We start from the raw sequence: 56,305 nt of genomic DNA, 5'->3' as shown, positions 1-56,305 counted from the left end.
CCGGGCTCGCCGAGCGCGTGCTGTACTGGCGTGACGTGCTGCACGAGGGGCCGGTGCCCGCGGTGGGGGCCGAGGAGCTGCGCCGGATCCGAGCGGAGTACCTCGTTCAGGCGGACTGCGACGACCGGGCCGAGGCCGCCGACATGTTCGTCGAGCGGGACCGCGTCCTCGCGGCCAACCGCGACGGCGAATACGTGCTGTGGTTCGAGGCGGACCTGTACGACCAGCTCCAGATCATCCAGATCCTCGACCGCCTCGCCGGCCTCGCGGTGCCGGCGCAGCGCGTCACGCTGATCTGCATCGGCGAGCACGCGGGCATCGCCCGGTTCGGCGGTCTCGGCCAGCTGACGGCCGCGCAGCTGCGCGAACTGCCGGACACGAACGCGCGTACCCGGCTGACCCCGCCCGCGCTGGAGCTGGCCGCCCACGCCTGGGCCGCCTTCCGGGCGCCGTCGCCGGACGGCCTGCGCGCCGTCGCCGAGGCCCGCTCCGGCGAGCTGCGGTTTCTGGGCGAGGCGTTCGACCGCCTCAGCCGCGAGTACCCGGCCACCCGCGACGGGCTGTCGCTGACCGAGCGGCGGATCCTGGCCGCCGTCGCGGACGGCGCGCCCGACGCCGGAACGGCCTTCGTCCGCGCCGCGGCGCGGGAGACGCGTCCGTACCTCGGCGACGATTGGTCCTTCGCGATGATGGAACGCATGGCGCGCGCGCCCGTACCGCTGCTCGACGCCGCGCCGGCGGACCGTCCGGTCGACCGCGGCACCGCCCTGCGCCTGACCGACACCGGCGCGCGGGTGCTCGCCGGCGCGGCGGACCACGTCGTGCTCAACGGCGTCGACCGGTGGATCGGCGGGGTGCACTTGCGCGGGCGGCACGTGCCCTGGCGCTGGGACGACGGGACCGAAACCATCGTCCACGTGCACGGCTGACGGGTCACCGAGGGCGCAGGACGGCCCGCACCGGTTCCGCCGGACGCAGGGTGATCATCGGTGCGAGGCGGAGCCGTTGGTCGAGCGCTTCGACCCGGTAGCGGGCCAGCAGCGTACGCAGCAGGACGGTGGCCTCCAGCAGCGCGAAGTGCTCCCCGATGCAGCTGCGCGGTCCGCCGCCGAAGGGGAAGTACGCGTATCGGGGCCGGGTGTGCTGGCCGGTGAACCGGTCGGGGTCGAAGCGGTCCGGGTCGGGCCAGAAGTCCGGGTGCCGGTGGGTGACGAACGAGGAAAGCATTACCCGGGTCCCGGCCGGCACCTGGTAGCCGGCGATGGTGGTGTCGACGTCGGCGAGCCGCTCCGTGCTGTACGCCGGTGGGTACAGCCGCATGCCTTCCAGCAGGGCGGCCCGTACCAGGTCCGCGTCGCCCTTCGCGACGCGGTCCTGAATCTCCGGGTATCGGCCGAGCAGGTGCAGGGTGAAGGTCAGCGCGCCGGCGGTCGTCTCGTGCCCGGCGAGGAGGAAGACCAGCACCTGGTCACGTATCTCCTCAGTGGACAGTGGCTGTCCGGTCTCCGGATCGCGGGCGGTGTGCAGCCGGCTGAGCATGTCGTCGCGCTCCGCGCCCGGTTCACGATCGGCGTGCCGGGCGATGATGGCGTCCACGATCCCGTACTGCGCCGCGCGCTCGCGGGTGATCCGCCGTGTCCGTGGCGTCGGCCAGCGCAGCGGCGCCCGTACCACCTGGAGGGCCCGCGCCAGCGCGAGGTCGCTCAGGATAGGCATGAGCCGCTGCAGTTGGGGGATGGCCTCGTCGACGTCGTCGCCGAATAGCGCCCGCCCGACCACCCGCAGCGCGTAGCGCTGCATGAGATGATGCAGGTCCACAGTGGAGCCCGGCGCGACGGTGGGGTCGGCCGCCACGCGCTCGGCCTCCGCGGTCATCAGTTCGGTGTAGCCGGCCACCCGGCGCGGCGTGAACAGCGGTTGCAGGGTCCGTCGCTGCCGCAGCCACACTTCGCCGTCGCTGGTCAGCAGCCCGGCGCCGATGAACTCGGTGAGCACCTGGAACCCGGTCGTCCGGCGGCTGAACACCCGCGGCGTCGTGAACACCTCGTGGATGCCGTCGGGATGGTGTGCCATGACGACGTTCTGGCTCACCGCGCGCGGACCCCACCTCGGTCCAAAGTGGTACGTCACGACGTCGCCGTAGCGGTGGAACCCGTCCAGCAGCGTGCCCAGCATGTCGCGGCGGAACGCGGGCGCCATGCCCAGCACCGGATGCCCGGCCGGGCCTGGTGCGGCGGAACCTACCGTCGGATGAGTCGTCACACGATCACCACCGTCCCGGGGTCGGCGCTCCATCGACCAGCATGACACGACGCCGGGCGCCTCCGGGAGCCCCGCGCCGGGTCTTGCCGAGGCCGTCGAGGCCGCGTGACGATGGGCGGGTGGCGGTGGTGCCGGCGGCGACGGCGAGCCAGCGGTCGTGGCTCCGCCTGGGGTACGCCGTAGCCCTCCTCGCCGCCGTCAACGTCGTCAACAACCGGTTGACCGGCTCGTCCACGCCGCTGCGGGCGGTCGAGGTGCTCCTGCTGCTGGCGTTCGCCCGCGGGTGCGGCCTGTCCCCGGCCGAGCTCGGCCTGGCCCGGTCGAGCTGGACGCGCGGGCTGCGCTGGGCGGCCGTCGTGGCGGTGCTGGTCGCCGTCGCGTACGCCGTCGCCTTGGCCCTGCCGCCGACCCGGCCCGTGTTCCTCGACCGCCGGGCGGACTTCAGCGTCGGCGTCGCCGTGCTTCAGGCGGCCGGGCCGGTGCTGGTCGGCACGGTGCTGCTGGAGGAACTGGCGTTCCGCGGGCTGCTGTGGGGCATGCTGCGGCGGCTGCGCGGCGCCACCTTCGCCACGCTGGTGTCCTCGGCGCTCTTCGGGCTGTGGCACGTGCTGCCGGCGTGGAACCTCGTCGTGCACAACCGGGCCGCCGCCGACGTGCTCGGCACCGGCGTCCCGTCGAGGCTGGCCGCCGTGGCGCTCGGCGTCGCCTTCACTGCGGCGGCCGGCGTCGTGCTCTGCGAGTTGCGCCGGCGCAGCGGCAGCCTGCTCGCGCCGATCGGCCTGCACTGGGCCACCAACGGTATGGCGTACGTCCTGGCGGCCATCGCCTGGACCCTGTAGGTGGCGTCAGTCGACGTCCGCGTCGAGGTCGGTGGCGAGCACCGCGGGGGCGCGCATCCGCCAGGCGTCGATGATGAGCTCCTTGAGGCGGCCGGCGTCCACCCGCGCCAACCGCAGCATGACCAGGGGCAGGCCGTCGTAGCCGGGGTGGTGAAGAAGAGCTCGGGCTCGCCGAGCAGCAGCGCCTGCTTCTCGGCCTCGTCGCCGACGTACAGCACGGCGATGTCGGTCCGGATGACGCGCGGCCGGCCCGGCAGGCGCTCCGGGTAGGACCAGACGAACCCCTTGTCGCCGACGCGGAAGTCGAAGCCGTCGCTGTCGATCTCGACCACGTGGGGCAGGGCGAGCGCCAGGAGCCGGACGTCGTCCGCGTCAGCCATCGAGGTCGCTTTCCGGCACCGCCTTCGGCGTGGTCCGCGTTGCCCACCGTTCGCTGTCGTGGGGAAAAACCGCCGCGAACGTGGCGGACCGCCGCGGCTCGGCCATCATCGGCGCGACGGTGTCGCGCCACGTCGCGTAGTGCGCCGTCTGCTTGTGCGCGGCGGCGGCGTCCGCGTCCCGATAAACCTCCACGAGTACGACGTGCGCGACGTCGCCGTGCTCCTGGATGACGTCGAAGCGCAGCACACCGGGCTCGGTCAAGGACGCCGCGGCGTTCACCGTCGTGGCGGCCAGGAACTCCTCGACGGCCTCGGGGCGGACCCGTACATGGACGTGGACGACAAGCATCCCACCATCCTGCCGTACCCGGCTTAAAGGGGGCGAAGCGGTCGGCTATCCAGTCGGCGGTGTACGCGCCGACGTGCGGCAGGTGGTCCAGGCCCACGTGCTCGGTCGCGCCCTCCTCGGGCGTGAAGATCCGCAGGTCGCGCCGGCTGCTGTTGACGGCCTGCTCGTACGAGCGGTGCGCGTACGCCACCGGGATCTGCCGGTCGTTCTGCCCGTGGGTGATCAGGAACGGACACGTGATCTTCTCGACCACGCCGTCCAGGGTGATCCGCTCGGCGTTGCGGACGAAGGTCGCCACGTCCGGCTCGCCCCACACCCACAGCACGTGCTCCCAGTAGTGCGGGACGGGGTTCTCGCCCTCGCGTTCCAGCCGGCGGCGCTGCACCTCGCCCCAGTTGTGGTTGGCGCCCCAGGCCACGACGAGGCTCAGCCGCTTCTCGAACGCGGCCGCGCGCGGGGCGTAGTAGCCGCCCAGCGACCAGCCGACCAGGCCGATCCGGGCGGGATCGACATCGGACCGGGCCTCCAGATAGTCGACGCAGGCGGCGGCCCACTGCTCGGTCTCCACCCGGGCGGTCAGCCCGCGCAGGCGCAGCGCCTCGCCGCTGCCCGGACAGTCGACCATGAGCGTGGAGATGCCGCGCGCGGCCAGCTCGTGGCACCAGCCCGAGGTGTACATGTGCTCCTTGGTGCTGTCCAACCCGTTCCACATGATCATGCAGGGCGCGTGCGGACTGGCTGACGTGAAGTACGCCGGTAGCGCCGAGCCCTCGAACGGCACCTCCACCCGGGTCGTACGCGGGTCGGACAGCTCGAAGGAGCGCAGCATCAGGTCCAGGCAGTGCCGGTAGATGTCGGCCCGGCCCGGGGCGGAGGCGCTCTGCATCCGCTCCGCCTGGCAGATGTACGCCGCCGCACGCAGGTACTTCTGCCCGGCGGTGCGCCGATGGCCGGCGGCCTCCTCGGCCCGCGCCTGCGCCTCCAGTTGGTCGGCGATGCGCTGCCACGCCCGCATGAAGTCCGCGGTCCCGGCGTCGCCGCGCGCGGCCGCGTCCCGGATCGGCCGGCAGGCGCGGTCCACCTCGTCGATGGTGCCGCCGCTGTTCAGCGTCGCGACGACGCCGAGGTTCCAGATGTAGTTGCCGGGAAAGTACTCGAACATGCCAAGCCCCTAACCAGATGTCGCGTCGGCGATGCGCTTGTGGGAGACGTGCGCGGTCAGGCCGCCGTCCACCACCAACTCGGCGCCGTTGACGTAGGCGGACTCGTCCGAGACGAGGTACACCAGCAGGGGAGCGATGTCGGCGGTGGTGCCGATGCGCCCGAGCGGGATCTCCGCCAGCGCGGCCGCCGCGAACGCCGGCGACGCGTTCGCCATCATCGGCGTCTCGATCAGCCCCGGCATGACCGCGTTGACCCGGATGCCGCGCCCGCCGAGCTCCAGCGACGCGGTCCGGGTCAGGCCGCGCAAGGCCCACTTGCTGGCCGTGTACGCCGCCGCGGCGTGCCCGGACATGGCGGCGACCGAGCAGACGTTGACGATGCTGGACCCGGGACCCATCAGCGGGACGAGCGCCTGGATGCCCAGCATCGGCCCGGTCACGTTGATGTCGAAGGTGCGCTGCCAGACGTCGAGGCTGACGTGCGGCAGCCGTTCCCGGGCCGCCACGCCGGCGTTGTTGACCAGTGCGTCGACCCGGCCGTACCGCTCCCGCACGGTCTGCGCCAGGGCGGCCCACTCGGTAGGGGACCGCACGTCGAGGTGGAGCACGCCCTCCCCGTCGAGCACGTCGGTGGCGACGACCGTCGCGCCTTCGCGCGTGAGGGCTTCCACCTCGGCGGCGCCCTGCCCGCGCGCCGCCCCGGTGAGCACGACGACCTTGCAGGATACGCGCCCCATGTCAGACCGGCGGCGCGACGAATGCGCCGCGGTCCACGTCGTTGAAGCTCTCCTTGGCGATCAGCTCGCTCATCGGGTCGGCGGTGCCCCACTGGTCCTGCGTCATGGGGTCGTCCACGTCGTACACGTGCGGGTGCCAGACGTCGTGGTCGAGCCGTTCCAATTCGGTGGTGTACTCCATGGTGTTGCCGCTGGGGTCGAGGAAGTACGAGAAGGTGTTGTTGCCGGCCAGGTGCCGGCCCGGTCCCCAGATCTTCTTGATGCCGGCGCGCATGACCCGGCCGGTGCCGCGCATGTACTCATCCAGCCCGCGCATCTCGAACGAGACGTGGTGCACCGAGGCGTGCGGCCCGGCGGCGATGGCGAGGCTGTGGTGCCAGTCGTTGCAGCGCAGGAAGTACATGAGGTCGCCCATGTGGCTCTGCCACAGCGTGTCGCTGTGCCGGAAGCCGAGGTGCGTCTCGTAGAAGGCCCGGGTGCGGGCGATGTCGGTGGAGTTGAGGACCACATGGGACAGTCGCACCGGTACCGCCTCGCCCTCCGCGACCCTTCGGTGCGCGCGCACCTCGACGTCCGCGCTGACCTCCACGGTGCGCCCGTCGACGTCGAAGAAGCGGAAGCCGTAGCCGCCGCCGGCGGTCTGCAGCGGGCCGGGTTCGGCCACCAGGCGTACGTCCGCCGTGGCGAGGCGGGCGGCGAGCGCGTCGACGGCCGCGGGATCCGCCGCCCCGAACGCGATGAGGTCGAGCCGCTTCTCGTCCGCCTGCCGGAGCCGGATCACGTACCGCTCGGGGGAGCCCTCGGCGGCCAGATAGGACAGTCCACTGTCGACACCGGTCTCGGACAGGCCCCAGGTTTCGGTGTAGAAGCGCCGTTGGGTGGCGAAGTCGGGCACGGCCAGGTCGACGTGCCGCAGGTGGGTGATGGTCATCAGGAAACCCTTCCGGTGCCTCAGCCGAGGACTGAGGCGCCACCGTCGATGACGATGTTGCTGCCGCTGATCCAGGACGACTCGTCCGAGGCGAGGAAGATCGCGGCATGGACCACGTCCTCGGCCCGGCCGTGCCGGCCCAGCGGGATGCGGTCGAGGACCAGGCGGCGCAGCCGCTCGGGCGGGTCCGCCAGCAGCGGCGCCGTGTTCGGGGTCTCGGTCAGGCCGGGGCTGATGGCGTTCGCCCGGATGCCGTACGGGCCGCCCTCCACGACGAGCTGGAGGGTGAGGGCCAGGACGCCGCCCTTCGCCGCGCTGTGCGCGTTCTGCGCCATGAACTCGACGCCGCGCAGCGCCGCGATCGACCCGACGTTGATGATCGAGCCGCCGCCGTGCCGTTTCAGGTGCGGCCACGCGGCCCGCACCGTGTAGTACACGAGGCTCAGCTCGTTGCGCATCGTGAAGTCCCAGTCCTCGACGCCGAGCTCGTCGAGCGCCCCGAACCGCTGGGTCGACGCGTTGTTGTAGAGCACGTCGATCCCGCCGTACACCTCGACCGCCGCGTCCACCCAGGACCGGGCCTGCTCCGGGTCGCCCAGGTCGACGCCGCCCATCGCGGTGATCTGCCCGCCCTCGGCCCGCACCGTGGCCTCGGTCCGCGCCGCGGCGCCCGCGTCGATGTCGCAGCCCACCACGCGCGCCCCGGCCGCCGCGAACATGCTCGCCGCCATGGCGCCCATCCCGCCGCCCACGCCCGTGATCAGCGCAATCTTCCCGCCAGCGGTGTTTGGAAGGGCACCTTGCTATGCAAAAAGCGATAAGAAGGTGCCCTTCCTTGCATGCGGTCCAGGAGCTCGATGAGGTTGGCCTCGGGGTCGGATACGTAGGACATGCGGACGCCGGGCTCCGGCGACGGCCGCGGCGACATCCGCTCCGCGGCGCCGGCGGCCAGCAGGCGGGCATGCCAGGCATCCACATCGGGTACGTCGAAAGCGACGTGCCCGTATCCGCGGGTGAGCGCGGCGTCGGCAGGGTCGGCGGGACGCATGCCGGCCGTGTTGCCCGCGCGGCACAGCAGTTCCAGCCGGAAGCCGGCCGGGCTCCGCAGCAGCACGCCGCGGAGGTCGACGTCGTCGAGGGCGAACTCGAACTCCACGGTCAGGTCGAGCGCGGCGGCGTACCAGGTGGTCATCGCCGGCAGGTCGCCGACGTTGAGTCCAATGTGGTCGAGCCTCATGCGACCACGACCGTGCGGACGTTGGTGAACTCGCGGACCCCCTCGGCGGACAGCTCCCGGCCGTACCCGCTGCGCCCGATGCCGCCGAACGGCAGCCGTGGGTCGGAGGCGACCGCGGCGTTGACGAACAGCGCCCCGGAGCGGATGGCGCGGCCGACCGCCAGGGCCCGTTCGGCCGTGCCCCAGACGGCCGCGCCCAGGCCGTACTCGGTGTCGTTGGCCAGCGCGACGCAGTGCTCGTCGTCGCGGGCCCGGACCACGGCGGCGACCGGACCGAAGGTCTCCTCCGCGAACGCGGCCATGCCCGGGGTGACCCGGTCCAGCACGGTCGGCTCGTAGAAGCACCCGGCGCCCGGCACCGGCTGCCCACCGGCGACCAGCACCGCACCCCGCGCCACCGAGGCCGTCACCTGCCGGTGCAGCGCGTCCCGCAGGTCCGCGCGGGCCAGCGGCCCGATCTGGGTACGCGGGAGGGCCGGGTCGCCGACCGCGAGGCCCGCGACCCGCGCGGCCAGCAGGTCGACGAAGTCGTCGGCGACGCGCTCGTCGACGATGAACCGCTTGGCCGCCACGCAGCTCTGCCCGCCGTTGCCGAAGCGCGAGCGGACCGCGGCGTCCGCGGCGGCGGGCAGGTCGGCGTCGGCGAGCACCACGAAGGGATCGGAGCCGCCCAGTTCCAGGACGGTCTTCTTCAGGGCCGCTCCGGCGGCGGTGGCGACGGCGATCCCGGCGCGTTCGCTGCCGGTCAGGGTGACGGCGGCGACGCGCGGGTCGGCGATCACCCGGGGACCAGCGCGCCGACGTCCTCGTCGGCGATGAGCAAGGCGCTGAGCAGGTTCTCGTCGCCGAACAGCTCCTCGATCGCGAGCGCGCACCCGGTGACGTTCGGCGCGTGCTTGAGCACCGCCGCGTTGCCGGCCGCCAGCGCCGCCGCCGCGAAGCGGACGACCTGCCAGAACGGGAAGTTCCACGGCATGACGGCGAGCACCACGCCCAGCGGCTCGTACGAGACCCAGGAGCGCTGTGGCGGGGTCGGCACCGGCCGGTCGGCGAGCCAGGACGGCGCCCGGTCGGCCACCACCGCGCAGTTCCAGGCGCACTTGTCGATCTCGGCGAGCGCCTCGGTCAGCGGCTTGCCCATCTCCTCGGTGACGAGGGCGGCGTACTCGGCTCGGCGCCGGGTCAGCGCGTCGCCGATCGCGCGCAGCCGCTGGCCGCGTTCGGCCACCGCGGTTCGGGCCCAGGCGGTGCCGGCCGCCTGGGCCCGGGACAGCCGGGCGTCGAGCTGCGCCCAGTCGTGCGCGGGGTAGTCGCGCAGCGGCTTGCCGGTGGCCGGATTGGCCGTACCGATGGTCGCCATCTACACCTCCTGCGGCAGCCGGCGGCGCGCCACCGGGATCGGCGGGGCCACCTCGGTGCCGGCGACGACCTGGTTGCGGATCACGCCGAGCCCTTCGATGGCCATCTCCACCACGTCGCCGACCCGCAGCGGCGGCGGGTACAGGGCACCGGTCCGGCCCCAGGTCTCCACCAGCGCGCCGGTCCCGCAGGTGCCCGAGGCCAGCACCTCGCCGGCCTTGACCCACGAGCCGCGCGAGGCGTACGAGACCATCTCCTCGAACGACCAGCTCATCGAGCCGGACCGGTCGGCGCCGACCTGCTCGCCGTTCACGCTGACCGTCATCGCCAGGTCGAGCAGGCCGTCGCCGTCGCGGTACCGCGAAAGCTCGTCCGGGGTGACCACCCACGGCCCGATGGTCGTGGCGAAGTCCTTGCCCTTGCTCGGGCCGAGGCCGAGCTTCATCTCCCGGCCCTGGACGTCCCGGGCGGACCAGTCGTTCATCACGAAGTACCCGCCGATCGCCGCCGCGGCCCGCTCCGGCGTGGCGTTGCGGACGTCCGCGCAGATCACCGCGGCCAGTTCCAGCTCGAAGTCGAGCCGCTCGGTGTCCGGCGGCATCGCGACGTCGTCGTACGGGCCGTGCACCGCGTGCGGGGCCATGAACAGGAACGACGGCGCCGCGTACCACTCGGGCGGGACGGTGGCCGCGCCCTGGATGGCCATGCTGGCGCCCGCGACGTGGGCCTCGAAGGTGAGGAAGTCGCGCATCGCCACCGGGTACACCGGCGGCAGCAGCACGACCTCGGCCAGCGGATGCCCGTCGCCGGCGGCCGCGGCGTCGGCGGCCGCGTCGCGTACGTCCGGGTCGGCGGCCAGCAGCCCCACCATGTCCGTCCCGCGCGGGAACGGGTGCACCCGGGAGTCGGCGCCGACGCCGATCACCAGGCCGACCCGGCGCGCCCCCACCGCGTCGCCGACCGCCCGGAAGGCAGCCAACCGCATGGTCAGCCGATCGTCTCGTAGAACGCGCGCTCGCGCTTGTCCAGCACCGGAATGGCCTGGCCGTGCCCGTACTCGGCGAAGTGGTCGGACGCGCCGTGCGCGGCGTAGGCGGCCTCGTCGTCGTAGATCTCGAACAGGTGGAACACGAGCGGGTTCGCGGCGTCGCGGTACGCCTGGTAAAGCTGGTTGCCCGGTTCGGCCCGGGACGGCGGCGTCAGCTTTTCGATGGCGTCCAGGACGACGTCCTCCTTGCCGGGTTGCGCCGTCCAGGTCGCGGCCACCACGTAGCCCATCGCACACTCCTTCGTCGGTTGGTCCCGACGTTAGGTGGGCCCGCGGTGCCGGGGAACCAACGGAAAACCCATGCCAGCCATTCGATCTCGCTGGTTTCGCCGATGTCACGGCCCGATTACGTTCCCCCCATCTGAAGGAGGGACGACTATGGCGGACGTGCTGGTCGTGGGCGGCGGCATCACCGGGTCGACGCTCGCGCTCGCCCTGGCCCGGCGCGGCGTGCGGGTCGTCCTCGTCGAGCAGCGCACCGAGTGGACCGGCATCGGGCATGGGATCACCATCCAGGGGAACGCGCTGCGGGCGTTCCGCGAGGTCGGCGTCCTCGACGAGCTGCTCGCCCGGGGTGTGCCGTTCGACCGGCTGCGGCTGCGGAACGCCGCCGACGGCGCGCTCATCGCCGACCTGACCACGCCGCGCACCGGCGGCCCCGACCTGCCGGCCACGCTGGGGGCGCTGCGCTCCGACCTCGCCGGGATTCTGGCCCGGGCGGTCCGCGCCGCCGGCGTCGACGTCCGGCTGGGCACCACGGTCACCGCGATCGACGACGACGGCGCCGGCGTCACCGCTACGCTCGCCGACGGTACGACCGAGCGGGTCGACCTGCTGGTCGGCGCCGACGGCATCCGCTCGCAGGTACGCCAGATGCTCGGCATCACCACCGTCCCCCGGCCGGTCGGGATGGGGATCTGGCGCGTCGTGGCGCCCCGGCCGCCGGAGATGGACTGCGCCGAGGTGTACTACAACGGCCCGAAGTTCAAGGCCGGCTACAGCCCCATCTCAGCCGACCACTGCTACGCGTACCTGCTGGAGGAGAACCTCGATCCGGCCTTCATCGGCGAGCACCCGCACGGCAAGGTGCTCAAGGAGCGTGCCGAGGGGTACGGCGGCACGTGGGGCCGCATCCGGGCCGGGCTCGCCGACGACGCCGTCGTCAACTACCAGTGGATCGAGTCGATCCTGGTGCCGGAGCCGTGGTACCGGGGCCGCTGCGTCGTCGTCGGCGACGCCGTCCACGCGTGCCCGCCGCTGCTCGCCCAGGGCGCCGCGATGTGCGCCGAGGACGCCGTGGTCCTCGCCGAGCTGCTCACCTCGGGCGCCGGCGTCGACGCCGTGCTGCCCGCGTTCATGGCCCGGCGGTACCCGCGGGTCAAGCTGGTCCTTTCCAGCAGCCTCCGCCTGGCGGAGTGGGAGATCCATCCGGGTACGCCGGGCGCGGACCCGGCCGGGATCATGACCCGGACGCTGTCCGCGCTGCAGGCCGCGGCCTGAGGAGGATTGGTTGTTCGACGGGACGCTGATCCTGCGCGGCGAGCCGGGCTTCGAGGCGGCTCGCACCGCGCGCGTGTTCAACCGCGCGCTGCCGGACCGGCAGCCGGCCGGGGTGCTCCAGGTGGCCACCGAGGAGGACGTCGTACGCGGCGTCCGGCTGGCCCGGGAGCGGGGCTGGCGGGTCGCCGTCCGCTCCGGCGGGCACAGCTGGCCCCAGTGGTCGGTACGCGCGGACGCCCTGGTGCTTGACCTGGCCGGGCTGCGCGAGCTGTCGTACGCCGCGGCGACCGGCATCGCGGTGGCCTCGCCCGCGATCCAGGGCGGGCTGGAGCTGGATCCGTTCCTGGAAAAGCACGGCCGCTTCTTCGGCGGTGGCCACTGCCCGACCGTCGGCCTCGGCGGCTTCCTGCTGCAGGGCGGCCAGGGCTGGAACGCCCGCGGCTGGGGCTGGGCGGCGGAGTCCGTGGCGGCGGTCGACGTGGTGACCGCCGGCGGCGAGCTGGTCCGCGCCGACGCCACCACCAACACCGACCTCTACTGGGCCGCCCGCGGCGCGGGACCCGGCTTCTGCGGTGTGGTGACCCGGTTCCACCTGCGCACCCGGCCGCGCTTCCGGCACCTGGCGCAGACCGTGCAGGCGTACCGGATGGCGGACTTCGACGAGGTGATGACCTGGCTGCACGGGATGCACGGCACGGTCGCGGACAGCGTGGAGATCGTCGCCGTCGCCAAGACCGAGCCGGACCTGTCGCCCGAGCCGGTGCTGCTGGTGACCGCGGTGGCGCTGGTCGACAGCGCCGAGGAGGCCCAGGCCGCGCTCGCCCCGTTCCGCGGCTGCCCGGCGCTCGGCCGCGCCCTGATGGTCCTGGACGCGCAGCCGAGCAGCCTGGCCGAGCAGCGCGAACGCCAGCTGCGGGACAACCCCGAGGGGCACCGCTGGGTGGTCGACAACGCCTGGCTCACCGGCCCGCCCGCGCAGGTGGTGCCGGCGATCCGCGCCGCGTTCACCCGGCTGCCGAGCGCCAAGGCGTTCACCATCTGGTTCAGCATGGCGCCGCTGCGGACGCTGCCGGACATGGCCCTGTCGTTGCAGTCGGAGATCTACCTGGCCAGCTACGTCCCGTCGGTCGAGCCCGAGGACGACGGGCCCAACCGGGCCTGGCTGGCAGGCGCGATGGCCGACCTCGAACCGGTCACGCTCGGCCAGTACCTCGGCGACGGCGACCTGGCCCGGCGGCAGGTCCGCTTCCTGTCCGACGAGGCGTGGGACCGGCTGCGCGAGATCCGGGCGGTACGCGACCCGGACGGCCTGTTCGCCGGCTACCTGGCCGGGCCGGAGGGCGCCCGCAACGCCAACCACTGGGCCTGACTACACCTTCCGCAACAGCTGCCCCACCTCGTCGAAGCGCTGGAGCAGCCAGCGGTGCGCGGCGTCCGCCAGCCGGGTGCTGGCGAACCAGTACCCCTCGATGAGCTCGACCTCGCCGAACGGCGGCTCGACCAGCGCCAGCGGCCCGTGCGGCGCGGCGTGGACGCGGGCCAGCCGCTCCGGCACCACGGCCACCATGTCGGTGCCCTCGATCACGAACGGCAGCGGCAGCCAGCCGGCCACCTGCACCTCGATCCGCCGTTCGATGCGCTGCTCGTCGAAGGCGCGGTCGACCGGGGTCAGGTTGCCCCGGCCGAAGGTGGCGACGGCGTGCGGCAGGGCGGCCAGGTCCGCCACCGTCAGCGCGCCGCCGGCCAGCCGGGGGTTGCCCGGGTCGACCAGGCACACGAACCGGTCCTGCCACAGCAGCCGCGACTGGCCCGGGAAGCCGTACCCGAGCGGCCCGATCAGGATGTCGTAGTCCACCAGGACCCGCTCGGACGTGCGTACGTCCGGGCCGAGGTGGTCGACCTGCAGCCGGATGTGCGGCGCCAGCTCGCGGATCCGGGCGAGCAGCGGGTCGTGGACGACGGCGATCGCGTAGTCGCTCATGGTGAAGCGGAACAGCCGTTCGGAGGTGCCCGGGTCGAAGTCCTCGTCGATGTGCAGGGCGGCGTTGATGAGGCGGACCGCCTCCTGGACCTCGGGGAGCAGCTCGGCGCCGAGCGGGGTCAGCTCGTAGTCGCGCCCGCGCCGGGTGAGCAGCTCGTCGTCGAACCGGCGGCGCAGCTTGGCCAGCGCCACGCTCATCGCCGGCTGGCCCATCTTCAGCCGCCGGCCGGCCCGGGTGACGTTGCTCTCCTCCAGCAGCGCCTTCAGACACGTCAGCAGGTTGAGGTCCATACCGCCGAGCGCCATGAGCTCATCTCTACCATGTGAACATCACTGTCCGTACGGTCGACGCGAACCTGCTGATCGCGCTGCACGCCCTGCTGGAGGAGCGGAACCTCACCCACGCGGGGGCCCGGCTGCACATGAGCCAGCCGGCGATGAGCGGCGCCCTGACCCGACTGCGGGCCCACTTCGACGACCCCCTGCTGGTACGCAGCGGCCGCGACTTCCAACTCACCGAGCTGGCCGAGCGGCTGCGGCCGGTGGTCGCCGAGGCCGTCCAGTCGGCGCAGGCGCTGCTCGGCGAGGCGCGCGCCTTCGAGCCGGACAAGGCCACCCGGTGCTTCACCGTGAGCCTCTCCGAGTACGCCATGACCGTGCTGGCCCGGCCGCTGATCCGGGCCCTGCAGGAGCAGGCGCCCGGCTGCTCCGTCTCGTTCGACACGTTGCCGGCCGCGCGGGCGGACTTCGAGAGCTACCTGACCCGGCGCGACCTGGTCATCGGGCCGCTCGGCTTCGACTTCCCCGGCGACCGCCAGCCGATCTTCACCGACGAGCTGGTGTGCCTGGTCGCCCGGGACCACCCCCGGCTGGTCGACGGCGCGCTCACCCTGGACGACCTGCGGGAGATGCCGCACGCGGTGGCGGAGTTCGCCGCGGCGGGGCCGGTCAAGCGCCCCCTGGAGGTGCTCGCCGAGCGGTACGGCCTGGCCGAGCGGACCGTCCAGGTGACGGTGACGAGCCTGCTCACCCTGCCGTACGCCATCACCGGTACCGAACTGTGCGCCTTCGTCCCGTACCGGCTGGCCCGCCGGTGCATGGACATCCTGGACCTGGCGGTGGCCCAGACGCCGGTGCCGGCGGTGCAGATCACCGAGGCGGCGCACTGGCACCCGCGGCGCGTCGACGACCCCGCCGGCCGCTGGCTCCGCGCCCTGCTCCACTCGGTTGCCGTCGGCTTAGAGGACGCCGGCTAGCCAGCTCGGCCGCGGTGGCGGCCCAGGTAGGTGGACAGGCCGACCGCCGCCAGCAGCGCGGCGCCGTTGAAGACCGGGCTGACCCACGCCTGGGCGCCGGCCAGGGTCAGCCCGCTGACCGCCACCGAGACGAACAGCACCCCGATCAGCGTCCCGATCACGTTGAAGAAGCCCGGGCGGACGGCGGTCGCGCCGAGGAACGCCGCCGCCAGGGCCGGGAAGAGCAGGCTGGTGCCGCTGTCCGCGGTCGCGCTGCCGGTGCGGGCCAGTTGCAGGATGCCGACCACGGCGGCGATCGTCCCGGCCAGCACGAAGGAGACCGTGACGTACCGGTCGGAGCGGATGCCGACCAGCGTCGCCGCGCGCGGGTTGGCGCCGATCGCGTACAGCGAACGGCCGTACGGGGTCTGCGCCAGCAGGTACCACAGCAGCGCGGCGACCAGCAGCACCACGTACACCACCCGCGGGATGCCGAACAGGGTGGCCGAGCCGAACCGCACCAGCCCGGGGGAGATGCCGGCGAGGATGGTCTGGCCGCCGGTGTACCACTGGATGATCCCGCCGAGCAGGGTGGCGGCGGCGAGCGTGGTGACGAACGAGCTGAGCCGGTAGCGGGTCACCAGGACGCCGTTCACCAGCCCGATGACGGCGCCGAGCAGCACGCACAGCACGCAGGCCAGGGCGAGCGGTACGCCGTGGCGGGACATCAGCCCGGCGCACAGCACGGTCGCGGTGGCCGCGTTGGCGCCGAGCGAGAAGTCGAAGTAGCCGCTGACCAGCGGGATGATCGCGGCCAGCGCCAGCAGCGCCACCGTGGCCTGGTTGCCCAGCAGCACCGACAGGTTCGGCATCGACAGGAACACGTCGCGGCTGCTGGGCAGCACCGCGAAGAACGCGCCCAGGACGACCAGCAGCGCCAGCAGCGCGTAGCTCTCGGCCAGGGCCCGCGGGTTGAGCCGGCTTTGCGTCATGACGGGACTCCTGTCGACAGGACCGAGGACTGGGTGGCGGCGGTCAGGTGCTCCGGGGTGAGCCGCTCCCCGCGCAGTTCGGCGGCGATCCGCCCGCCGGCCAGCACCACGACCCGGTCGCAGAGCGTGCTCAGCTCCAGGAAGTCGGACGAGGCGACGACCACCCCGCACCCGGTGGACACCGACCGGCGGATCGTGCGGTAGATGTCGGCGCGGGACATGATGTCGACGCCCTGGGTCGGCTCGTCCAGCAACAGCAGGCGGGGCTCGCGGCGCAGCCACCGGGCGAGGATCGCCTTCTGCTGGTTGCCGCCGGACAGCGCGGAGAAGGCGCTCTCCACCGATCCGGCCTTGACCCGGTGCCGGCGTACCAGGGCCTCGGCGCTGTCCCGCTCGTCGGCGGTGGCCATGCCGCGCGGCCGCCAGAACATGCGCAGCACCGACGCGGACAGGTTCTCCCGGACGGTCAGCTCGGCGAACGACGACTCCGCGACCCGGTCCTCAGCCACGTACGCCACGCCCTGCGCCATCCGGGCCCGGACGTCCTCGGTGCCGCGCTGGCGCCGGCCGTCGATCCAGATGTCGCCGGCGCGCGGCGGGTGCAGCCCGAAGACCGTACGCAGCAGCGACGACCGCCCGCTGCCGACCAGGCCGGTGACGCCGACGATCTCGCCGGGCGCCACGGTGAGCGACACGCCCCGCAGCGGGCCGGCCGCCAGGTCGGTGACCCGCAGCGCGGCGGCGCCGTCGTGCTGCGCCGCGCAGACCTGCGGGTCCGGCGCCGTGGCAGCGATCTCCTGGCCGGTCATCAGGGCGATCAGCCGCTGCTCGGTCGGCTCGGCCGCCACCAGGGTGGCCACCGTGCGCCCATCGCGGAACACGGTGAAGTCGTGGGCGGTGGCGAGCACCTCCGGCATGCGGTGGCTGACCAGCAGGATGGTCTGGCCTAGCTCGGCCCGGCGCCGGATCGCCGCCAGGAGCAGTTCCGACTCGTGCGCCGGGAGCGTCGCGGTCGGCTCGTCGAGCACCAGGACGGCGCTCTCGGATTCCTGGTCCTGCAGGGCGCGCGCGATCGCGACCATGGTGCGCTGGGCCGGACGCAGGCCGCCCACCGGCGTACCCGGGGTGGCGGCGATCTCGAAGCGGTCGAGCAGCGCGGCCACCCGGCGGTCGAGCTGCCGCCAGCGCACCGACCCCAGCCTGGTCGTCGGGTAGCCGCCGTCCAGGGCGAAGTTCTCCGCGATCGACAGCGAGTCGAACAGGCCGAGATCCTGGTGTACGAAGCGGAGCCCCGCGTGCCGGGCGGCCGCGGCGGACCAGCCGTCCGCGGCCCATTCGGCGGTACCGACGTGGATGGTGCCCGCGTCCGCCGGGTAGACCCCGGCCAGGATCTTGATCGCGGTGGACTTGCCCGACCCGTTGCCGCCCAGCAGGGCGTGCACGGTGCCGCCGCGCAGGGCGAGCTCGGCACCGTCCAACGCCCTGGTGGGACCGAAGGACTTCGACAGCCCGGTCAGCCGGACCAGCACGTCCCCGGACATCTCAGCCGAGTCCCCAGAGCTTGCGGTACGCCGCCTTGAAGTCGACACCGCCCTCGTAGTCCCCGGATGCCGGCAGGTTGTGGTCCTTGTCGACCATCTGGAAACCGTCGCCCTGCACCTGCGGCGTCTCGCCGTTCAGCACCCGGATCGCGGTGTCCACCGAGCCGTAGGCGCCCCACGCCGACGCGTACCCGAGGGCGCCGAACGCGAAGCCGGCGGTGCGGATCAGGTCCATTGTGGAGGCGTCGCCGAACCCGCTGGAGACCGACAGTTGGGTGGCCCGCCCGGAGGACTGGATGGACTGCGACAGCCCCGCCTGCATCCAGCCGCCGACCGGGATCGAGATGGCGTTGACCGCGGTGTTCTGCAGCAGCGCGGTGGAGAACTTCTGGGCCATGGCGTTGCCGGCCATGTCGTTGTTGGAGATCTCCAGGGTGGTCGCGATCGAGCAGCCGGAGCAGGTCGCCAACTCCTCCTTGAAGCCCTCGGTGATCCACGGGCCCCACAGCGGGTCGGTGAAGGTCAGCAGGAGCACCTTGGCGCTGCCGCCGGTGCGGCCGATCAGCCACTGCGCCTGCAACTTGCCGTTGAGCTTCCAGTAGTCCTTGATCGAGACCTTGTCCAGTTGCAGCCGTTCGCTGGCCATCAGCTTCTGGCCGCCGGCGGCGTCGCAGTCGGCGCCCCCGCCGCCGATGATCTTCGAGCCGGCGGCGACCGCCTCCTGCATCGGCGCCTGCACCGACACGCAGTCGATCCCGACCGGGATGATGATGTCGGCCTTGGCGCTGGCGGCTTGGCGGATGCAGTTGCCCCACCCGCCGGGGTTGAGCTGGCCGTCGCACATCTTGCTCTCCCAACCGAGCGCCTTCGCGGCCTCCTGCACCGCCGCGACCGGGGTGGCGCAGGACGGCACCTGCTGCCCGCAGGACACCACCCACAGGTTGACGCCGGACTTGGGCTTCGTGGCGACCGTCGGGGGCGTGCCGGTGACTCCCTGGTACGCGGCGGTCAGCGCCGCCGCGGCCGCGGAGTTCGTCGAGCCGCTGGCCGTACCCTCCGTCGAGGAGTCCGCGGACGAGCAGCCCGCCAGCAGGGCCGTGCTCACCGCAACAAGCGCGCCGAGCGCGCGCAATCTCATGTGTCGGTTCATGGATCACTCCAGGGGGAGGTCACGTCAGCCCGCTCGGGCTGGGCCCCCGGTGGGGTGCTGCGAGTGAAACAGCCCTCACTTGTGTTACGGAATTCTTTCCTCGACATGACAGTGATCCGCCCTAGCTATGGTTCCCTCCCTTGACCTAGCCTCCTAGGACGCCCCAGCGCGTGTGTCCCGCGCCACCGCGCCGCCCCCTCTCCTCGCCGCCCCTCTTGTCGCCGCCCCTCTTCTCGTCGATCAAGGGCGAACGGCCGTGCTTTGATCTCCGATCCACGACCCTTTGCCCTTGATCGACGCGGAATCCCTTGATCGATCCCCCTCGAATAGATCATCTAGAGTCGCGGGGCACCCTCACACGGAAAGAGCCTCATGCGACGCACCCTTGCCCTCACCCTGGCCTGCCTCGTCTTCGCCGCCTCCTGCTCCGACCCGGCGCGGAGCCCGGCCGCGGACCCCACCACACCGGCGCCCGCCGCCCCCGCGACGACCGCGGGCGAGCCGCTCGACGGCACCGAGATGGACCTTGAGGGCGTGTTCACCCCGGCGGTGGCCTGCGAGACGGCCGACCTGATGTACCGGAACCTCGACGAGCTGTCGCAGGAGCACATCCGGGCCGGCGTCGCGGCCGAGCGCAGCGGCGACAAGGCCGGCGTCGCCCAGGCGCTCGCGGCGCTGGAACCGCTCCTCACCAGCACCTCGGCGACCTTCGCGGACACCGCCGGCAAGGTCGCCGACCCCGTCTTGAAGGACGCGCTCACCAGCCTCTCCGCGTCGGCGGCGAAGGCGGCGACGTTCACCACGTTCGCGGAGTTCAACACCCTGGCGGCGTTGACCGCGCCGGCGGAGGTCACCCTGAAGCGGGAGTGCCCGAAAGCCGGGTACGTGCTGAAGAACATCCAGTAGGGGCACCATGACCATCTCGCGCGGCTGGGCCGCCTTCCTGACCGGCGTCGGCGTGTGGACCTGGGTCATCTGGCCACGGTTCGCCCTGGCCATCTGGAAGGACGGCCGCTCCTGGTCCACCGGCCGGGTCGGCGACGGCACCCCGACCAGCTTCCTGTGGGTACACGCGCTGCTGATCGGCGCGTCACTGGCCATCGGCACCGCCGTCGGCGTCCTCGGCATCCGCGCCTGGCGCGCCGCCCGCCGCAAGCCCAGCTAGCGGCGCGCCGACGGCCGAGCTCGGCGTCGATCAAGGGATTCCGCGTCGATCAAGGGCAAACGGTCGTGGATCGGAGATCAAAGCACAGCCGTATGCCCTTGATCGACGCGGAGAGGCGGGCGGCGCGGGTGGCGTGGCGCGGGCGGCGCGGGCGGGCGGCGCGCGCGGGCGGCGCGGGGGCGGGGAGAGGCGGGCGCCCGGCGCGGGGTGTTCAAGGTTGTCCAACCTTGTCCGGGGGTGGGGGCGTGGGCGGGGGAGGGCGGGCATCATTCCGGGAACGCGGGGGCGGATCCGGGAGGGTGGATGGTGAGACGGATGCTCGCGGCGGCCTGCCTGCTCGCGCTTGTGGGCGCGCTGGCCGCGTGTGGCGAGGAGGAGAAGCAGTCCATCGGCTGGCCGTGCAACCTGCTCACCGAGGACGAGGTGGAGGAGGCGTTCGGCGTGCCGGTGGTGGAGGAATCGGGGGTCACCGGGACCGACCTGACCACCTGCCGGTGGAAAGGTACCGGGCAGACCGACGATGCGGTGGTGGAGCTGCGCACCGCGCGGACCCTGGACCTGGTCGCGGACTACGGCTCGCTGGACACGCGGGACGAGCCCTGGGTGCGCGACACGCTCGCGTTCGACGGGAACCCGGGCACCGGGGAGGGCAAGACGCTGGTGTTCGCGGACAAGGGCCGCAGCCTGGGCATCCAATGCCGGCACGTGGCCGACGGCGGCCGCTGGGCGGCGGAGACCTGCGCCGATCTCGCCGAGCGGGCGCTGGGCCGGGTCGCGGACGACGACCTCGACCCGGCCGGCAAGGTGGCCGCGCAGGACGTCTGCGACCTGCTCACCGAGGAGGAGGTCCGGGACCTCACGGGGGTGCGGACCGCGGTGAACGAGGGTGTCGAGGAGGACACGCCGCTCGGGGAGCGCGGATTCGAGAGCTTCGAGTGCCGGTGGGTGGAGTCCGGTGCCCCCGCGGACGACCTGAACCGCGGCCTGGTGACCGTCTGGGTGCAGTTGCGCCTCGCCGACCAGTGCGACGAACCGGTCGGCGGCACCGGGATGTTCGACAAGGGCGCAGAGTCGTACCAGGTCATTACCGACACCCAGGCGCGGGTCGGTGCGGCCAAGGGCGAGTACTGCCTGCACGTTCAGGCGGACAAGACCGCCATCTGGCGGTTCGGCGGCGACCTGACCGAGGACGAGGCCAGCAAGCTGCTCGACAGTGCGGCGGAGCGTCTCGACGCGGCGTGAGGTGTTCGACCCTTCCCGGGACTTGCTTTGATGAGAGGCGGGTTCCGGGAAGGAGCAATGTGGACGATGTACCGGCGGTCGCGGCGGCGGCGCGTACCGTGGCGGAGCTGGCGGCGGTGCTGCGCGGCCTGCGGCAGCGGCAGGCCCGGGTGGCGGGCGCGCACCGGGTCAGCTACCGGGCGCTGGCCAAGCAGGCGGGCTGGTCGCACGGCATCGTCGGTGGGTACCTGTCGGGCACCAGCCTGGCCCCCGCGGACCGGTTCGACGTGCTGATCCGGCTGCTCGGCGCGACCCCGGCCGAGCAGCGGGCGCTCGCGACCGCGCGGGACCAGGTCGAAGAGCGTCGGCGGGGCGCTGTGCCGCCGGCGGTTCCGGCCCATCGGGTACGCCCGGCGCCGCGGCACCTGCCCGGGGATGTCGCCGGGTTCACCGGCCGGCATCGGGAGCTGGCCGAGCTGGACGCGCTCGCCGCCACCCCGCCCGAGCGGCGCACCGCCGTGGTCATCTCGTCGGTGTCCGGCACCGCCGGGGTCGGCAAGCCGAACCCGGAAAACTAACCCACAAAATCCTGCCCGGATCGAACCGCTTTGATCCGATAGGCGGCCCCGGTCAACCCGCTCCGTGGGGACCGACACCGACGTCCCCCGGTCCGTTCGCGCGTTTCCAGCGTACGGCACCAGAGTTGATCGACACCCGCGCATTGGCGACCGACCGGCCGCGCCGTGACCCAACCGGCGCGATCCCGAGCGGGTCCGCGCGCACTCACACCGGCGCGCGGCCCCGGCCGTGCGCAGGTCCCCGTAACCCCTGACCTTCCTGGCCCGCCGAGCGGGCCGGGTCGATGGCGCGTGCCTCGCGGGGCCAAGCCTCCCGATGGCCAACCGGCGCCCGGCGCCCCGGTGGGCGCCCCCCGAACCCTTGCCAGCAAAGGACTTCACGCCATGACAGGCACCCACGAACACACCAACCCTCAACTACAACCGACCCCAACCGGTCGCGCCGACCGGCACCCGCCGTGGTGCGACCGGTCCCGGTGCACCGCCGATCCGGCCCGCGAAGCAAACGGCTACCGGCCCGATCTCGGGGGCGAGCACCGGTCCGCCCCGGTCCCGCTGAACCTGGCCACAGGCCAGTGGCTGCCCGTCCGGGATGGGACCGCATGGCTGACCGAGGCGTGCGCCCCGTGGCCGGGTGAGCCCTACCTGCGGGTGCAGGTGGGCGACATGCACCTGTCCATGCCCGCCGACAACGCCCGGCGGGTGCTGGATGCCCTCTCGACGCTGCTCGCGTCGGCCACTACCGCCTCGGAGGTGACCCCATGACCAAGTCTCGGACCGACAAGACCCTGTTGATCCTCACCGCGTTGTTCGTCGGCGGGCTCGCCATCGTCGCGGGCGCGATCAGCTTCTCGCACATGCGCGAGCTCGCCCTCCATCATGATCAGCTTGGCTGGAAGTCGTTGGCGTTCCCGATCAGTGTGGACGGGCTCGAAATCGTCGCGAGCCTCTACTTGGTGGCGCAGCGTCGCGCTGGGCGCCCCACCGGCCCGATTCCGTGGGTCGCGCTCGTTGTCGGCACCGCCGCGAGCCTCGCCGCGAACGTTGCGGTCGGCGGCGCGGACCCGATCGGCAAGGCGCTCGCCGGGTGGCCGGCGGTCTCCATGCTGGTGTCGATCAAGCTCCTGTTCGCCATGATCGACCACGCGAGAGTTGATCAGCGGACGACCGTCCGGGACGATCAGCGGACGTCCGCACCCGTCCCGGACGTCCCCGGGACCGTCCGCCAGACGGGACGGGACGAGCCCGCACGGTCCGGGACCGTCCCCGCCGGGCGGACGAACACCCCCGCGCCGTCCGCGACCGGCCCGGCCAATCGGCCCGCCGCGCCCATTACGGGCAGCAACAGCGGCGTGATCCAGCCCGCCCCCGGCGGCGCCGGTGACCCGGGCCGCCGGGCAACGCCGGTGGACGTCCGCACCGTGGCCAACATGATCCCGGCGGCGCGGGCGGCCCGCGAGACCCTCGCCGCCAAGGGCCGGTCACTGTCGCGGGATAACCTCGCCAACACGATGCGCGAGGACGGGCACGGCGTGTCCAACGAACGTGCTTCGCTGTTGTTGAAGATCCTCAAGGCGGAGCGAGACGTGACGGCGATCGTCGCGACGCCCGGCCGCGACGAGGTGGGGCTGCTGCCGGACATGGCGGCATGAAACGGGGCTAGGAGGAGGCGGACGCATCCGACGCCGAGGGCGCTGCTTCCGCGCCTTACCCCATTTGGCCCACCGAGCTGGGGGCCGGCAGCGCCGCCGGTAGGCTTCGCATGTGACGAGCGAGGACATCACCGAGCCCACGCAGTGGCGTATCCACGAAGAGCGGGTGGTGGACGACACGCGCCGCGCTCGCCTCAGCATCGCGCACGTCGAGTTGCCGGATGGTGTGACGTTCGAGCAGTACGTGCTACGCGTCCCGCGAGCGGCAATGGCGGTTGTGCTCGACGATTCAGACCGGGTCCTGATGATGTGGCGGCACCGCTTCGTCATCGATCGGTGGGTGTGGGAACTGCCCGGCGGATATGTGGACGAGACCGAGGACGCGGCCGTTACCGCAGCGCGCGAGGTCGAGGAGGAGACGGGTTGGCGGCCGACGAAGCTGGAACCGCTGATCGCGTTTCAACCGATGGTCGGCACTGCCGACGCGGAGAACTTGTTGTTCATCGGCTACGGGGCCGAGTACACCGGTACACCGGCAGACATCAACGAAGCCCAACGCGTAGAGTGGATCAGCCTGGACACGGTCCATGATCGGATCAGGCGCGGAGAGATCGTGGGCGCGGCGTCGGTAATTGGCCTACTGGCCGCGCTCGCACAACGTTCGGCGGCCGGTTCGCCTGGTGTTCACCATTGAGCAATGACGATCTTGGCGCGGTCCTCGAATTCCTTTACCCGTCGGTTGGTGCGCCACGGGCGGAGTTCTTGGCGTAGTCCGTCGATGTAGGTGATGGCGCGGGCCGATGAAACCTCGCCTGTCAGGTCTAGCGCCTCGTGCCCAACCGCGCACGCCTGGTCGATGTCCTCCTTGAGGACGTGGGCACCCGCGAGGAGTACTTGGTTGAACAGCTTGCCCCGAACGAAGCCAGGGCTCATGTCCAGCGATCTTCGGGCGAATCGCTCTGCTTGTGACTGCTTGCCCAACGCGCGGAAGCAGTGCCCGGAAATCGCGGCAAGGTATGCCTCATCGAGGTAGCTGATCCAGTGTGGACCCTCGGTGCGATCAGCCTTGCCAAGGAAGGTTTCGGCTTCCGTGATCGCGTCGGTGCACTCCTTTTCCTTGTGGAGCAGGGCGTAGGCGTGCGCTTTCATTGCGGACGCTTCGGCGACCAGAGCGGGCACGCGGGCGCGGATGGCGGTCCGGTGGGCGGCATGGGCGAGTTCAACTGCGGGCTGGGGTTGTCCGAGGAAGATCGCTTGGTGGCTCATACCGGCAAGAATCTCCGCACCAAGTGCACGGTCATGCGCGCCCATGGCCAGGCGCAGCGCCTGGATGAAGTATCGCTGCCCGAGCGAGTGATCTAGGCAGTCGTACGCAAGCCAGCCGGCCAACTGGGTGAGTTCGGCCACGGAGCTGAGGAAACCTCGTCCTAGCGCCTCGGGCGTGCTGCCACGAAGGACGGGGGCCACCTCGGCGTCTAGGTACTGCACAACGGCTGACCTGATTTGACCCGCTCCGTAGAGGTTGTCTAGGCGACGGAACGTCTTCGTCATCTCGCGGACCGTCTGTGTAGTCGGCGGCTCGCTCGCGGAGGCGGCAACTGCGTTCTGCTCGTTGAACAGGTCGAGCCAGCGCTGAACCGGGACTGCGAATGCGGTTGAGACGTAGGCGGCGTTACGCAGGAACTGGCGCCGTCCAGCGTCGCGCCGCCACAGGGTGGTCAAGGTTTCTATGCCCTCCATCCAGTCCATCGAGAACTCCAGCCCGGGTTCGTCGTCGCTCGCCTGCGGCCCTGCCGTCTGGCTTCGGGCTGCGATCGCGATGAGCTGGCCACCAGCCCCAAGGCAACGGTCACATGCCGCGATGACCTCAGGCAACGGCGGCTTGCGACCGGTTTCGATCTCGCAGATGTAGGCGTAGCTGTAGCTGGTGAGCGTGCCGAGTTTTCGCAGCGAGTAGCCACGAGCCCTCCGCCATCGTCGGAGCGCCTGTCCGACAGTTTCGCCGCTCACCCATGATCCTTCGCAACAATGCCGGTCGCTGGCTAACAAGTCGCTAACGCCCGACTACTTCAAAGTCACCCGACGTGCCCGCAACGTTACATCCATGCTGCTGACGACACTCGCGCTGAACGCCGACCCGGCGGGCCGCGCTGCCATCGTCATTGCTGCGGTACGACGCACGCTCGATCGTGCACACGTGGACGGGGCGGACGCAAGCTCGACGCACGACGGAGGTACAGGTTCCCTGGGCTGGCACGGGCGGTCATTGCTGATCAGGGCGTGGCCGTCCGTCGCCCGATCGAGTGTGGATCTTCTTTCCGTTGTCCGGGCTGCGCCCGGCATGGCCACCGGCTCCGCGAAGGCGCGGCTAGCAGGGGTCCGCGCATCGCTGCGGAGTGCGCGTACCGCTCGCCTTTCCTGTGCCCGCCGGGCCGACCACCTACCAGAACGGACGATTATCTTGGCCTACACGGGACCGAACCCTTTGGTGCGGAACGCCCGGCTGGCCCGGCCTGGCCCGGCGGGGTCGGGTCGGCCGATGTCGCGGCAGGAGCTGGCGGAGGCGGTCAACGCCCACATTTACGCGACGACCGGGCGCAGGGTCGCGCTCGATGGCAGCTACATAGGCAAGCTCGAACGTGGGCTGATGCGGTGGCCGTACGAGCATTACCGGGCGGGACTGCGCGCCGTTCTGGGCGTGGAACGGGACGCTGATCTGGGGCTCTACATCTCTCGTAAAGACATGGACGATTCGCCGTGGGTGCCGGAGGTGCCGGCGCAGACCGCGGGCGCTGCCCTCGCCGAGACCGACGCGTCCACGCTTCCGCAGGTGCCGGCCGCGTCGGTGGTGCAGGTGAAGGTGAGTGCGGGTGCGGCGGTCACGGTGGTGGTCGCGGGGCCGGTGCGGGTGTTGATCGACTCCTCCGGCACCGACCCGGCCACCCTGGTCCCGGCTGTGGTCGAGGTGCCGGTAGTGCACGGCGGGGCGCGTGTGTATTCGCTGGCTGAGCGACGGGCGCGGTAGCCGTGGCGGCAGGGACGAAGACCAGCCTGCCGGGCACGGTGGAGGCTGCGGCGGTGCCGGTCGTGGCGGCGTGGACCGGGCGGGAGGTGGCCTCGCTGCGGTTGGCGTACCGGATGAGCAAACGGGAGTTCGCCGAACGGTTGGGGATGACCCACCGCGTCGTGGCCCTCTGGGAGAACCAGGAACGGCCGATCAGCCCAGTGGGACAGCAAGCCCTGGACACGATGCTGGACCGCGCCGACCGACAGACCGTGGCCCGGTTCCTGCTGGCGACCGGCCAAGCCGGCTGCCCGTGCCGCATCGGGCACCACCGCCTCCCCGGCGAGCACACATAGAGGACCACGGGCAGACGAGCACGGGGCAGACGAAGCAGATCGGCAACGTTCGGAGGAGGGATGAATGACAACCACAACGATCTATGCCGGCGAGGTCGAGCAACTGGCTATCGCCCAGCAGGTGCTGGACGAGCACGTGACGTCCAGTGCGACCGGGCGGTGCCTCAAGTGCGGGGCGCTCGGACCGTGCTACCGGAGGGAGACGGCCACCGTTGTCTTCTCCCGCTTCCTGCGGCTACCTAGTCGGATACCGGGCCTGACCAAACCGGAACTGGTCGGCGCACGCCGGGTCAACGTCTGCGCTCCGCTCGATGGATCGCCCCAATGACGCGTAAGCGGCCCCTGGCAAAGGGGCGGCAGGAGATGAGTCGTGTCGTGGCGGCGCCCGGTCCGGAGGCAGTTGTTCTGCCGTACGGATTTACCCTCGCGGGACTTGACCAGGTCGCCGGGATGTCGGCGCGGGGTTCGCTACGCAGGTCTCCTCCACATGCGGAGAAGGTCGACCTGGCCCGGTTCGCCATCCTGGAACACCTTTACCAGTGTCGGCAACACGTCGATACCGGCGAGGTGTTTCATTCGTGCAACCTGGTACGGGTCGGTCAGCAGGCGATAGACGAGCATGTCCAGCAGCAAGACATGCTCTACCGCACCGCCGTTGACGATGACGTGTGTGCCTCGCCGGAGGAGCCGGTGGTGGAAGCGTTGGCGTTCCGGCAGATCTGGTCTCTGCTCGATGTAGCCCATCAGCAGGCGCTGCTGGCGTTAGCCCAGCACCAGGACTACGAGATCGCTGCGGAAACGAGCGGGGTCGCCTACCACTTGATGGTCATGCAGGTCTACGAAGCACGGCGCACGTTCCTGGCGCATTGGCACGACACCATCCGCTCGCCTTCCACACCAGGCAGCAGGCAAGGCGGGGCGATGGGAGCCTACGGCAGCAACTGCCACCGCGCGGGAACGGCCAGCAGAAGGGTTCGCGCACCGCTGCGGAGTGCGCGGACTTGGCGCGCCTTGCCCGCTCCCGCGTCCCGGCCAGGCGGCGACGTGCAGCCGATCGTTTGTCCCGGCCAACACACAGAGGACGGGCAGGCATAGTGGTCAACCTGTTGGAACCCGACGACCTGCTACGGCCCGTGCCCACGCTCGGGAGAAAACGCGGAGGGGTTGGTATGGGCGACGTGCATGATCCGCTTTCCGTTCCGGCGTCGTTCTGGACCCGTGCCGATGTGGCTGGAGCGTTGAGTTCACGCGACGTGGGCGCCCTGTTCACGCTCCTGCGCCGGTATGTCGGCGCCAGTCAACACCGGATCGGTGTTGCGGTCGATATCGAGCAAGGCACGGTCAGCAAGATAGTCAAGGGAAAACGGTCGGTTGTCGCTATCGATGTACTCGAACGGATCGCGAACGGGTTGGGGATGCCCGACACGGCTCGCTGCATGCTCGGGCTTGCGCCGACCGGGCTGGCGCTGCCGGGCACCGGGGCCGATTCTCGCGATGGTGACCAGGACGATCGATCCGGTAGCCGCGACCGTCCCGCCAGGCATGTGAAGGCGGCCAACCATCGACTTGATCGGCTGATCCACGAGGCGGGAATGTCGCGCGCAGCCTTGGCCAGATACGTCAATGAGCTTGGTGTGCCTGCGGGACTTGACCTCAGCTACGACTACACCAGCGTCTACCGGTGGATCAACAAGGGCGAGCGACCGCGTAACCCTACCCCGCGACTCATCGCCAGCATCCTGATGCAGAGGCTGCGCCGGCCGATCAGTGTTGCGGACATCGGAATGGGCGATGTCGAAGACGCGGCCTCATCCGAACCTGTCTGCGTTGCCAGCGTTCCGCCGGTGTGGGTCAGCGTCAGCGCGGGCGGAGCGATCGAGGTGGTGTGCCCCGACGACGCGGCGGGGCCGGTTGCCATCGTCGCCCGAGGTATCCGGGTGCTCATCGACACCTCCGGCATGGACCCCGCCCCGGTCACACCGGCCGTGGTCGATGAGCCGTCGCTGCCTGGCGGCGCGCGGGTGTACTCGCTGGCCGAGCGAAGGGCGCGTTAGTCATGGCGGCTACGGGCGCAGCTAGCGCCGATCCGGGGCTGGAAGGGTGCGGGTGCGGGTTGACGGTCGTCCGGTGGAGCGGACGGGAGACCAGGGCGCTACGTGAGGCGTTGCGCATGAGCATTCGTGCGTTCGCCGAGCACCTCGGGGTGAGCGCCGCGACCGTTTCCGGCTGGGAGCACCCGAGCGCGCCTGCCCCGCCGAGGCTGTCCACGCAGGAACTGTTGGATCAAGCGCTCAAGCTGGCTGGTGCCGACGCTCGTACCCGGTTCGGGTTGATTTTGGCCGGCGTCGTGCACGGCCCGGTCCGGCGCGGTGACCGGCGAAGAGGGCGACGTGGTGGATGAGTCAGTCGTCATCCCGTTGCGCAGAACGGAACGGGCGTCCGCCGCGTCCTGAACTACGCAGAACAGCCTTGGCCGATTGGGGAAGGGGGCCGCAATGCGAACGCCGATCCCGAGCCTGCGCGGCACTCCAACCCATGAACTGGCCGTGGTCCTGTACCAACATCACCACGCGGACGCGGCAGGCATATGCGCGCGGTGCGGTCTGCCCGCGCCGTGCTCGGTGCGGGCGCACGCGGCGTCCGTCATCGCGGTAGCCGGCGAAGACCCCCGCTGGTATGACGGCCGGCACTCAACGGGCGCCCAACCGGTTAGGGCGCAGCAACCGCAACCCCGGCAACGTCCTACGGAGCCGGATCGGACGTTGCCGGAGCACACCGGCTATCCCGCCGGTGGACGCGTTACGCCGCCCAACTCCGCGGGCTGGTACTACGAGCGGGACAGCCAATGACGCATCACGGCTTTGGCAGGCGACGGGAGGAGTAGGGCACCTATGGAACTCGCGGCGGCACGATCTGCGACTGGCCGTCTGTCCGATGTAGATTCGGGCGGGCGAGGGCTGTTCGTTGCGGTTGAAGGGCCAACCGGTGTAGGCAAGACGACACTGGTGAATCGGCTGTCGCAGCCGATGGACGCAAAGCCATTTCTCGACCGGTTCGAGGCGAACCCCTTCCTGGAACGGCTGTACGCGGCCCGCACGCCACAAGAGGCGGATGCGTTCGGACTGCTAGCCGAGCTGACGTTCGTGGCGTTGCGAGTGGTTCAGCTTCGGGAGATCCATACGCAGCTCGCTGCCGGCGCCCACGTTCTCGCCGACTGGGCAATGGTCAAGCACGCCGCATTCGCAGCCGCCACGCTCGATCCAGCCGACCGGGATCGCGTAGCGCGGACCTGCGCCCTTTGGGCGAGCGACGTTCCCTCCCCGGACTTGGTGATCCATCTGCGTGCCGACCCGGCGACCTTGCTGTCCCGGGTGGCTGGCCGGGGACGCGAGATGGAACGAGGGCTTACCGAGGCGTACTTCTCGACGCTGTCGGCGGCATTCGATTCGGTGTTGCCTGCCTGGGGCGCGCCGGTCCTGACCGTCGACGCGGCGAGCCTCGATGTGTTCAACGAAAGCGCGGTAGCGCGACTGGCAGATCAGGTTTTCCAACTGTTGGACGGGAGAGGAGATCGGCTGTGGTCAGCACTGAACCCGTGACTCAGGCACGGTCCGTGGACTTCGGCGCCGGGTGCCGGCGGCTGTTGTTCACCGAACCGGGCCGGGTGGAGGTCATCGAGGAAAGGTTGCCTGGACTCGGTCCAGGCGAGGTCTACGCACGCACGGTGCTGTCCGGGGTCAGTCACGGCACCGAGATGGCATGGTTGCGTGGCGAGGCGGCGGCGCTGCACCGCACTTGGGATGCAGAGCGGCGTGTGTACCTGGACGGTGCGGGTCGGGACTTCCCGGTCGCGCCGGGCTACGAGACGGTCGCCGCCGTGGCCGAGATCGGGTCGGAGGTCACCGATGTCCGCGTCGGGGACCTGGTGTATCTGGACCGACCGCACGCGGACGGGCACATCGTTGCCAGCGGCACTGCCCGTGCTGGGCTGGTGCCGCCGGACGTGGCGGCTGAGCGGGCCGTGTTCTGGCCGCTGGCCCGGGTGGCGCTCGGCGGTGTGCATGACGCGGCGATCCAGGTCGGTGAGACGGTTGTCGTGACTGGCCTTGGCACGGTGGGTTTGCTGGTCGCGCAACTCGCGCGCCGCGCGGGAGCGACCAAGGTCATCGGAGTTGACCGGCATCCGTTGCGGTTGGAGGCTGGCGCCTCATTGGGCGCGCATGTGGTAGACGCGGCAACAAGTGACGTCGCGGCCGAGGTACGGCGTATCACCGGACCCGCTGGTGCCGATGCGGCGATAGAGGCGTCCGGCTCCTACCGCGGGCTGCACGAGGCGATCCGCTCGTGCGCTGTCGGCGGGCGTGTCGCAACGGTTGCTTCGTACCACGGTGACCAACCCGGGCTCCGGCTGGGAGAGGAGTACCACCGCAACCGGATCACGCTGATCTCCTCGATGACCGTTAACGGATGCGTGCACCGTCAGTATCCGCTGTGGACCCTGGACCGTCTCAACCGGACCGCTCGCGACATGGTGTCCTCCGGGGCGCTGTGCGTGGACGGCCTGATCACACACCGGGTGCCGTTCAGATCAGCGGTCGACGCATATGCGTTGATCCTCGACACCCCCAGGACACGATCAAGGTGGTGCTGACCTATGACGACTGACCTGCGCTTCCGTGCGATCTTCGATGCTGCTCACCCGGTCAACGACCGGTACGCCCCTGCCGAGTCCGGTGAACTGGCCTCCATCGCCGAGGTGCTACGCGGGGGTGTCCTGTCCGGCGGCGCACCGGAGGTCGAAGCCTATGAGGAGGCACTTCGCGAGTTCTTCGGCGTCGGCTACGCGGTGGCGGTCAACTCGGGTAGCTCGGCGTTGCACGCCGCGTTGGTGGCGCTCGGGGTGGCTCCCGGCACGGAGGTCATCGTGCCGGCCGTGGCGCCCATACCCACCGCGATGCCGATCCTGACCTGCGGGGCCACCCCGGTGATCGTGGACGTGCTGCCCGGATCGCTGGCCTTCAACCCGGACGACGTACGCCGGGCGCTCACCCCGCGCACCAAGGCGGCGATCACGGTTCCGCTGTGGGGCTACCCGACAGAGGGCACCGACGCGCAAGACGTGCTCGCCGACGCTGGAGTGCCGTGGATCGAGGACGCGGCCCAGGCACACGGCACCCGCACAGGCGGCAGGTACGCGGGCACCCTCGGCACGATCGGGTGTTTCTCCACCCATGACCGCAAGCTGTTGTCGACCGGTGAAGGCGGGTTCGTGCTCACCGACCGGGCCGACCTGTACGAACGCATCGAGCACTACACCCGGCTCGGGCACCTACGCGGCAAGACCCACGGCGTGAACTACAAACTCGCCGGTCCCCTCGCCGCGATCGGACTACACCGTCTCGCCCGCCTACCCGACCAACTCGCGACCCGACGCGCCAACGCCCACCGCATCCTGGACCGGCTGCCCGAACGGGGCCGACTCGCCGAACTGGCCTACGGCAACGGGGACGAGCCGAACTACTACAACCTCGTCTTGACCATCGACGGACTCGGCGCGTCGATCGCTTGCCGGTTCGCTGACGCTGGCCTTCCGCCGGACTCGATCCGCTACCGCTACCGGGCGCTCTACCAGCAACCTTTGTTCGCGCCGTACGCCCGGCCGTGTCCCAACGCCGAACACCTCGCCACGGCCACGATTCAACTCCCGGTTCACCCGGGACTGAGCCAGCCGGCACTAGAGTGGATCGCCGGGCGCGTCGCCACCATAGCCCAACGTGAAAGCGAGTCACAGTGACCGAGATCCGGCACTTCACGGCCTCCGCCGTCGTCTTCGACGAGACCGATCGAGTGCTCCTGGTCCACCACAACAAGATCGGCTTGTGGTTGTACCCCGGCGGGCACATCGACCCGAACGAGGACCCCGCGCAGGCGACCATCCGGGAGGTACGCGAGGAAGCCGGCATCGACGTGGAGATCATCGCGGAGGAGCGGTTTCGACACCCGGCGGTCGGGACCGTTCCGACACCTTTCACGATCATCACCATGCCCGTGACCGACCGCAAGATCGGCGCACACCACCACATCGACATGGTGTACGTATGCCGCGCGCTGTCGAACGAGGTCACCCACCAACCCGAGGAGGTCGGCGGCTACAGGTGGGTCGCCGTCGCTGAGGTCGCCACGCTCGCCACACCCCCGGACCTGCCCTCGCTCATCGCCGAGGCGCACAAGTTCCTGCGCACACATACCTGACGGGCAAGTCCTTCAATCCATAACCGTGCCCACCCGCTCCCGTTGCCGGGCGGGTGGGCCGTCTCCGCATGCCGTGCACGGCGCCTTGGACGGAGTTACGTGGGCTGGTCACCCACGGTAGGGCTCGCGTTGCTCGCCCGCGCGGATCGCCACGCAGTTGCCCGCTTCTGGCTGGTGACCAGCCAGAGCATCTGTACATGCGGCATCGGTGAAGCCGTCCGGCGCGTCAGCGGGCGGGGCGGTGGAGAGCTTCAAGCGGGTGCGCAGCGGCGCAACTGAGCGGGTTGAATGCACGGGCGGACGCGAAGTGGCGGCTATGGAAGGGTTCTGGATCTGGCTACTTGCACACCCCCGGTGCGACGGTCCCGGCCGCGCGCTTGACGGGTTGAGCCCTAGCCGGGCCGGTACGTAGTCAGCGAGTGTCACCCCGTTATGGGTGACTGTGGGCAGGCGACAGCCGGTACACGCCGGCCGGAATCTCTCCGATCCGAGATCATCACTAACCAGTATCTTCCGGTATCAAAGGGCTGTGGATACGCGAACGCGTGGTTCTCGACTTGTTCGTCATCTGAGGATGACTTGATGTTGGCTTGACCCTGGTCCGTGATCTTGTCTCACTGGAGTGGACATCCCCGTGTGGCTGGTCGTCATCCGTGGGGGTTCGTGCCGGAGCGGTGCTTAACTGCGCGAGCTAGGTTCACGGGCCTGAGGATCTCAACGGCCGGTTGGCATCGGGCGGCTCCGGTGATTGGGCGTGACCCCCAATTAGGTACCCACACCGGTGAGTTGAGCCCCGGTGTCCGGCACCCGGCGGATGGCTGGCACCACGGTGCGTCGCGTCCTGCTGTGAACGCGACGTCTTCTGTGGCTGCCCGCTGTCCCCGTGTTGTGTCGGCACCCTTGCTCCTCGCGGCCATATGACCGTACCCGCTCCGCGTACGCGCTCTCGCGTCTCGCGGCGATGGGCGCTGGATCCATGCTGGCCGCTGCTGCCGTCCGGTGCGCCGTGGCCGGCTCGTTGGTTGACAACTCCACAGTGGATCAAAGGTCACAGCGTTTGCAGGCACGCGCAAGATCCCGCCCGGCCGGGCGTAACCCGGCACGGTGCCTGCTGCCCACCGCCGGCGAGGGCTGCGCGGCGGCGGGCAGGGCGGGAATCGCTGACGCCCGAGACCCTGGTGCGGCACGGGGTCTCGGGCGCGGCCCCGTGGTTTGTTCCACCCCGTTCAAGGAGTCCCGGATGTTGGTCGACCAGATCCGGTCCGCGTCGTCGCGGGCTGTTACCCAACTGGCGCCAGATGTTGGCGCTGACAGATTCCGGCTTGATGTCGGTGCGGGCCTCCGCGTGGGGGTCCGTGCTGGTGTCCGCCTTCAGTCGGACCCCCAAACCGACCCCCTGTCACGTCTAACAGCGCAGGTCAACGCCTATGACAGCAGGTGTGGCTGTGCTGCGACAGACCCTGTCTGGGGTCTCCCCGTGGGGTAAACAACCGTATAGATGGAGTTGCCTATGGCTGTAGAGCCGTTCATGCGGGTCCAGTCCCGCCTCACCGACCGTGACCACATCCTGCTCGGCTGGCTTGCCGACCATGGTGTGCTCACCTCGTTCCAGATCGCCCACGCCCTCTACCCGTCGTTGGACTTCGCTCAACGCCGCCTACGCAAGCTGTGCGACACGGGCCTGATCTCCCGGTTCCGGCCGTTCCGGGCCGACGGCGGCACCTACCCGTACCACTACGTCCTGGATCAGCTCGGTGTGGAGATCGTCGCCTCGCACCGCGGTGACGAGCTGCCCCGCAAGGACCAAGCCAAGAAGCGGCGCTGGCACCTGACCACGAGGGCTAACCTGCCGCACCTGTTGGGCACCAACCAGTTCTTCATCGACCTGGCCGGCTACGCCCGCACCCACCCCGAAGCCGCGCTGGTGAGGTGGTGGCCGGCGGCCCGCTGCCAACAACCGGGCGCCTTCGCCGAGAAGAACGACGACATCCAGATCAAGGTGTACAAGCCGCGGATCCGCCCGGACGGACACGGCATCTGGATCGAGAACAACGCCGTGGTGCCGTTCTTCGCCGAGTACGACACCGGCAGCGAGGACCTCGACCGCCTGCTCGTCAAGATCGCCGGCTACGAAGACCTCGCCCGGGTCACCGGCCAGCGTTGGCCAGTGCTGTTCTCGCTCCATTCACCCGTCCGCGAACGGCACCTGCACCAGCGCCTAGCCGAGTACGAGTGGCCGGTACCGGTGGCCACCGCCGCCCGCGAGGGCGCCACCCACACCGGCCTCAGCCTGGCCGAGGCGGTGTGGTGGCTGCACCGCCACGACGGCGGCCTGCTGCGGCTGGCCGACCTCGCCGCCGTCGTCACGGGCGCTCTGCCCAAGCTGCCCTGAGCGGCCCGGCGCTGGCGCCCGGCCGGCGGGGGTAACGGGCTGTCGGGGCGCGTGTCGCGGCGGGACGCCCCTTCCGCACCGGAAGGTGGAACTGGCCGGGTAGGCGCGTAGCGGCCCGCACAGCCTGACACACGCAGCGCGCTTCGACCGGTCACCCCAGGGGCGGGCTCCGGTCGGGCCAACCCGTTGGCCTTGTTGGGTTTCTCGTTGGCATGGTTGGGTCCGACCAGCCCAACCAGCCCTTGCCGGTGGCCGGCGCGTCAGGTACTGCCCGCGTCCGACGCCCAGGGCAGTTGAGGCCGCCCAGCGGGAGACCGGACGCCCGGCGGTCGGCAGCCACCCATCCTTGAATCTGTCGCACCGTCGTCGGCGACCCGCGTGTCAGGTCGTGTGAGTCCCTGACAGATCCGAATACCTTGCCGCGCCAGGCGGATCGGAGCTACCATCCGTCGCGCAATCGGGCGCCGATGGGACCGTCCCTTATGGACTGTGGTGGCGGTGATCGGCTTGGAGGGTTCTCCCGGCGGTTCCTTCGGCGCTTCCCTCGTGCGGGATCCTCCACCAGAACCGCCGAGGCGCTCGCTGACCAACACCCAGGCCAGCCGCGTGCCCGGCCTCCGGTCGTAGGCCGGACTGGTATGGAGTACCACACGCAAAGCGTGATGGCCCAGCCATCAATTGCACGTGGCGGTCGCGGTGTTGCGTCGGACCCGCACCTCCGCAAGTGGTTTGCCTGGCAGCGCGGGCAGCGGTGTATGCTTTGGGACTTCTTGGTTAGGCTCGACCAGAACGACGATGATCCTGTACTCCACTTCAGGCGTACCCAGAACGACTCCACGGAGGCGCCATATGCCGCCGTCGAAGATCTCGGCTGTGCCGTTGTTGTAGTAATCCGCGTCGGTTCGTGCGGTCCGCTGGTCGATGATCAGAAGGCGCTGGCCAGGGGACGCTCCCTCGCCTTCGACATCCTCACAACCTGTGAGAACAGCATCCGGCTTCGGCCACGTTATAGCAATGGTGGAGGTTGTCGACGGGGTGGGCGACCCGTGTCCGCTGGGCGAGTTCGTAGAACCGGCGGACGGGCTCCTGCTGGACGGAGGACCGTCGGCAGAGTGTGGAAATAGCCAGGCCAACAACGTAACAACTGCGGCGAAGACTCCCGCAGCTCCGACGGCGACGCGAAACCACCGCGGCTCGCCCCATCGCCTCGACTGCGGAGGCCGGCCTTTGCGATGTGACGCTGCCGGTGTCCGACCGTAGAAGTGGTAATGGTTGCTTTGGACGTTGCCTGAGCCAACCTGCATGCCTTGGGCGTGTCGGGCATTGACGTCCGCGCTGGCCGTCGCCGCATCGCCCGCCGGGTCCTGACCGCTGTCGCCGCCCGTCGGATCAGGAGAAGGTGTTGTGCTGCGTGTTGTGGTCACCGATCTGCACACCCCTTGCATCACGCGCATCGACATGGAACTCGCTGGACGCCGCGCCAAGGGATTCAGCCAGCGCCAGCACTTCACGGGCCGCTGCCAGCACCTCGGCATCAGAGTCCGCGAGCACTGCGGCCAAGTCCTGCCCGAGTTGAACTCGCCAGACCCCCGGGTCCGACGACTGCTCCGCCTCCAGGACCTGAACCGCCTCAGTACGCCCGCCGAGCCGACGCAGCAACCGGTCTCGTAATCCGGCGTACGCGTCGCGGACGGCTACCGTGGTCAGCTCAGATGCGCCAGACGCCAACGCAGCCAGAATCAACTCCAGCCCGGTCAAACCGCATCGCACCTCGTCTCTTCACCATTCGCCGAATGTCGACGATCATCGAGTTTTCGTGTTCTCTGTTGGCACCCGAGGATCTGATCCTGACCGCGATATGGCATCGCCAGCGACATCTGCTGTCTGCGCGATGTCAAGGTCAGTTAGCCGAGGCCAAAGCGAGCAACCGGCCATCACTTCTCGCACAATGAACGCAAATTGGGATCGCATTAACGGGATCCGTGCAATGCGTAGTCCGTCGATGACACCTCGCGACTGCCACGCTCGGGCGCACACTCCTCGCTGGTCAGGGGTGGATCTGGCAAAGAAACCTAGCGCCACCCCGGCGAAATTGCTATTGGATCTTTCCGTCGCCGCTGGAATTGTTTGTATGCCGAGGGAAACATCCGCCATGTGGCGGACGTTTATCAACGTCGGGTGTCATCCATACGACAGCCCATCAGGTCATGGGTGTCCGACAATCGACCGGGCAACCGCTGGCGTCGAACACCATTGCGCGAGCCGACAACCCGAGTAGCCAAATCCTCACAGTCCGCGTACCCGTCGTGCGACGGCATTGCGTCGACGCCCTGCGTACGGTGTGCCCATCCTGTACCCCTGCCAGTCGACTGCCCTCCCCGAGCCGTCACGGTCACCGGTGTCGGCTGCACCGGTCCGCCGAGCGAGGGTCTGTCGCTGTCGTGGGGGTCCCGGCAGCATCGACCTGACAGAACCCAACCGAGTGTCCGTTGTGGACGAACACGGCCGTGTTCGTCTCGGACCCTCGTTCGGAGGGTTACCCGGAGGCTCCCCCGTGCGGGAAACGCCGAGTGAACCTCCACCCGCAGGCCACCCAACAGCCCTGCTCAGCCCGGCTGACCGGCCGATCCGGGACAGGGGGGACTGATCCTATGGGACCAACACCATCGGCGGCACAGCCGCGTATCTGGGCGCTCACCCGCCCCCCGGGGCGGCATCGACGTGGCCAGCGAGCTACGCCGGCTCATGCCCCGGGACCGGTGGCTCCTGGAGTTGCTGCACGAGCGACAGGTGTTCACTACCGAACAGGTCGCAGCCCTCGGCTTCGACCACGTCCGCACCGCGACCCCCAGGTCTTCGGCGCGAACGTCGTGCAGCAAGCCACCCCGCTGGGTCGGTTCGGCGCTAGTCGAGCCCGTCGACGAGTCGTTTGAAACGGTCATCCACGTCGGCTTGGTCCGTCGCAAGGATCAACGCGATGGCGTCTGCGATCAGCACGCACAGCCGGCACCCCGGCTCGACGCAACCGGCGTGTTCTTCTGACATCGTGATCATCAGCGCGTGCGAGGACCCAGCGACATAGCCCATCTGCAAGAACGGCGGTTGGGCGGAGATCCGGTCGACCACCTCGCGTACCGGGTCCTCACCCACGCCGTACTGCTTCGCCAGCTGACCGGCCCGCCGTTGCAAATGGGCACGGACTTCCATCCACTGGCGCGGATCGGCGTCGTCGTCGCGCTCGCTGCTCATGGTCGCTCCTCGCCTGCGTGGGGCCAACGTGGACTAGTCGCGTCGCTGCGGCGCACCGGCCCCTCGGCCCACCGTGTGCGCCTATCTGACCATGTACCGGACCTGCGCAGGGGCGCCGGGCGCACCCTCATGGCGGCGCCCGACGCCTGCGGGGCGGGGTTCACCGGTGCCGGCCGCGCCGGTCCGTCGAGCGCAGGTCCGGCACGATCGGCGGGGCAGCATGACCCGCCGTACCCCGTCCCGGTGTCCCGGCGGGCGGCCGGTAGTCCCGAAGCTGCCCGGCCGCGCTCCGGGCGGCCCGCGCCTGATACAGACGGTCCCGCGCCTGGCGTAGGTCGGCCTGCGCCTCGCGTAGATCGGCCAAGGTCTCCGCGAACGCGGCGAGCGTGTACATCAGGTGCAGGGCATCCGTGATGTCCTGGTCCCGGGACAGCGTGCCCCAGACGGCGATCAGCCGGGCCATCGCCCGCAGATGTCCCGCCTGCCAGACCCGGCGGGCCGGAACCCGGCCGCGCAGGTCGTGGGCGGCCAGGTCGAACCAGCCGGCCGCGTCCGTCAACGGCCCGCCCGTGCGGCCTTCCCAGGCCCACGCGGTCGCGGTCAGCAGGTCGGCGGCGGCGTAGGCGATCGCGGCGGCGACCCCGGGACTCGGCGCGGCCCGCATCGCGGCGGCGGCCTCCTCGACCGTCTCGGCGGCGTGGCGGGACAGCTGCGGCGGGATCATCCCGGTGCCGGCGAGCCGGGACGCGGTCGACCCGCCCGGGTGGGCGGGTGTCCCGGTCCACCGGGACCGCAGTTGCGGCAACGTCAAGTCCGCCGCGAGGCGGCCCCCGCCGTACCACACGGTGGCACCAGCGGCGGTGGTGTGCCCGTCCAGGCCGACCGCGTACCCGGTCACCTGCCCGGGATCGCGGGTGCTATGCCGGAGCCTGACCAGCACGCCCGCGTGAGCGAGGCGGGCGAAGAAGTCCCGCTCGTCGGTGGCGATCGCGGCCACCTCACGTACCTGGCGGCGCAGCACCTCACGCGGCGCCACCGTCCGCCCGGAGCGGCTGCCGGACCGGGCGTTGCTAGCCCTCGCCTCGCTGTTGTTGGCGCCCAGGCGGGCGGCCTTGTTCAGCTCGGCCGGGCTCGGCCACCGACGCGACCCGGCACCTGCGGGCGCTACCCGGTAAAGGCCGTAGCGTTCCTCCAAGTCCCGGCAGGCGGCCTGGGCCTTGCGCTTGTCCTGCCACGGCCACACGGTGCGCCGGTCCTGGCGTACCAGGGTTGCCACGAGGTGGATGTGGTCGTCGTTGTGGCGTACCGCCAGCCATCGCACCGCGTCCGGGTCGCCGTGCGGGGCGAGCCCGACGGAGGCCATCACCTCGCCGCCGATGTGCGCCCACTGCGCGTCCGTCAGGACGCGGTCGGTGGGGTGGTTGCGGATCGAGCAGTGCCACACCGCCTTGCGCGGCGGGTTACGCCCGGCGCGGACCGGCTGCTCCAACAGTTCCGTCAAGGCGCGGACGTCGTGCCACCCGCCCGCCTGGGCTGGGGGTTGCAGCCCGGTGAGCGGGCCGGCGCCGTCCCACGCGGCCACCACCCGTGGGCGGACGTGCTCCTCCCGCTTGCCAACACCGAAGAGGTAGCGGAGAAGTCCGCCTACGTTGGTGCCGCGTGGATGTACGGCGGGGATCACGCCAACCGGTCGTGGATGTGCGAGGCGAGCGCGTCCACCTTCTGCACGGCCGTCGTCACCCGGTCGACCGCGTGCTCAAGCCACACCGGCGCCTCGCCGGTCGAGTTGAGCCGCGCAACGGCCTGGTTGAGGTTGGTGCCGGTGCGGTTGACCGCGGTCCGGGCGGCGAACAGCTCCCGCTGCATCTCCGCCAACTCCTCCACACCCACGCCCGCCGCGTCGCCGGACATGCGGGGCTGGCCGGGCTGCCGGCGCGCGACGGCGAGCGCCGCGAGGGCGCAGAAGCCGGTCAACGTCAACCCGGACGTCTCGGCGGCGGACCGGATCGCGGCCAGCTCCTCCTCGGTGAACCGTGGAGTGAGCCGATGATCCCGGGCGGTCTGGACACGCGACCGGTACCGGCGCGCGGACGGGACAGGGTTCGGCGTGCTCGGGGTGCTTGACGTGTCTGCCATGCCCCGAACGGTGAACGGCACCCGTTGACGGCATGGTTACCGTAACGCTTCCGCGCACCGTTGCCACCGCTGTGACCGCGCCCGGTCACCGCTGTTCGTGTGCCGAAGGCCACCAGCTTGCTCACGGTTGATCATGGAACGCGTAGGCGCTACGGGTTGGCGGGCCTTGTTGGCCGCGTGCAGGGTGAGCAACAAACGCGCCAGGAGCCGGTAGGCGTTACACGCGGGCTGCTACGGGTTGTGCCGTGGTCGCTCAAGGGTGGGGTTCACGCCAGCGGCGGTCGGGGCTGGCGCCGGTACACGCTCGCCGGAGTGCGCGCGTTCGGCGGTCGAGTGCCGGCGGGAAGCCGCAGGCCGGGGACCGGCACGGTGGCCACGCCCACCGGCCGTGCCGGGAGCCGACCGCAGTAGTCGTACGTGGGGCAGTCCATCCACGGCCACCGCTCGTCCATCGTCTACCACCTCCGATGCTTCAAGGCGTGTGCCGGCACGGCTGGTCACCGGTTCGATCATCCGGCGCGTCTTTGGTCGGGCGGTGCGGCGCCTGTCCGCAAGGCGCGCTGCCCATGACCGACGCTGTCGACGCACGTATCCTCGCTGCTGCCAACCGTGATCGGAAGCATCACGGGTGTCCGGAATTCGTCTGCGGCGCGGCCGTCGGGTGGATGCCGCGCGCACCGGCGGCCGGAAACGACGCAACGGGACCGGGGCTTCCGCTTCCTGGTTCCGCTTCCTTCCGCCCCGGCACAGCCGGGTGGAAGCGGAAGCAACCGGAGGCGGAAGCGCTACGGCGGGCGTGGTAGCGGGGTGGTGACGCAGCCTGGTAGCGCCTGGACCAGGTGCCGTACCACGGGGGCGTTGCCTCTAGCGCTCCCGGATGCCGTAGCGCCCGTGACCTGCGGCGCATACACCTCCGCTAACCCCGTAGCGGTCGCTTGACCGCTCCTCAGCTCCGGCACATGGCGGGACGCTTGCGCGTTCCGGACGGGCTGGTCACTCGTCAGTGTCAAACCCGCTCCGGCATCGGCCCGCCGAGCTCGTGAGCGTCGGCCGGCGCGGTGACCGATGACGCGCTCAACCCCGCTCACACGGTTGAGCGCCTGACGCTCACCACGCTGCGGGGCGCTCACCGCGCACAGCGCACCGGCCCGGCCGTTCACGGTGAACCCTTGCTTCCGCTTCCTGGTTCCGTTTCCGCTCGCACGCGGGGAGCGGGAAGCGTCACGGCGGGGCCGTGGCAGCGGCTGGTAGCGCCTGGCAACGGCGGGCCGGAGCCGTTACCACGGTGGCGCTACCCCTAGCCCTGCCGATAACCCCGTAGCGCCGGTGACCTGCGGCGCTAACCAGTCCGTCAACCAGTCCGCTAACCCGTAGCGGTCGCTGGACCGCTTCCGGCTCCGAGCCCGTTCCGGCCGCTTGCGCGGTCCGGACGGGCCGGCATCAGCGTGCCAACCGTTTCGGCCCCTACGTTCCGGCCCCTGCCGGCTGGTGCCGCTACCGGTCGGCGCATCCGTTACCGGCACCCGCCGGTAACTGCGGCAGTAACGCTGCCGTCAACCCTCACTCGCAAGTGTGAAGCCCAGAAGGAGGCGAACGCGTATGCACGCGACCGCAGCGAGAACCGCATCCGTCCACCGTGGAGGAACATGGCCACAAGCCAGACCCCGAAACCCCAGCGCCGTCGCCCGTCTGTAGGCGACGGGCCGGCGACCGGCGCGGCAAACCCGCCCGGCACCGGCCCCACCCCCGACCACACCACCAAGCTCGACACCGGCCATCCCAACGCACGGGGGACGTTACCGATGGCCCACCCCTCTACCCCTCCCACGAACACCACGGCCAGCGACGACACCCCGGCGGGGGTATCGGACGCGGATCGGGCGCTCATGCGTGCCCGGCTCGCCGCGATGGCCGCGCCGCGGGACTCCGACGATGCGGAGCTGGCGGCGCTGCGGGCAGTCCTGCGCGACGAAGCGTTGATGGCGCACGTGACCGCGAACGTCGAACGGTGGCCACCGCTGACCGAGCAGCAACGCGAAACGATCGCCGCGTTGCTCAACCCGCCGTGCCGCACCCCGGCACGTCGCACCCCGGCACGTCGCACCCCGGCACGTCGCACCCCGGCACGGCGCACCCCGGCACGGCGGCGGGCGGCCTGAACCCGTGGCCACCCATGCAAACGGGGCGCTCCCCGACGACGGGGGCGCTCCGTGGCGTCGAGACCGGCTATGCGGCGGCTGCCAACACTTCGGCGATAGCCATCGCTGGTGGCCCGCCCAGCGGGTGCTTAATAGACGCCGGTACCGCTCACGCACAGACCTCGAGACCGCCTGGCACGCTGGGCAGGACGCCTTATCAGTATCGACCTTGGCATATATATAGACCGCGTCGGGCCGGTACTCGACCCGTTCGACGCGCGCCTAGCGCAGGTGATGTGGCACCAGACTGACCGGCTGATGATCTTGCGCCGCGCCATGATCCCGGTCGGGACCGTCCTCGTAAAGCATTGCTGCTCAACGGCTTCGCGCGGCCAGCCGTCGCTGAAGCTCCATCATAGACGGCTGCTCGTCTTCTTCCCGACTGCCCTCCGCACCGCGCCCACGTTTGCCGTGCCAGAACCGAATCTCCGTGACCGACGACAAGCCCGACCGGGCCGTGACGGTGGCCTCGCAGCCGAACGACTGAACGGGCACGAGCGGTGTCGGGGGCCGGAGTGCATAGTTCCATGCAGCTTGACGAACAGACCGAAGCACGCGGTTCTGCCAGCCGGGCACCCTTGTTCGCCGAAGCGGAGTTGAGGATCAACCACGACCACCTCGGTAACCATGCGTAACGGTGGCTACGCAAGCGGAGATCACCTGCCGTCCGCTGCTGCCGAAAGTTAGTGCGCTCGGCCCAACGCCTCGGGTGGCAGGGTTGGCGGACATGACGACGCCTTTTCGGTGCCTCCGGAGTGTCCTTGATCTGCCAGTGCTGCGCGCAGCCTGCCCGCGTCGGCGACGCGTAGCCTTCAGGGGCGCAAACGCACGTCGAGCGCATCTGAGGTTGCGTCGGCCTCCGGTTCGCATTTTGGGGGACATGTCGGACCGGTTCATAGTCAATAATTCCGGAGCGCGAGAGGAATTCATGTCAGACACGCAATCCTCGGGCTTAAACCGTGGGCCTTTCGTCAAGGTCATCTATAGCGTTGGCGCCTTCTCTGCACTCGTAATCGTCGCGGGGTTCGTAGCGGGGTAGAGAGAGGGCCACGATTTGGATCGCAAACGCAAAGACCTTACCGTAATTGCTACAGTAACCGCAATAGGGCAATGCTGTGGTTCGCTCATTACTGAGCCTATCTACGCCGCTTTTGGTGCGGGCATTTTGGCCGCCGCTGCCGCTGTCATCGCCCGTGCGTACGAGTCCCGAACTGAGGGTCATGACGACCCGACCTCTATGCCGACATTCGCACCAGCACCTGTACGCCGAAGTGATCGGGTTCGAAGGAAGGACGAATCCGATCAATGGTCGCCCGTATCCCCTTCCCCCAAAGATGCGACGGTAAACGCTAAACCTGAAGCGGTTGATCCGGGAACCCCCGTGTTGACATGCCTAGCCGGTGTGTTTGTTATCGTTCCGATGTCTGCCCTTCTGGTAGGCTTTTTCGACAATGGAACGGTGTCGTACGTATTGGCCAGACTTCTCTGGTGGCTTCTTTTCGCGACCCTTCCCGCTCTCACAGGCTACATCGCAGGTCGAACTCTCTACGAGCGGACATCCATCGGTGCCGTGCACTCCGCTACGGTTGGTATCTTAGTTTGGATCGTGAGCATCGCGTTCGACTACTACACCGGCTCGAAACTATATCAAGGGGCGACAACAAATCTTTAGCTAGCCCTTTTTGTGATGGCGGTCGACTCGTCCTGCGATGCCCGAGATCGTTTAGTCGAGGTCGCCCGGCTGATAGATAATCTGCCCCGGAGATGTGGCCACCGCGAGAGTCAGGCAGTGGGGCGAGAATCAACGCGATTTCAGCAGCCGGATGTACGTGTCCGGCACCGATTGCACCTGCTCGTCGTTCAGCGTCGCCGGCCGAACCTTCGGCGTCTTCAGCTTGGTCGCGGCGCTTGATCGGGCCGCCCGCGATGCCGGCCAGGAACCCGTGGTCCTCGCCGCCACGCGCGGCGCGGTAGGTCGCCGACTGCCCGGCCGAGCCAACGCCACGGCGGGCGAGGAACTCGATCGAGGCTAGCGAAAGGAGTAGGCGCTAACTAATCCAAGTCCTCAATCCCGATGAGCCAGCCGTTAGGCGGAACATACGCGGGCGGGAGTTGTTCGTTTAAGGCTCGCAACAGTGGGTAGCCCACGTCCGGCTCAGCCGCGGCGATATAGCAAGCCCAGCCCAGTAAGCGCTGGGGCAGCATATCGGCGTTCTCGCCGCCGAACTCTGCCATGTATTCGTCGTAGCCAAATTTCGTAATGATGTGCAATACCCATCGCATGTGACGCTTTGTCTTGCGTGGGATGCGTGGGTGATCCGTGGCGCCTACGTACAGGCCGGTCACGTATTGAGGACCGCCACGGCGCATGAATGCAGTCTTATGCTGGTTTATGGACCAACCCGAGTCGTTGAGGATGCGCTCGATCGCCGCGAGATGTTGATCGGATACCTCGCCGGAGAATACAAGATCGTCCACGTAGCGGGTGAATGACAATCCCGCAGCTTCTGCATATTCCGCGAGAATGTGATCCGTATGTTGGAAAGCAAGATTCGACAAGAAAGGTGAGGTGCTGAGTCCGATTGGCAGCTTGCCGCCTATGGTAACGATACTAACGGCTAGGCTCGCTGCCTTGTCGTCGTATCCCTGCTCTTGTAGGGCAGCTTTGAGCTGTGCTGAGCCAATCGAAGGGAAGAAATCTTCGAGGTCGACGCGCAAGACACAGGCCCTACCAAGATGTGCAGACGCATTGGTGACTGTCGAGCGTCCGTTAACGAATCCATGGACGTGGTCGGGTGGGCGGTATGGCAGCACTGCTAAGAAACTTCGACGGAGGTTCTTCGTAATCAGATCAAGCCAAGGGTTCGGCTTGATTATTTCGCGCAGCCCGCCACGCTTCTTGCGAAACGACTGAGCCCTGAATAGCTTTCCAGCACCCGCGGGAAGGTCCTCAGAAAGCGACTCCAAAATACGAACCGATACACCTGAATGCTGCCCGAGATCCTCGACCGAGAAAGACATCCGCCGCCCCGCCTTAGAGATAACCTGAGAGTAGGGTCGCGCTCCCTATGCAAGGACTATTCTGCAGCGCACGCGAACTCGCGCACCAAGTTGACCGCGACCCTACTCAACGAAGTAGGATACCATACGCTAGTGGAGTGGCATCTTCCGACTGGAAATGAGGCCGCGCTCCAACGAATACAGGATCGAGATGAATGGCTCGACTATCCGGAAGGCCCGATAGCTCCAATCTTCAGGCTTTGTAGTATAGTTCGACCGGATCCACCTACTAACAGCTATCATGACGTAGTCGATGATCGCCATCGACATTGCCTCCGTTTTAGGAACCATCACAACGTTGAGTCTAGGCAGGGATGTGGGACGCCCTAGCTTTTCGTGTGCTCGACGGGTTGCACTATCAGGAAGGTTGCGGACTAGCTGCTTCATGCCGTCGTTCTGCTCTATGTAACAGAGCAATTCTGGCTCTGCTCGATGTCGAATCAGTAGATCGCCAAGGAGGCTCGTATACATAAACTTAAGCCTGTCGATTTCGGTACTACCAGCCAGAACGCTAGTCCCATCGGTAACCAGGACATACGCCTTGAACGACAGGTCCTGCATAAGCTCCAGAAACAGGTTAGAAACCTCGGGCGGATCGGTTGAAGCGTGGAACCCGTGTTTGCGGAAGGCGTCGAAACTGCGAAGCCCACTAAGGCTCCGCCGAGCTGACACGCGGCGATGCAGGTCCTGGATGCGTCGCTCTATCTCCTCCGAGTCCTCACCTGTTTCTACCGCACCCACGATCAGCGGCTGCGACTGCTGCCCGTTCCCGGACTCGTCCATGTACAGCTTCACGCTCTACATCTCTCCAAGGCCTCGTGCGTAGAGCGGCAAAGTTCACCCGCTCCCGTGTCGCCCTGTCACGGCACCGCTGCTCGGCGCGGCGCTGCGCTGCGTAGTACCAAGAAGTCACAGCCTTGCCGCTGTCACTCGAAGCAGCCTATCCCGCACGTCCGGTCCCGCGCGCACACGGCATGCTCACGCTTCTAGGTACGTCGCACCCGCGAGCCACCGCACCGCCCACACGTCGCCGTGCGGCGCCAACCCCCACGGCGGCCATCACCTCGCCCGCGACTTGCGCCCCCCTGCCCATCGGTCAGAATGCGGTCGGTGGGTGGTGCGAATCGAGCATTGCCATGCCGGCTGGGCCGGCGGCTTCCCTGAGTGACCACACAGCTCTCGAACCCTAAGGGGTTGTGCACGTCCCTGCCGCTACCGCTCCCGGCCACGCCGCGTTCATCCCGCCCGGCGGGGCGGGCGTCCCGGCACCCGGCCGCGTATGTCATGGGCGGCCGGGCCGGGCATCTTCGGACATGGGGTCCACATCGGACCCCGGCATCCGGAACACGACCCCAAGGAGGGTGGTCGAGTCGGCTCGAAAAGACGCCGCCACCGCCCGAACAGCCACTGCCGATCATCACCCTTCGTGGCCATGCTGCTGCGGTGCGGCCGGGCCTACTTGGACCGGGGCCCGGCCGCGACAACGGTCCAAACGGTCCCAAGGAGCCACCCCACGTGAACAGAAACAAGATCACCGTTGCTGCCTTGACCGCACTCGCCGGGCTCGCGCTCGCCGGCGGCGCCGGCGGCTCCAGAGCCGACCGGCGACTCGTACCAGCACGATGGTGGTGACTCCGGTCAACCAGAGCCCCGCCACCACGACGCCGGCCGGCGTTGGGTCGTACACGCTGCAGCTGGCGGCTGATCGCGCCCAGCGACGCGCCCTCGGCCAGCAGTTGCTGGACGGTGGCGTAGCGTTCCCGCGTCCGGGTGACCAGTGACCGTTCCCGGCCGCACACGTCGCGCATGCCGTCCGTCTCGTCGGTCTCTGTCTGCTGCGGGGCTGGTGCCTGCTCGGGATTCGCGGCGGGGTTCCGCGGTCGTGGCTTCGCTGTCTGCGGGCGCTGCCGCGGCGGTCATCGCGGCGCGTACGCAAGCGCGTTGCATCGTCACCGTCTTGTCCACCGCCTCGCCCAGGTTGTGCCAGATGTGCCAGCGATCCGCGACCTGCTGGGCGTTCGGTGCGCCGTCGCGGGCCGCGGCCTTCCCGCGGTACCATCCGTCCTACTTGACCTAGAGCCGGTGCCGGATCACAGCCCGGATAGGGGAGGACGTGATGAGGCAAAGGCTCACGCCGAGTGGGCAGGGCCCGGGGCAGCGAAGCCGGGCCGCGCCACCGCGGACCGGACGCCCGGTGACCCGCGGCGCCGCAGCCCATGAGAGCGCCGACACCAGCCGTTCCGTCAACCGCCGGGCTGCGGTCCGCCGCGTCAGCGCACCGCAGCCGGGCCGCTTCACTGGCCGCGCCACCGTGCTGGTGGTGGTGTTAGTCGCGCTCGCGCTCGGCTACACCTATCCGGTGCGCGTCTACCTGACCCAGCAGTCAGACATCGCGCGCATGGAGCAGGCCCAGGCCGAGCAACGCCAGCGGATCAGTGACCTGAGTGAGCAGGCGGCTCTTTGGAAGGACAAGGAGTACATCAAGATCCAGGCCCGTAAGCGCTTCTACATGGTGTACCCCGGCGAGGTTCCCCTCGTGGTTGTCACCGCCCCCGAGGACGCCGCCCGCGACGCGGGCGAACTGGTCGACAAGGGTACGAGCCAGCCGGCCGCTCCCTGGTACGACACGTTGTGGTCCTCTATCCGCGCCGCCGACGAGGAGAGCGACAAGTGACTGAACCCGCCACACCGGCCGACCGCGAACGTGGTGCGGGCACAGCTCGGCCGCCCGCCGCCGCACGGCAACCTCGGTGGAGTCGGCCGGGCTGATGGACGGGATGGAGGCACGCCTAGCCACCGATCCCGACTTGGCGAGGCGGTACCGGACGGCGGACGAGGGCTACCTGGCCTGGCGCGAGGAGATCGAGGGTAGGTCAGCGAGCGGCATGCCGGTGCGGTAGGTGCCTCCACCTGCATATCTGGGTACGCGCTGGCGGCGGGCCTAGACGGTCGCGGTAGGGACCGCCCTCACGGGCGGCCCCCCCGCACAGATCCCAGCGTGCGGAACTACCGCACCGGGCTCCTCCTCAAGGCCGCACGCGGGTGGGCGCCGTCGGAGACCAAGTCGCGATAGTTACTGCGTGTTACGCCCGTAGTCGCCGCGGTGCGAGTACGTCGAATTGCAGTCCTTTGTGGAGAAGTTTCCAATTGCCACCCAGGGGCCATAGTACGTCTGGGAACCGCCAGTATTGTCGTTCAAGCAGGTTATCCATACCCGGTATTGGCCGGTGCCACCGTTGCAAATAGTCGTAGCACCGGGATAGTTGGAATATGGATAATCCCTAGTGGCTAGGTTACAGTTTGTCGGTGCGGCTGACGCCGCCGCGGGAGTTAGAGTGACGGCCGCAGCCACCGCGGCCACAACCAAGGCCAGTTTCCCCACCGTGATTCTGGGTACGCCGGCCACGGCAGACAACAATGCCTTCCGCCCTCGCATGCGTCCACGCAATGTCTTGTCCCTTTCCGTTGCACGGACAAAGAAACGCCGCCCCGCACAATCATGCAGGCGCGACATACACGCGGCCGGCCGTAAGCGTGCTCGAAGCCTAGGTTGATTTCGCCGTTGTACACAAGCCCTTCGTTTACGTATAGAAGTTGACCAAATACGCTACGTAGCAGTCAGTCTTGGCGGCGAAGACATCTCCGCAGGTACATGCATCACTCCCAGTTCTCGTGCGGCTACGGTCCGGTGCCATCTTGTGCGGTGCTGTGAAAAAGGTCACCCGTGGGGGCTGTTGAGCGCCAGACGCTCACCCGCGAACGGCTCGACGCTCATCACGTGCATGGCGCTCAGCGCGCTCAGCGGAACGGCTCGGCCTGTTCGGCCACGCATCCGGCTCTCCACGTGACCAGGTTGGTCAGCGGGCCGTTCCGGAACGCTCGGGCGTTCAGGGCGAACTCTGCTCCGCTTCCTGGTTCCGCTTCCGCTCGAACGCGGGAAGCGGCAAGGCGTCACGGCGGGGCCGTGGCAGCGGCTGGTAGCGCCTGGTAACGGCGGGCCGGAGCCGTTACCACAGTGGCCGCTACCCCTAGCCCTCCCGCTAACCCGTAGCGCCGATGACCTGCGGCGCTAACCAGTTCGCTAACCCGTAGCGGTCGCTGGACCGCTCCCGGCTCCGGCCCGTCCGGGCCGCTTCGGCGGTCCGGGCGGGCCGGCATGAACGTGCCAACCGTTTTCGGCGCCTACGTTCCGGCTCGTGCCGGATGGTGCCGTGACCGGTTGGCGCATCCGTTACCGGCACCCGCCGGTAACTGCGGCAGTAACGCTGCCGTCAACCCTCACTCGCAAGTGTGAAGCCCAGAAGGAGGCGAACGCGTATGCACGCGACCGCAGCGAGAACCGCATCCGTCCACCGTGGAGGAACATGGCCACAAGCCAGACCCCGAAACCCCAGCGCCGTCGCCCGTCTGTAGGCGACGGGCCGGCGACCGGCGCGGCAAACCCGCCCGGCACCGGCCCCACCCCCGACCACACCACCAAGCTCGACACCGGCCATCCCAACGCACGGGGGACGTTACCGATGGCCCACCCCTCTACCCCTCCCACGAACACCACGGCCAGCGACGACACCCCGGCGGGGGTATCGGACGCGGATCGGGCGCTCATGCGTGCCCGGCTCGCCGCGATGGCCGCGCCGCGGGACTCCGACGATGCGGAGCTGGCGGCGCTGCGGGCAGTCCTGCGCGACGAAGCGTTGATGGCGCACGTGACCGCGAACGTCGAACGGTGGCCACCGCTGACCGAGCAGCAACGCGAAACGATCGCCGCGTTGCTCAACCCGCCGTGCCGCACCCCGGCACGTCGGACCCCAGCACGGCGACGGGCGGCCTGACTCATGGCCACCCATCACCACGGGGCGCCCCCCGATGACGGGAGCGCCCCGTGGCGTCCGGAGCGGCTATGCGTCGGCGACAGCGGCTGGGCGAATGATTGTGAGTAGCATCATTTGTCGAATCCTGGGAGTGCCGGGTCGCCGGGTTCTCGGTCGAGGCGGTACCCGTAGACGATCCGAGTAGAGCCTGGATCGTGCGTGCGTAGATGCTCCAGGGAGATCGTCACCTCGGTTTGGTCGGCGAGGTTGGCGAGCTTCGAGTCGGAGGTGAGTTCGGCCAGCTTACGGAGCTTCTCGCGGAACTGAGCCGGCAGGTCAATGGTGACCTCGTAGCGACCACCGCTCTTGTTCAACAGGTCCTGCAGAAGGGCTCCCGGCTGCTGCTTGGTGCCGTTTGCCAGAGCCTGTGCCATCGGGTGGGCCGAGGTCAGGACGTCGGCATAGGTGGAGACTCGCATCGTCGCGTCCTTTCCAGATCGGCTATGCGGCGGCGGCCAATGCGTCGGCGATAGCCGAGGCTGGCGGCCCGCCGAGCGGGTGCTTGTGGTCCACGTCCACCGAGGCAGGGTCGAAGCCGCGTCCCTTGCGGCCGGACGGCAGGATCGTCACGGTGCAGATCCGGTCGATCAACACCCGCTGGTTGGCCAACCCGGCGTCCCGCCACGCGGCCACCGGATCAGGCGCATTGATCACCTGAGCGAGGGGATCGTCGACGATGTTGACGGTCAACAACTCATCGATCTCCGCTATCCGGGCAATGCCCGCCTGCGTCGCGGCGGCCACCTGACCGGGTGTCCGCTTCTGCAACATCTCCTCCACCGCGTACCGCTCCAACGTCGCCCGGATCGCGGCCCGCTCGCCACGCAACGCGGGCGCATCCACGTCCGGCGCCGGTGGGGCCAGCAACATGTACGCCTCCGGCCGGGTGATGGCGTACGCGATGTGCGCGAACACCAACCGGTCCACATGGCCGGCGTTGCGGGTCAGGTGGTTGGCGTTCTTGCACCGGTACCGGGGCTCCCGCCCGCCCAAGGTCACCTCACACGTGACCGGCCTACCGGAATCGCTGTCGGGTGGGGTGCAGATGCCGCACCGGTAGATGTTGGTGCCGTGCCAGCGCGGCGCCGCGCCCGGCCCGGTGCGCCGGGACGGGTCGGTCAACAAATCACGCACGGCGTAGAACGCCTCCGGGGTCACGATCGGCTCCCACGGCGCGGTCACACCGTCCAGGATCTTGCCCTTGTGGACCATGAACCCGGCGTTACGCGGACGCAACAGGATCTCCCGCAACGTCTCCGCCGACCACGCCGCGCCGGTCACGGTCGGCACCTCTCCCTTCTCCCGCAACTCGGCGGCCAACGCGCGGAGGCTGACCCCCTGCAACAGGCGGCCGGAACAGTCGGCGATCACCGCGATCTCGTAGTCGATCGTGGAGGTCCCGGACTTGCAGTCCCGTCCGCCGTGCCAGGGGCACACCACGTCCTCGGGCATCGCGTCGTCCGGGACGTCCGGGGCACCGAGGCAGAACCCGAACGGACGACGGCCCCCGCCGAACTTGCCGTTGCGGGCCTGCCGCTCCCGCCACATCGACACCCGCCGCGCGGTATCCCGCGACGCCTTGTTAGCCACCAACACCCGAATCTCCGCGTCGAAGTTGTCCTTGCCCCGCTCCATGTGCAACGAGTCGGTACACGACTCCACCACGATTGGGTGCGGGGCGTGCTCCACCACATCGATCAAGTCCTGCAAGTCCTTCGGATCGCGGAACGCCCGGTCCAGGTCCAGACACAACAACGCGGTCGCCCGCCCCGCCCACAGGTCGGCAAGGGCCTCGCGCAGATCCGGGCGGAACACCCGATACTCCCGACGCCCGTCCGGCAACGTGACCTTCCGACGCTTGTACGCCGACAGCCGCGGATTCTTGATCACCTTGTAAACCACCCAACCAAGCAGGGCGGCGCGGTCCCGCATCCGCTGGATCTGGTCCTCCAGCGAGGCGGGGATGCCCTCGTCGGTCAGGTCCACGTCTTCGCGCTTGTCCGACAGCCTGGCCAACAGGATCGCCTTGCGTGGGGCGGGGATGCCGAGGGGGAAGCTGTTGCGGTCATGCATCTATTATGTGTTAGAATCAGGTATGCGGCAAGACCGCGCTGGTGGTGCACTGGGCGCACCGGTGGCGCCGGCGTTTCCCGGACGGGCAGCTCTATGTGGACCTGCGCGGGTACGATCCGGCGGCGCCGTTGACCGCGCACGACGCGCTGGCCGGCCTGCTGGAGGCGCTCGGGGTGGGCGGCGCGGACCTGCCGGCCGGCACCGACGAGCGGGCCGCGAGGTACCGCGGCGAGACCGCCGACCGGCACCTGTTGATCGTGCTGGACAACGCCGCGTCGGTGGAGCAGGTGCGCCCGCTGCTGCCCGGTACGCCGTCGTGCCTGGTCCTGGTCACCAGCCGGGACTCGCTGGCCGGGCTGGTGGTGCGGCACGGGGCCCGGCGGGTGGACCTCGACCTGCTGCCGGCCGCGGACGCGTACGAGCTGCTGGACCATCTGATCGGGGCCCGGGTCGGCGCGGAGCCGGCGGCGGCGCGGTTGCTGATCGAACGCTGCGCCCGGCTGCCGCTGGCGCTGCGGGTCGCCGCCGAGTTCGCCGCCGCCCGGGGCGGTACCCCGCTCGCCGAGCTGGCCGAGGAGCTGGCCGACGAGCAGCGCCGGATGGACCTGCTCGGCGGCGACGGCGGCGATCCCCGCACCGACGTCAGCGCGGTCTTCTCCTGGTCGGTGCGGCACCTGCCGCCCGCCGCCGCCCGGGTGTTTCGGCTGCTGGGCCTGCACCCGCACACCGACTTCGAGGCGTACGCGGCCGCCGCGCTGGCCGGCGGCGACGTGCCCGCCGCCCGGAGCGCCCTGGAGTTGTTGGCCCGTAAGCATCTGGTGCAGTCGCGCGGCGGTGGCCGGTACGGGATGCACGACCTGCTGCGCGCGTACGCCCGGAGCCTGGCGATGACCGAGGCGCGGGGGACCGAGGCGCCGGCCGACGACCCGCGGGCGGCGCTCGGCCGGCTGTTCGACCACTATCTCGCGACCGCCGCGGGCGCGATGGACGCGCTGCACCCGGCGGAGGCGTTCCGCCGGCCGCGGATCGCGCCGCCGGAGACCGCCGCCCCGGACCTGACCGACCCGGGTACGGCCCGCGCCTGGCTGGACACCGAGCTGGGCTGCCTGACCGCGGTCGCCCGGCACGCGGCCGGGCACGGCTGGCCGTCGCACGCGGTACGGCTGTCCAGCACCCTGTTCCGCTACCTCGACGGCGGCCACCACGACGTGGGCCTCGCCTTGCACGGGCACGCCCTGGCCGCCGCGGTCCACAGTGGTGACGAGGCGGGGCAGGCGCAGGCGCTCAACGGGCTCGGCACCGTCCACATGCGACTGGGTGGTCACGCGGAGGCGGTCGAGCACCTGCAGCGGGCCTTGGTCCTGTTCCGGCGGGTCGGTGACCGCGTCGGTGAAGCCCGCGCGCTGGGCAACCTCGGCGTGGTCGAGGCGTCACACGGCCACTTCCGGCGCGCCGTCGAGTATCAGGAGCAGGTGTTGACGCTGTACCGGCGGGCCGGTGACGACGTCGGGGAGGCCCGCGCGTTGATCAACCTGGGCGACGACGAGCAGCGGTTGGGCTGGTACGACCGGGCGGCCGAGCACATCGGGGCCGCGCTGGCGGTGTTCCGCAAGGTCGGTGACCGCGACGGTGAGGCGTTCGCGGTGAACAACCTGGGCATCGTGGAGATGCGCCGGGGCCGGCTCGACGTCGCGGCCGCGCATCACGGTGCGGCGCTCGCCGCATTCCGGGAGGTCGGCGGGCGGGTCGGCGAGGCGTGGGCGCTGGAGGGTCTCGGCGACGTCGAGTTGCGGCTCGGCCGGCCGGAACGGGCCGCCGCGCACCACCGGGCGGCGCTGGACGTCTTCCGCGAGATCGGCGACCAGGACGGTGTGCCGTGGGCGCTCAACGGCCTGGGCGACGCCGCGCTCGCCGAGGGGTGCGCGGCGCAGGCGCTCACCCGGCACGCGGCCGCGCTGGCCGTCGCGGTCGGCTCCGGCGCCCGCGACCAGCAGGCGCGGGCGCACACCGGGCTGGGCCTCGCGCACCGGGCCCTCGGCGACCCGGAGCGCGCCCGCGAGCACCTGGCCACGGCGCTGGCCACGTACGTCGAGTTCGGCCTGCCGGAGGCCGAGGAGGTGCGCGGGCACCTCGCCGGCCTGGGTTGATTGGTCGCAATGTCACATTGCAGTGATGTCGATAGATGTTCCAAGGTGATTCAAGGTGCTGCTGACGCGGCGCCGGATCTTTGAGAAGGTCTGTCCCACAAGCCGTCCGGCACCCCGGCGACGAAGGGACTGTCCATGCACGACGATCGGCGAGCCGGCCCCATGCTTCGGCGTTCGGCGGCGGTGGTGGGTTTGGCGCTCGCCGCCGTGGCCGGCGCCCTGGCGGGGCCCGGCACCGCGACCGCCGCACCGGCGAAGCCGGCCCCGATGCTGGCCGCCACCGGGCCGACCGTGCCCGGCAGTTACATCGTCGTCCTCAATGGAGCGCCGGGCACCGCCGCGGCGTCGCGGGCCGGCACCGCCCTCACGCGCGCCACGAACCTGGGCGCGAAGGTCGAGCACCGGTACTCCACCGCGCTGAACGGCTTCTCCGCCAAGCTCACCGCCGCCCAGCTCGACGCCCTGCGCGCGGATCCGGCCGTGGCGTACGTGGTGCCGAACCAGCGGGCCACCTTCCACACCGTGCAGACCCCGCCGAGTTGGGGCTGGACCGGGTGGACCAGCGCCAGCGGCCGCTGGACAGCATCTACGACTACAACCGGACCGGCGCGGGCGTCACCGCGTACGTCATCGACACCGGGATCCGGACCAGCCACGTCGAGTTCGGCGGCCGGGCGGTCGCCGGTTTCAGCTCGATCAACGACGGCAACGGCACCAACGACTGTTACGGGCACGGCACGCACGTGGCCGGCACGGTCGGCTCCGCCGCGTACGGCGTGGCCAAGGGCGTCCAGTTGGTGGCGGTGCGGGTGGGCGACTGCTACGCGTCCACCGACGCGGCCACGGTCATCGCCGGCGTGGACTGGGTCACCGCCCACCACACCACCGGCCCGGCGGTGGCCAACATGAGCCTCGGCTTCCCGCCGCTGCAGGCCCTCGACACGGCCGTCGCCAACTCGATCGCCGACGGCGTCACGTATGTGGTCTCGGCCGGCAACAACGCCACCGACGCGTGCTTCGTGTCGCCGGCCCGGCTGCCGCAGGTCGTCACCGTCGGCGCCAGCGACGTCAACGACGACCGCGCGATCTGGTCGAACTTCGGCAGCTGCGTGGACCTGTTCGCGCCGGGCGCCAACATCACCTCCGCCGGGATCGCCTCGGACACCGCGTCGCTGCCGGCCTCCGGCACCTCCATGGCCGCCCCGCACGTGGCCGGCGCCGCGGCGCTGTTCCTGCAGAGCGACCCG

At 69.9% G+C, this 56,305-nt stretch carries 57 protein-coding genes and 3 pseudogenes (1 of these 60 cut by a window edge); 33 read left to right on the top strand and 27 right to left on the bottom strand.

Going from position 1 to position 56,305, the window contains the following annotated elements:
- Positions 1 to 929, top strand: partial view of a DUF1835 domain-containing protein gene (locus Prum_RS00280; RefSeq protein ID WP_246277544.1) — the 3' portion only. The gene continues 187 nt to the left of window position 1, outside the view; the window shows 929 of its 1,116 coding nt (coding positions 188-1,116); its start codon lies off the left edge, out of view; the stop codon is at positions 927 to 929.
- 4 nt (positions 930 to 933) lie between these two features.
- Here the strand turns inward: Prum_RS00280 and Prum_RS00275 are convergent, their stop codons facing one another.
- Positions 934 to 2,262 (bottom strand): cytochrome P450, encoded by a 1,329-nt coding sequence (locus tag Prum_RS00275; RefSeq protein WP_218576912.1) that lies wholly within the window; start codon positions 2,260 to 2,262, stop codon positions 934 to 936.
- 119 nt (positions 2,263 to 2,381) lie between these two features.
- Between Prum_RS00275 and Prum_RS00270 the strand changes: the two genes are divergently transcribed.
- Positions 2,382 to 3,101: a CPBP family intramembrane glutamic endopeptidase gene (locus tag Prum_RS00270; protein ID WP_246277543.1), complete on the top strand. Its 720-nt coding sequence runs from the start codon at positions 2,382 to 2,384 to the stop codon at positions 3,099 to 3,101.
- Between the two features lie 6 nt (positions 3,102 to 3,107).
- Here Prum_RS00270 and Prum_RS00265 read toward each other — a convergent pair.
- From Prum_RS00265 to Prum_RS50615, 3 genes and pseudogenes are all read right to left on the bottom strand, one after another.
- Positions 3,108 to 3,481: pseudogene (locus Prum_RS00265) on the bottom strand (MmcQ/YjbR family DNA-binding protein).
- A complete protein-coding gene (locus Prum_RS00260; RefSeq protein WP_173072869.1) occupies positions 3,474 to 3,830 on the bottom strand; it encodes an antibiotic biosynthesis monooxygenase in 357 nt (118 codons plus the stop codon). The pseudogene Prum_RS00265 and the gene Prum_RS00260 overlap by 8 nt, the downstream one beginning before the upstream one ends.
- 226 nt (positions 3,831 to 4,056) lie before the next feature.
- Positions 4,057 to 4,455 (bottom strand): annotated as a pseudogene (locus Prum_RS50615) (alpha/beta hydrolase family protein); the annotation flags it as partial.
- Here Prum_RS50615 and Prum_RS50610 point away from each other — a divergent pair.
- Positions 4,454 to 4,681 (top strand): hypothetical protein, encoded by a 228-nt coding sequence (locus Prum_RS50610; RefSeq protein WP_246277542.1) that lies wholly within the window; start codon positions 4,454 to 4,456, stop codon positions 4,679 to 4,681. The pseudogene Prum_RS50615 and the gene Prum_RS50610 sit on opposite strands and share 2 nt — an antisense overlap.
- A complete protein-coding gene (locus Prum_RS50605) occupies positions 4,682 to 4,969 on the top strand; it encodes a hypothetical protein (protein ID WP_246277541.1) in 288 nt (95 codons plus the stop codon).
- A gap of 32 nt (positions 4,970 to 5,001) precedes the next feature.
- On the opposite strand, the gene Prum_RS00250 is transcribed toward Prum_RS50605, so the two are convergent.
- Genes Prum_RS00250 through Prum_RS00220 form a run of 8 tightly spaced genes read right to left on the bottom strand, consistent with a single transcriptional unit; the run spans position 5,002 to position 10,535 of the window.
- Positions 5,002 to 5,730 (bottom strand): SDR family NAD(P)-dependent oxidoreductase, encoded by a 729-nt coding sequence (locus Prum_RS00250; protein ID WP_173072867.1) that lies wholly within the window; start codon positions 5,728 to 5,730, stop codon positions 5,002 to 5,004.
- 1 nt (position 5,731) lies between these two features.
- On the bottom strand, positions 5,732 to 6,661 hold the full coding sequence (locus Prum_RS00245; protein WP_173072865.1) for a VOC family protein: 930 nt from the start codon (positions 6,659 to 6,661) through the stop codon (positions 5,732 to 5,734).
- A gap of 20 nt (positions 6,662 to 6,681) precedes the next feature.
- Complete coding sequence (locus tag Prum_RS00240; protein WP_281368824.1) at positions 6,682 to 7,413, bottom strand: SDR family NAD(P)-dependent oxidoreductase; 732 nt, start codon at positions 7,411 to 7,413, stop codon at positions 6,682 to 6,684.
- Between the two features lie 8 nt (positions 7,414 to 7,421).
- On the bottom strand, positions 7,422 to 7,898 hold the full coding sequence (locus tag Prum_RS00235; RefSeq protein ID WP_173072863.1) for a VOC family protein: 477 nt from the start codon (positions 7,896 to 7,898) through the stop codon (positions 7,422 to 7,424).
- A complete protein-coding gene (locus Prum_RS53490; protein ID WP_218576908.1) occupies positions 7,895 to 8,680 on the bottom strand; it encodes an aldehyde dehydrogenase family protein in 786 nt (261 codons plus the stop codon). The genes Prum_RS00235 and Prum_RS53490 overlap by 4 nt, the downstream gene beginning before the upstream one ends.
- The gene (locus Prum_RS53485) at positions 8,677 to 9,258 is read right to left on the bottom strand and encodes an aldehyde dehydrogenase family protein (RefSeq protein ID WP_218576907.1); all 582 of its coding nucleotides are present in this window, start codon (positions 9,256 to 9,258) and stop codon (positions 8,677 to 8,679) included. The genes Prum_RS53490 and Prum_RS53485 overlap by 4 nt, the downstream gene beginning before the upstream one ends.
- Positions 9,259 to 10,242 carry a fumarylacetoacetate hydrolase family protein gene (locus tag Prum_RS00225; RefSeq protein WP_173072862.1) on the bottom strand — a complete coding sequence of 328 codons (984 nt, stop codon included), beginning with the start codon at positions 10,240 to 10,242 and terminating at the stop codon, positions 9,259 to 9,261.
- 2 nt (positions 10,243 to 10,244) lie between these two features.
- Complete coding sequence (locus Prum_RS00220) at positions 10,245 to 10,535, bottom strand: putative quinol monooxygenase (protein WP_173072860.1); 291 nt, start codon at positions 10,533 to 10,535, stop codon at positions 10,245 to 10,247.
- Positions 10,536 to 10,683: 148 nt separating this feature from the next.
- On the opposite strand from Prum_RS00220, the gene Prum_RS00215 reads away from it, so the two are divergent.
- Both Prum_RS00215 and Prum_RS00210 read left to right on the top strand, forming a co-directional pair.
- Complete coding sequence (locus tag Prum_RS00215) at positions 10,684 to 11,805, top strand: FAD-dependent oxidoreductase (protein ID WP_173072858.1); 1,122 nt, start codon at positions 10,684 to 10,686, stop codon at positions 11,803 to 11,805.
- 10 nt (positions 11,806 to 11,815) lie between these two features.
- Positions 11,816 to 13,174 carry an FAD-binding oxidoreductase gene (locus Prum_RS00210; protein WP_173072856.1) on the top strand — a complete coding sequence of 453 codons (1,359 nt, stop codon included), beginning with the start codon at positions 11,816 to 11,818 and terminating at the stop codon, positions 13,172 to 13,174.
- Here Prum_RS00210 and Prum_RS00205 read toward each other — a convergent pair whose 3' ends face one another.
- Entirely contained in the window at positions 13,175 to 14,092 is a 918-nt protein-coding gene (locus Prum_RS00205) for a LysR family transcriptional regulator (RefSeq protein ID WP_173072854.1), read from the bottom strand.
- Positions 14,093 to 14,109: 17 nt separating this feature from the next.
- On the opposite strand from Prum_RS00205, the gene Prum_RS00200 reads away from it, so the two are divergent.
- On the top strand, positions 14,110 to 15,042 hold the full coding sequence (locus tag Prum_RS00200; protein ID WP_218576906.1) for a LysR family transcriptional regulator: 933 nt from the start codon (positions 14,110 to 14,112) through the stop codon (positions 15,040 to 15,042).
- Here the strand turns inward: Prum_RS00200 and Prum_RS00195 are convergent.
- The 3 genes from Prum_RS00195 to Prum_RS00185 are packed head-to-tail and all read right to left on the bottom strand — an operon-like array spanning position 15,039 to position 18,692.
- Positions 15,039 to 16,013, bottom strand: a complete 975-nt coding sequence (locus Prum_RS00195) for an ABC transporter permease (RefSeq protein WP_173072852.1) — start codon at positions 16,011 to 16,013, stop codon at positions 15,039 to 15,041. The genes Prum_RS00200 and Prum_RS00195 overlap by 4 nt on opposite strands.
- Positions 16,010 to 17,554: a sugar ABC transporter ATP-binding protein gene (locus Prum_RS00190; RefSeq protein WP_173072850.1), complete on the bottom strand. Its 1,545-nt coding sequence runs from the start codon at positions 17,552 to 17,554 to the stop codon at positions 16,010 to 16,012. Before Prum_RS00190 ends, Prum_RS00195 begins: the two co-directional genes overlap by 4 nt.
- Before the next feature lies 1 nt (position 17,555).
- Complete coding sequence (locus tag Prum_RS00185; RefSeq protein ID WP_173072848.1) at positions 17,556 to 18,692, bottom strand: sugar ABC transporter substrate-binding protein; 1,137 nt, start codon at positions 18,690 to 18,692, stop codon at positions 17,556 to 17,558.
- A gap of 384 nt (positions 18,693 to 19,076) precedes the next feature.
- Between Prum_RS00185 and Prum_RS00180 the strand changes: the two genes are divergently transcribed.
- The 7 genes from Prum_RS00180 (at position 19,077) to Prum_RS00150 (ending at position 24,014) form a co-directional block, all read left to right on the top strand.
- Positions 19,077 to 19,610, top strand: a complete 534-nt coding sequence (locus tag Prum_RS00180; protein ID WP_173072846.1) for a hypothetical protein — start codon at positions 19,077 to 19,079, stop codon at positions 19,608 to 19,610.
- Between the two features lie 7 nt (positions 19,611 to 19,617).
- Positions 19,618 to 19,869 (top strand): SCO4848 family membrane protein, encoded by a 252-nt coding sequence (locus Prum_RS00175; protein WP_173072844.1) that lies wholly within the window; start codon positions 19,618 to 19,620, stop codon positions 19,867 to 19,869.
- A gap of 303 nt (positions 19,870 to 20,172) precedes the next feature.
- Positions 20,173 to 21,111, top strand: coding sequence for a hypothetical protein (locus Prum_RS00170; protein WP_173072842.1), 939 nt, complete (start codon positions 20,173 to 20,175; stop codon positions 21,109 to 21,111).
- Between the two features lie 59 nt (positions 21,112 to 21,170).
- Positions 21,171 to 21,668, top strand: a complete 498-nt coding sequence (locus Prum_RS00165) for a helix-turn-helix domain-containing protein (RefSeq protein ID WP_173072840.1) — start codon at positions 21,171 to 21,173, stop codon at positions 21,666 to 21,668.
- A 384-nt stretch (positions 21,669 to 22,052) separates the two neighbouring features.
- Complete coding sequence (locus tag Prum_RS00160; protein ID WP_173072838.1) at positions 22,053 to 22,433, top strand: hypothetical protein; 381 nt, start codon at positions 22,053 to 22,055, stop codon at positions 22,431 to 22,433.
- The gene (locus tag Prum_RS00155) at positions 22,430 to 23,320 is read left to right on the top strand and encodes a DUF2637 domain-containing protein (protein WP_173072836.1); all 891 of its coding nucleotides are present in this window, start codon (positions 22,430 to 22,432) and stop codon (positions 23,318 to 23,320) included. Before Prum_RS00160 ends, Prum_RS00155 begins: the two co-directional genes overlap by 4 nt.
- Positions 23,321 to 23,432: 112 nt before the next feature.
- Entirely contained in the window at positions 23,433 to 24,014 is a 582-nt protein-coding gene (locus Prum_RS00150; RefSeq protein WP_173072834.1) for an NUDIX hydrolase, read from the top strand.
- Here Prum_RS00150 and Prum_RS00145 read toward each other — a convergent pair.
- Entirely contained in the window at positions 24,005 to 25,330 is a 1,326-nt protein-coding gene (locus Prum_RS00145) for a helix-turn-helix domain-containing protein (protein WP_173072832.1), read from the bottom strand. The two genes, Prum_RS00150 and Prum_RS00145, sit on opposite strands and share 10 nt — an antisense overlap.
- 529 nt (positions 25,331 to 25,859) lie before the next feature.
- On the opposite strand from Prum_RS00145, the gene Prum_RS00140 reads away from it, so the two are divergent.
- The 11 genes from Prum_RS00140 (at position 25,860) to Prum_RS00090 (ending at position 35,324) form a co-directional block, all read left to right on the top strand.
- Entirely contained in the window at positions 25,860 to 26,345 is a 486-nt protein-coding gene (locus tag Prum_RS00140; protein WP_173072830.1) for a hypothetical protein, read from the top strand.
- Positions 26,346 to 26,347: 2 nt separating this feature from the next.
- Positions 26,348 to 26,680 (top strand): helix-turn-helix domain-containing protein, encoded by a 333-nt coding sequence (locus Prum_RS00135; RefSeq protein ID WP_173072828.1) that lies wholly within the window; start codon positions 26,348 to 26,350, stop codon positions 26,678 to 26,680.
- Between the two features lie 64 nt (positions 26,681 to 26,744).
- Positions 26,745 to 27,008, top strand: coding sequence for a hypothetical protein (locus tag Prum_RS00130; protein ID WP_173072826.1), 264 nt, complete (start codon positions 26,745 to 26,747; stop codon positions 27,006 to 27,008).
- A 35-nt stretch (positions 27,009 to 27,043) separates the two neighbouring features.
- Positions 27,044 to 27,775: a hypothetical protein gene (locus Prum_RS00125; protein WP_173072824.1), complete on the top strand. Its 732-nt coding sequence runs from the start codon at positions 27,044 to 27,046 to the stop codon at positions 27,773 to 27,775.
- Between the two features lie 74 nt (positions 27,776 to 27,849).
- The gene (locus Prum_RS00120) at positions 27,850 to 28,734 is read left to right on the top strand and encodes a helix-turn-helix domain-containing protein (RefSeq protein ID WP_173072822.1); all 885 of its coding nucleotides are present in this window, start codon (positions 27,850 to 27,852) and stop codon (positions 28,732 to 28,734) included.
- 2 nt (positions 28,735 to 28,736) lie between these two features.
- On the top strand, positions 28,737 to 29,081 hold the full coding sequence (locus Prum_RS00115; RefSeq protein ID WP_173072820.1) for a helix-turn-helix domain-containing protein: 345 nt from the start codon (positions 28,737 to 28,739) through the stop codon (positions 29,079 to 29,081).
- A gap of 490 nt (positions 29,082 to 29,571) precedes the next feature.
- Complete coding sequence (locus Prum_RS00110) at positions 29,572 to 30,279, top strand: deoxynucleoside kinase (protein ID WP_173072818.1); 708 nt, start codon at positions 29,572 to 29,574, stop codon at positions 30,277 to 30,279.
- Positions 30,276 to 31,331, top strand: a complete 1,056-nt coding sequence (locus Prum_RS00105; RefSeq protein WP_246277538.1) for a zinc-dependent alcohol dehydrogenase — start codon at positions 30,276 to 30,278, stop codon at positions 31,329 to 31,331. Before Prum_RS00110 ends, Prum_RS00105 begins: the two co-directional genes overlap by 4 nt.
- A 3-nt stretch (positions 31,332 to 31,334) precedes the next feature.
- Complete coding sequence (locus tag Prum_RS00100) at positions 31,335 to 32,474, top strand: DegT/DnrJ/EryC1/StrS family aminotransferase (protein WP_173072816.1); 1,140 nt, start codon at positions 31,335 to 31,337, stop codon at positions 32,472 to 32,474.
- Entirely contained in the window at positions 32,471 to 32,932 is a 462-nt protein-coding gene (locus Prum_RS00095; protein WP_246277537.1) for an NUDIX hydrolase, read from the top strand. Before Prum_RS00100 ends, Prum_RS00095 begins: the two co-directional genes overlap by 4 nt.
- Before the next feature lie 1,510 nt (positions 32,933 to 34,442).
- Entirely contained in the window at positions 34,443 to 35,324 is an 882-nt protein-coding gene (locus tag Prum_RS00090) for a replication-relaxation family protein (protein ID WP_173072814.1), read from the top strand.
- A gap of 1,389 nt (positions 35,325 to 36,713) precedes the next feature.
- On the opposite strand, the gene Prum_RS00085 is transcribed toward Prum_RS00090, so the two are convergent.
- The 5 genes from Prum_RS00085 to Prum_RS00065 form a co-directional block, all read right to left on the bottom strand.
- Positions 36,714 to 37,082, bottom strand: a complete 369-nt coding sequence (locus Prum_RS00085) for a Het-E N-terminal domain-containing protein (protein ID WP_173072812.1) — start codon at positions 37,080 to 37,082, stop codon at positions 36,714 to 36,716.
- Between the two features lie 1,146 nt (positions 37,083 to 38,228).
- Positions 38,229 to 38,573: a hypothetical protein gene (locus tag Prum_RS00080; protein WP_173072811.1), complete on the bottom strand. Its 345-nt coding sequence runs from the start codon at positions 38,571 to 38,573 to the stop codon at positions 38,229 to 38,231.
- 160 nt (positions 38,574 to 38,733) lie between these two features.
- A complete protein-coding gene (locus tag Prum_RS00075) occupies positions 38,734 to 40,254 on the bottom strand; it encodes a relaxase/mobilization nuclease domain-containing protein (protein WP_173072809.1) in 1,521 nt (506 codons plus the stop codon).
- Complete coding sequence (locus Prum_RS00070; protein WP_173072807.1) at positions 40,251 to 40,709, bottom strand: plasmid mobilization protein; 459 nt, start codon at positions 40,707 to 40,709, stop codon at positions 40,251 to 40,253. The genes Prum_RS00075 and Prum_RS00070 overlap by 4 nt, the downstream gene beginning before the upstream one ends.
- Before the next feature lie 266 nt (positions 40,710 to 40,975).
- A complete protein-coding gene (locus Prum_RS00065) occupies positions 40,976 to 41,161 on the bottom strand; it encodes a hypothetical protein (protein WP_173072805.1) in 186 nt (61 codons plus the stop codon).
- Between the two features lie 1,194 nt (positions 41,162 to 42,355).
- Here Prum_RS00065 and Prum_RS00060 point away from each other — a divergent pair.
- Entirely contained in the window at positions 42,356 to 42,868 is a 513-nt protein-coding gene (locus tag Prum_RS00060; RefSeq protein ID WP_173072803.1) for a hypothetical protein, read from the top strand.
- A gap of 1,840 nt (positions 42,869 to 44,708) precedes the next feature.
- Here Prum_RS00060 and Prum_RS00055 read toward each other — a convergent pair.
- From Prum_RS00055 to Prum_RS00045, 3 genes are all read right to left on the bottom strand, one after another.
- Positions 44,709 to 44,867: a hypothetical protein gene (locus tag Prum_RS00055; RefSeq protein WP_173072801.1), complete on the bottom strand. Its 159-nt coding sequence runs from the start codon at positions 44,865 to 44,867 to the stop codon at positions 44,709 to 44,711.
- Between the two features lie 92 nt (positions 44,868 to 44,959).
- Positions 44,960 to 45,928: a reverse transcriptase family protein gene (locus Prum_RS00050; protein ID WP_173072798.1), complete on the bottom strand. Its 969-nt coding sequence runs from the start codon at positions 45,926 to 45,928 to the stop codon at positions 44,960 to 44,962.
- 129 nt (positions 45,929 to 46,057) lie between these two features.
- Positions 46,058 to 46,762 (bottom strand): hypothetical protein, encoded by a 705-nt coding sequence (locus Prum_RS00045; RefSeq protein ID WP_173072796.1) that lies wholly within the window; start codon positions 46,760 to 46,762, stop codon positions 46,058 to 46,060.
- An 830-nt stretch (positions 46,763 to 47,592) separates the two neighbouring features.
- Here Prum_RS00045 and Prum_RS00040 point away from each other — a divergent pair.
- The 4 genes from Prum_RS00040 to Prum_RS00025 all read left to right on the top strand — a co-directional run bounded on the left by Prum_RS00040 (position 47,593) and on the right by Prum_RS00025 (position 50,799).
- Positions 47,593 to 47,748 (top strand): hypothetical protein, encoded by a 156-nt coding sequence (locus Prum_RS00040; protein WP_173072794.1) that lies wholly within the window; start codon positions 47,593 to 47,595, stop codon positions 47,746 to 47,748.
- A 335-nt stretch (positions 47,749 to 48,083) separates the two neighbouring features.
- The gene (locus Prum_RS00035; RefSeq protein WP_173072792.1) at positions 48,084 to 48,641 is read left to right on the top strand and encodes an FtsB family cell division protein; all 558 of its coding nucleotides are present in this window, start codon (positions 48,084 to 48,086) and stop codon (positions 48,639 to 48,641) included.
- A gap of 76 nt (positions 48,642 to 48,717) precedes the next feature.
- Positions 48,718 to 48,867 carry a DUF501 domain-containing protein gene (locus Prum_RS00030; protein WP_246277536.1) on the top strand — a complete coding sequence of 50 codons (150 nt, stop codon included), beginning with the start codon at positions 48,718 to 48,720 and terminating at the stop codon, positions 48,865 to 48,867.
- A gap of 1,464 nt (positions 48,868 to 50,331) precedes the next feature.
- A complete protein-coding gene (locus Prum_RS00025) occupies positions 50,332 to 50,799 on the top strand; it encodes a hypothetical protein (protein WP_173072791.1) in 468 nt (155 codons plus the stop codon).
- A gap of 110 nt (positions 50,800 to 50,909) precedes the next feature.
- Here the strand turns inward: Prum_RS00025 and Prum_RS00020 are convergent, their stop codons facing one another.
- Positions 50,910 to 51,257: a hypothetical protein gene (locus Prum_RS00020; RefSeq protein WP_173072789.1), complete on the bottom strand. Its 348-nt coding sequence runs from the start codon at positions 51,255 to 51,257 to the stop codon at positions 50,910 to 50,912.
- A 22-nt stretch (positions 51,258 to 51,279) separates the two neighbouring features.
- Entirely contained in the window at positions 51,280 to 52,911 is a 1,632-nt protein-coding gene (locus tag Prum_RS00015) for a recombinase family protein (RefSeq protein ID WP_246277535.1), read from the bottom strand.
- A 41-nt stretch (positions 52,912 to 52,952) separates the two neighbouring features.
- Here Prum_RS00015 and Prum_RS00010 point away from each other — a divergent pair, with 41 nt between their 5' ends.
- From Prum_RS00010 to Prum_RS00005, 3 genes and pseudogenes are all read left to right on the top strand, one after another.
- Positions 52,953 to 55,058, top strand: a complete 2,106-nt coding sequence (locus Prum_RS00010) for an ATP-binding protein (protein ID WP_173072787.1) — start codon at positions 52,953 to 52,955, stop codon at positions 55,056 to 55,058.
- A gap of 135 nt (positions 55,059 to 55,193) precedes the next feature.
- Positions 55,194 to 55,514 (top strand): annotated as a pseudogene (locus Prum_RS54810) (protease inhibitor I9 family protein); the annotation flags it as partial.
- Positions 55,515 to 55,597: 83 nt separating this feature from the next.
- The coding region (locus tag Prum_RS00005; RefSeq protein ID WP_246277534.1) for a S8 family peptidase at positions 55,598 to 56,305 on the top strand (708 nt) is incomplete at its 3' end.

Origin of the sequence: Phytohabitans rumicis, assembly GCF_011764445.1 — a bacterium.
Classification (GTDB): Bacteria; Actinomycetota; Actinomycetes; order Mycobacteriales; family Micromonosporaceae; genus Phytohabitans; species Phytohabitans rumicis.
Note: the sequence above shows the minus strand (reverse complement) of the source record. Positions and strands in the feature narration are given on the sequence as shown.

Bases quoted from the DNA above. Each gene is read 5' to 3' on its own strand.
- Prum_RS00025 (WP_173072791.1), top strand. From the start codon at position 50,332: ATGGCCACAAGCCAGACCCCGAAACCCCAGCGCCGTCGCCCGTCTGTA.
- Prum_RS00125 (WP_173072824.1), top strand. From the start codon at position 27,044: ATGAGTCGTGTCGTGGCGGCGCCCGGTCCGGAGGCAGTTGTTCTGCCG.
- Prum_RS00205 (WP_173072854.1), bottom strand. From the start codon at position 14,092: ATGGCGCTCGGCGGTATGGACCTCAACCTGCTGACGTGTCTGAAGGCG.
- Prum_RS00065 (WP_173072805.1), bottom strand. From the start codon at position 41,161: ATGGACGAGCGGTGGCCGTGGATGGACTGCCCCACGTACGACTACTGC.
- Prum_RS00080 (WP_173072811.1), bottom strand. From the start codon at position 38,573: ATGAGCAGCGAGCGCGACGACGACGCCGATCCGCGCCAGTGGATGGAA.
- Prum_RS00050 (WP_173072798.1), bottom strand. From the start codon at position 45,928: ATGTCTTTCTCGGTCGAGGATCTCGGGCAGCATTCAGGTGTATCGGTT.
- Prum_RS00035 (WP_173072792.1), top strand. From the start codon at position 48,084: ATGAGGCAAAGGCTCACGCCGAGTGGGCAGGGCCCGGGGCAGCGAAGC.
- Prum_RS00245 (WP_173072865.1), bottom strand. From the start codon at position 6,661: ATGACCATCACCCACCTGCGGCACGTCGACCTGGCCGTGCCCGACTTC.
- Prum_RS00225 (WP_173072862.1), bottom strand. From the start codon at position 10,242: ATGCGGTTGGCTGCCTTCCGGGCGGTCGGCGACGCGGTGGGGGCGCGC.
- Prum_RS00175 (WP_173072844.1), top strand. From the start codon at position 19,618: ATGACCATCTCGCGCGGCTGGGCCGCCTTCCTGACCGGCGTCGGCGTG.
- Prum_RS00235 (WP_173072863.1), bottom strand. From the start codon at position 7,898: ATGAGGCTCGACCACATTGGACTCAACGTCGGCGACCTGCCGGCGATG.
- Prum_RS00160 (WP_173072838.1), top strand. From the start codon at position 22,053: ATGACAGGCACCCACGAACACACCAACCCTCAACTACAACCGACCCCA.
- Prum_RS00100 (WP_173072816.1), top strand. From the start codon at position 31,335: ATGACGACTGACCTGCGCTTCCGTGCGATCTTCGATGCTGCTCACCCG.
- Prum_RS00170 (WP_173072842.1), top strand. From the start codon at position 20,173: ATGGTGAGACGGATGCTCGCGGCGGCCTGCCTGCTCGCGCTTGTGGGC.
- Prum_RS00070 (WP_173072807.1), bottom strand. From the start codon at position 40,709: ATGGCAGACACGTCAAGCACCCCGAGCACGCCGAACCCTGTCCCGTCC.
- Prum_RS50605 (WP_246277541.1), top strand. From the start codon at position 4,682: ATGTCGGCCCGGCCCGGGGCGGAGGCGCTCTGCATCCGCTCCGCCTGG.
- Prum_RS00260 (WP_173072869.1), bottom strand. From the start codon at position 3,830: ATGCTTGTCGTCCACGTCCATGTACGGGTCCGCCCCGAGGCCGTCGAG.
- Prum_RS00110 (WP_173072818.1), top strand. From the start codon at position 29,572: ATGGAACTCGCGGCGGCACGATCTGCGACTGGCCGTCTGTCCGATGTA.
- Prum_RS00115 (WP_173072820.1), top strand. From the start codon at position 28,737: ATGGCGGCTACGGGCGCAGCTAGCGCCGATCCGGGGCTGGAAGGGTGC.
- Prum_RS00140 (WP_173072830.1), top strand. From the start codon at position 25,860: ATGTCGCGGCAGGAGCTGGCGGAGGCGGTCAACGCCCACATTTACGCG.
- Prum_RS00015 (WP_246277535.1), bottom strand. From the start codon at position 52,911: ATGCATGACCGCAACAGCTTCCCCCTCGGCATCCCCGCCCCACGCAAG.
- Prum_RS50610 (WP_246277542.1), top strand. From the start codon at position 4,454: ATGAGCGTGGAGATGCCGCGCGCGGCCAGCTCGTGGCACCAGCCCGAG.
- Prum_RS00180 (WP_173072846.1), top strand. From the start codon at position 19,077: ATGCGACGCACCCTTGCCCTCACCCTGGCCTGCCTCGTCTTCGCCGCC.
- Prum_RS00130 (WP_173072826.1), top strand. From the start codon at position 26,745: ATGACAACCACAACGATCTATGCCGGCGAGGTCGAGCAACTGGCTATC.
- Prum_RS00155 (WP_173072836.1), top strand. From the start codon at position 22,430: ATGACCAAGTCTCGGACCGACAAGACCCTGTTGATCCTCACCGCGTTG.
- Prum_RS00120 (WP_173072822.1), top strand. From the start codon at position 27,850: ATGGGCGACGTGCATGATCCGCTTTCCGTTCCGGCGTCGTTCTGGACC.
- Prum_RS00090 (WP_173072814.1), top strand. From the start codon at position 34,443: ATGGCTGTAGAGCCGTTCATGCGGGTCCAGTCCCGCCTCACCGACCGT.
- Prum_RS00185 (WP_173072848.1), bottom strand. From the start codon at position 18,692: ATGAGATTGCGCGCGCTCGGCGCGCTTGTTGCGGTGAGCACGGCCCTG.
- Prum_RS00020 (WP_173072789.1), bottom strand. From the start codon at position 51,257: ATGCGAGTCTCCACCTATGCCGACGTCCTGACCTCGGCCCACCCGATG.
- Prum_RS00215 (WP_173072858.1), top strand. From the start codon at position 10,684: ATGGCGGACGTGCTGGTCGTGGGCGGCGGCATCACCGGGTCGACGCTC.
- Prum_RS00190 (WP_173072850.1), bottom strand. From the start codon at position 17,554: ATGTCCGGGGACGTGCTGGTCCGGCTGACCGGGCTGTCGAAGTCCTTC.
- Prum_RS53485 (WP_218576907.1), bottom strand. From the start codon at position 9,258: ATGGCGACCATCGGTACGGCCAATCCGGCCACCGGCAAGCCGCTGCGC.
- Prum_RS00195 (WP_173072852.1), bottom strand. From the start codon at position 16,013: ATGACGCAAAGCCGGCTCAACCCGCGGGCCCTGGCCGAGAGCTACGCG.
- Prum_RS00220 (WP_173072860.1), bottom strand. From the start codon at position 10,535: ATGGGCTACGTGGTGGCCGCGACCTGGACGGCGCAACCCGGCAAGGAG.
- Prum_RS00060 (WP_173072803.1), top strand. From the start codon at position 42,356: ATGGCCACAAGCCAGACCCCGAAACCCCAGCGCCGTCGCCCGTCTGTA.
- Prum_RS00250 (WP_173072867.1), bottom strand. From the start codon at position 5,730: ATGGGGCGCGTATCCTGCAAGGTCGTCGTGCTCACCGGGGCGGCGCGC.